This window comes from Dorea sp. AF24-7LB, assembly GCF_003478575.1.
Lineage (GTDB): Bacteria > Bacillota > Clostridia > Lachnospirales > Lachnospiraceae > Dorea_D > Dorea_D hominis.
Genome location: NZ_QUFR01000001.1, coordinates 57,672 through 115,342 on the forward strand (window position 1 = coordinate 57,672; position 57,671 = coordinate 115,342).

Here is a 57,671-nt window from a genome sequence, read left to right on the forward strand (position 1 = left end):
CCGTGTAACAGGAAATGCAAAGAAATTTGCAAAGAATGCAAAAATCTTACAGTTTGATGTGGACGCAGCAGAGATGAACAAAAACGTGCTGATCACAGAAGGTGTAGTTGGAGATATCAAAGTAATTCTTGAAAAAATAAATGCAAAATTAGAGCAGCAGAGTCATCCGGAATGGATGAAGAAAATTATGGATTACAAAGAAAAATATCCACTGACTTATCATCCGGAAGCGCTTACAGGTCCGTTCATTGTAGAGGAGATTTACCGCCAGACAAATGGTGAAGCAATCATTTCCACAGAAGTTGGACAGCATCAGATGTGGGCAGCACAGTATTACAAATATACGAAGCCAAGAACACTGCTGACATCCGGCGGACTTGGAACGATGGGATATGGACTTGGAGCTGCTCTTGGAGCTAAGACCGGAAGACCGGATAAGACTGTTGTCAACATTGCAGGAGACGGATGTTTCCGTATGAATATGAATGAGATTGCGACAGCAACCCGACATAACATTCCGGTGATTCAGGTTGTTATCAACAACCATGTACTTGGTATGGTACGCCAGTGGCAGAATCTGTTTTATGGACAGCGTTATTCAGCAACTGTACTGAATGATGCAGTAGATTTTGTAAAACTGGCAGAAGCAATGGGTGCCAAAGGTGTCCGCGTAACAACACAGGCGGAATTTAAAGAGGCGTTCAAAGAAGCGTTAGCATCAGGGAAACCTGTTGTGATAGACTGTCAGATCGATCAGGATGATAAAGTATGGCCGATGGTAGCACCTGGAGCTGCGATCAGCGAAGCTTTTGACGAGAACGATCTGGAAACAAAATAACATATAAATTAGCTAGATGGAGGAACGACTATGAAAAGAGTGTACAATTTTTCGGCAGGACCGGCAGTTTTGCCGGAAGAGGTATTAAAAGAAGCAGCAGACGAGATGTTGGATTACAATGGAACCGGCATGTCGGTAATGGAAATGAGTCATCGTTCGCAGTCGTTCCAAGAAATTATTGACACTGCAGAAGCGGATATTAGAGAACTGATGAACATTCCGGATAACTATAAAGTGCTCTTTTTACAGGGTGGTGCATCACAGCAGTTTGCCATGATCCCGATGAACCTGATGAAGAACAGAGTGGCAGATTATATTATTACCGGACAGTGGGCAAAAAAAGCCGCAGCAGAAGCAGAAAAATACGGAAAAGTAAACCGTATCGCATCTTCTGCTGATAAAACATTTTCTTATATCCCAGATTGCAGTGATCTCCCGGTTTCTGAAGATGCAGACTATGTATATATTTGTGAAAATAATACGATTTATGGAACAAAATACAAAACATTACCGAATACAAAGGGCAAGACGCTGATAGCAGATGTATCTTCCTGCTTCCTGTCCGAACCGGTAGATGTAAGCAAATATGGTGTGATCTATGGCGGTGTCCAGAAGAACATTGGACCTGCAGGAGTAGTGATTGTGATCATCCGTGAAGATCTGATCACAGAAGATGTACTGCCGGGTACACCGACAATGCTGACTTACAAGACACAGGCAGATGCAAAATCTCTGTATAACACACCACCGGCTTATGGCATTTATATTTGCGGAAAAGTATTTAAATGGCTGAAAAAACAGGGCGGTCTGGCTGCCATGAAAGAGCGTAATGAAAAGAAAGCAAAGATCCTGTATGATTATCTGGATCAGAGTAAACTGTTCAAAGGAACAGTTGTAAAAGAAGATCGTTCTCTGATGAATGTTCCTTTTGTTACAGGAGATGAAGAACTGGATGCGAAATTTGTAAAAGAAGCAAAAGCTGCAGGACTGGAGAATCTGAAAGGACATCGTACAGTCGGAGGTATGCGTGCAAGTATATACAATGCAATGCCGATTGAAGGCGTAGAAGCATTAGTTGCATTTATGAAGAAATTTGAAGAGGAGAATCTGTAGTATGTATAAATATCATTGCCTGAATCCAATCTCTCAGGTGGGGCTGGATCAGTTAACAGAAGAATATACACCTGTAAACGAGGCGAAAGAAGCAGATGCGATTCTGGTCAGAAGCGCTGTTATGCATGAGATGGAATTTTCAAAAGATCTGAAAGCAGTGGCAAGAGCCGGAGCCGGCGTGAATAACATTCCATTGGAGCGATGCGCAGAAGAAGGTATTGTTGTATTTAATACACCGGGTGCAAACGCAAACGGAGTTAAAGAACTGGTGCTGGCAGGCATGCTGCTCGCATCCAGAGATATCATTGGCGGTATTGGCTGGGTACAGGAAAATGAAGAAGACGGCAATATTGCCAAAGACGCAGAAAAGGCGAAGAAAGCATTTGCAGGCTGTGAGCTGGAAGGAAAGAAACTTGGAGTGATCGGTCTTGGAGCAATCGGAGTTCTGGTTGCCAATGCAGCGACACACCTTGGCATGGATGTGTATGGATATGATCCGTATGTGTCTGTTGATTCTGCATGGAGACTTTCCAGAAGTATCCATCATGCTAAGACAGTGGATGAGTTATACAGTGACTGTGATTATATTACGATTCATGTTCCGGCACTGGACAGCACAAAAGGAATGATCGATAAGCATGCGATTAGTCTGATGAAAGACGGAGTAGTAATACTGAATTTTGCAAGAAATATTCTTGTAGATGAAGAAGCAATGGTAGATGCACTTGTATCCGGACATGTGAAACATTACGTGACAGATTTCCCGACACCTACAGTGACAGGAGTAAAAGGTGCAATTGTTATCCCGCATCTGGGAGCATCTACAGAAGAAGCAGAAGACAACTGTGCAGTAATGGCAGCAAAACAGCTGAAAGATTATCTGGAAAATGGAAATATAAAAAATTCTGTCAATTATCCGGACTGTGATATGGGCATTCGTGGAGAGAATACGAGATTATTGCTTCTGCACCACAATGTACCGAATATGATCGGCCAGTTTACAACGATTTTGGCAAAAGATAATATGAATATTGCAGATCTTACAAATAAGAGTAAAGGTAAATATGCATATACAATGATCGACATTGATTCACCGGTGCCGGCAGGTGTTGTAGAAGAATTAAAAGAGGTAGGAGAGGTACTCCGGGTTCGTATTCTGGCTTAAAATTATAGGACAGATGATGCAATCCCCTTGATTTTCAGTAATTGGAATTCAAGGGGATTTTTGTAACAATCTTAAAGGATTCTTAATAAAAAAGTAATATTACTTTCATTGCGAATTATGTCGAAGAAGAGTATACTGAATAAGTGTTGAAAAAGATTATGGAATGAGGGGGAATACGAATGAGTGGCACAAGGCATCAATATGGAATTAAGCAACATGAGCAGAGACGAAAAAGGGATCGGCAGATGCGCTGTCTGATTACAATTGTCGCAGTATGTATCGTATTAATTCTTGCATATATGATAGCCGGAGTTCTTCGTAAAAAAGCTGTACTGACACTGCAATTTGAGAATGTTGCAATATTGCAGGGAGAAGATGTTCCAACATTGAAGGCGAAGGTAAAAGTTGAGAAGGATGATGGACCTACGTTGGACAAGAAAAGCAAATATACATCAAAGGATTTTATCAGAGATCTGGAAAAGGGAAAAGGCTATAAGATTATCTGTAAAGTTGATCCGAAGACAGAGGGAAGTTATAAAGCAACAATTAAGCTGAGTGAGTCCTTACAGAAGAAGCTGGATGATGACTGGAGTAAGAAAATACAGCTTACAGTCAAGGACGGAAAAGTCCGTGTAAAGAATAAAGTCGGACGGTGGGAGAAGAATAAATTTAAACGTTACGATGGTACTTATGTCAAATCTGATTTTGTTGTATCCCGTGGTGATACTTATTATTTTGATGAGAATGGCAAGATGGCAACTGGCTGGCATACAATTAAGAGTACAACATATCATTTCAATAAAAAAGGAATCATGCAGACCGGCTGGCAGAAGAATGGCTCGGATAAGTATTATATGACGAAGTCCGGAGGAGCAGTAACCGGCTGGCAGAAGATTGGAAAGAATACATATTATTTTGAAAATGATGGAAAGATGGTAACCGGCGAAGTGAATATTGGTCTGTCTGTCTGCAAATTTGACAAAAAAGGTAATCTGATTTCTAAAAAAGCGGGAAAAGTTGATCCGAAGAAACCTATGGTAGCGCTTACATTTGATGATGGCCCGGGACCAAGAACGCTGGAGTTGTTGAAGGCATTGGAGAAGTACAACGCACATGCAACATTCTTTATGGTCGGACAGAATGTTTCTATTCATAAAGATGCATTGAAGAAGATGAAAGAGATTGGTTGTGAGTTGGGAAATCATTCTTATAATCATGCGAATCTTTCAAAACAGGATGCCAAGGGCCTGAAGGATCAGGTAGATAAGACCAATGATCTGATAAAAGGAATAGTCGGAAGAGGAGCAACTGTGCTTCGACCTCCATATGGAGCAATCGGTGGTGTTATGCATGAGAAGGTTAAGATGCCGATGATTCTGTGGAATATTGATACTTTAGACTGGAAGACAAGAAATGCGCAGAAGACGATTGAAACGGTTATGAACAATGTAGGAGATGGTGATATCGTCCTGATGCATGATATTCATACAGAAAGTGTGGATGCTGCATTGAAACTGATCCCGAAACTGGAAAAAGAGGGCTATCAACTTGTGACAATTTCTGAGATGGCAGAAGCCAAAGGTCAGAAGCTGGAGAATGGTGTGAAGTATTGTGACTTTACGGCAAAGACACTAAGCAAAGCAAAAGAAAATCAGGAATCAGAAGAATAGAAGTTATAAATAAAAAGGAAAGATGATTCGCAGAGTATGCAAGTCATCTTTCTTTTTTTGCTGTTATTGTATTAGTATAAATTGCCGATAACAGATTCTCCCAGGTATTATAATAATTTGGAAGAATTGTTATCATCATTTTATAATCTATGTAAGAATTAAATAATATGTCTGGCAGCAAGATCAGTGTTATGTCTGTCGAGCAGTTTGTGAATCTTATCTGTCGGAACGAGTACGGAACTCATTGTGATATCATGATTCAGAGAATCGATGATCAGCGCAATGAATTTACTCATATCGGCAACGACGAAATAAGGCTTCTCAAGTGCAGCCGGTGGAAGATAAGTAAGGTTTGTTGTAATTACGCGGTCGATATACCCTGCTTCATAATATTCATCAAACTTCTCAAAGCCTTCTGTAAATAAGCCGAAAGATGTGCAGACAAATACACGGCTGGCGCCACGCTCTTTGATCTGTTTTGCAACGTCTAACATACTCTCACCGGAAGAAATCATATCATCAATGATGATAATGTTCTTGCCCTTGATATCTGTACCGAGAAATTCGTGGGCAACGATCGGGTTTTTCCCATTTACGATGGTAGAATAATCACGGCGTTTGTAGAACATTCCCATATCTACACCAAGTACGTTTGAAAAATAAACGGCACGATGCATTGCACCTTCATCCGGGCTTACGATCATCAGATGATCTTTGTCTACAATCAGATCCGGTTCAGCGCGGAGCAGTGCTTTCATAAACTGATACGGTGGGTTGAAACTGTCAAATCCGTGTAATGGAATTGAATTCTGAACACGTGGATCATGAGCATCGAAAGTGATGATATTGCTGACACCCATATCGATCAGTTCCTGAAGTGCGAGTGCACAGTCCAGAGATTCTCGTTTGGTACGTTTATGCTGTCTGCTCTCATACAGAAATGGCATGATTACATTCACACGGTGTGCTTTTCCGTTTGCAGCAGAAATGATTCGTTTCAGATCCTGATAATGATCATCCGGTGACATATGGTTCAAATGACCACTTACAGTATAGGTTAAACTGTAGTTGCAGACGTCAACCATTACAAAAAGATCTTTTCCACGGATGGATTCACCAAGAAGTCCCTTGGATTCACCAGTGCCGAAACGTGGACAGTCACAGTCAATCAGATAGTTGTCGGTACTGTACGCACGGAATAAAGGAGAAGTGTGATTCTCTGTCAATGTGTTCTGGCGAAAAGAAACAATATAATCATTTACTTTCTTTCCGAGATCAATACAACTTGCATGTGCGGCAATCTTTAACGGTGCTATCGGTAAAGAGGATTCCATTAATTTTATGTTTGGCATAATAATCTCCTTAAGTATATTTTTTCGCTTATAGCTCTTATTTATTTATACCACTATTTATAGGAACAGGTCAATCTTTCCAAATGACTATTTTTCCTCTTCTTGTCAATTCTGTCTATGTAAGTTATAATAATATAGTTAAAGAGAAAGGAAACAGGGCGTATATATGAAACATGTACACATTGTTGATAAAGTTCTTCCGGGAAGTATCGCAGAAGAACTGGAAATTGAAAAAGGAGACAGGCTGATTTCGATCAACGGACAGGAGATCGGGGATGTTTTTGACTATCATTTTCTGGTAAATGATGACTTTCTGACGGTGCTCATTGAAAAGTCGACGGGAGAACAGTGGGAACTGGAGATTGAGAAAGATTACGAGGATGATCTGGGAATTGAGTTTGGACAGGGACTGATGGATGAATATCGTTCCTGCAGGAATAAATGTATGTTTTGCTTTATTGATCAGATGCCGAAGGGGATGCGCGAGACATTATATTTTAAAGATGATGATTCTAGACTGTCTTTTTTACAGGGGAATTATATCACCCTGACGAATATGAGTGATGATGATGTGGACCGTATCATACGGTATCATCTGGAGCCGATCAATATATCCTTTCATACGACGAACCCGGAACTTCGCTGTAAGATGCTGCATAACCGGTTTGCAGGTGAAGCACTTAAGAAGATCGACCGGCTGTATGAAGGTGGAATTACGATGAACGGTCAGATCGTATTGTGTAAAGGTGTGAACGATGGCGAGGAGCTGGAGAGGAGCATACGTGACATGATGAAGTATCTTCCGTGTCTTCAGAGCGTGTCGGTTGTACCGGTTGGGCTTACGAAATACAGAGAAGGACTGTATCCGCTGGAATCATTCACGAAGGAAGATGCGAAAGAAGTGCTGTCCATTATCCATAAATGGCAGAAAAAGGCATATGATGAATTTGGTTATCATTTCATTCATGCCGGAGATGAATGGTATATTCTCGCTGAAGAAGAGATGCCGGAAGAGGAACGCTATGATGGTTATCTGCAACTGGAGAACGGTGTTGGCATGATGCGGCTTTTACAGAATGAATTTGCAGAAGAATATGCCGGGCTGGAGGGGGATGACACAGAACGTGAAGTGTCAATTGCGACAGGAGTGCTGGCGTATCCATTGATTTGTAGGATGGCATCGGCGATTGAAAAGAAATACACAAAGACAAAGATCCATGTCTATGGTATACGCAATGATTTCTTTGGAGAGAAGATTACCGTGTCAGGGTTGATTACCGGAAGAGATCTGATCAGCCAGCTTACGGATCAGCCGCTTGGAACATGTCTGCTTCTTCCATGTAATATGGTGCGTATACAGGAGCAGGATTTTCTGGACGATCTGACAAGAGATCAGGTAGAAGAGGCTTTACAAGTAAAGACAGATATTGTAAAATCAAGCGGGCGAGATTTTATAGAAGCCGTTTTGAAACACGAAAAAGAATAACAGATAACAAAAGATTCATAAAGATATAAAGTATAGGAGATAAAAGATGAGTAAACCAGTAGTGGCTATCGTAGGAAGGCCGAATGTAGGAAAGTCAACGCTTTTCAATGTGCTGGCAGGCGAGAAGATATCGATTGTAAAAGATACTCCGGGAGTAACAAGAGATCGTATTTATGCAGACACCAGCTGGCTTGACAGAGACTTTACATTAATCGATACCGGTGGTATTGAACCAGAGAGCAGGGATATTATTATTTCACAGATGAGAGAGCAGGCGCAGATCGCAATTGATACTGCGGATGTGATCATTTTCATTACAGATGTAAGACAGGGACTGGTGGATGCCGATTCGAAAGTAGCAGATATGCTCAGACGTTCCGGTAAACCGGTCGTGCTTGTTGTCAATAAAGTGGACAGTTTTCAGAAATTCATGGCAGATGTATATGAGTTTTATAATCTGGGAATCGGTGATCCACATCCGATTTCTGCATCTTCACGTCTCGGGATCGGCGATATGTTAGATGCTGTGATCAAGTATTTTCCGAAACATACCGGGGAAGAGGAAGAGGATGAACGTCCACGCGTGGCAATCGTCGGCAAGCCGAATGTTGGAAAATCTTCGATCATCAACAAGCTGGTCGGAGAAGACCGTGTAATTGTATCAGATATTGCCGGTACAACAAGAGATGCAATTGATACGAACATTATTCATAATGGAAAAGAATATGTATTTATCGATACAGCAGGACTCCGCCGCAAGAATAAGATCAAAGAAGAACTGGAACGTTACAGTATTATCCGTACAGTAACTGCGGTGGAACGTGCAGATGTGGTGCTGATCGTGATCGATGCAGAAGAAGGCGTGACAGAACAGGATGCGAAGATTGCCGGGATCGCACATGAGAGAGGAAAAGGCATCATTATTGTTGTGAACAAATGGGATGCAATTGAGAAGAATGATAAGACAATGCGTGAGTATGAGAATGAAGTTCGAAGAATTCTTTCATTTATGCCTTATGCAGAGATTATGTATGTGTCTGCAAAGACGGGGCAGAGACTTCCGAAATTATTCGATATGATCGACATGGTGATCGAGAATCAGACACTTCGTGTTGCTACAGGTGTCCTGAATGAGATCATGTCAGAGGCGGTTGCCATGCAGCAGCCACCGTCAGACAAAGGAAAACGTCTGAAGCTTTACTATATTACGCAGGTTGCGGTTAAGCCGCCGAGTTTTGTCATCTTTGTAAATGACAAAGAGCTAATGCATTTTTCATATACCAGATATCTGGAGAATAAGATCAGGGAAGCTTTTGGCTTTAAGGGAACTTCACTGAAGTTTTTTATTCGAGAGCGAAAGGAGAAAGACCGTTAGTTATGGAACGTATCGTATGTTTGGTGATCGGCTATATATTTGGACTGTTCCAGACCGGTTATCTCTATGGAAAGGCACATCATGTAGATATCCGCAAACAGGGAAGCGGCAACGCAGGAACAACGAATGCACTCCGCACAATGGGTTGGAAAGCAGGAGCGGTGACATTTTTAGGTGACTGCTTCAAATGTGTATTCGCAGTAGTGGTCGTGCATCTTCTGTTTGCGAAAAATTATGGAGACATTCTTCCGCTTCTTTCTATGTATGCAGGAATGGGTGCGGTGCTTGGACACAACTATCCGTTTTACATGCATTTTAAAGGAGGCAAGGGAATTGCGGCTACGGCAGGTCTTCTTGTCAGTACAACAAATGTATGGATGGTACTGATCTGTCTTGTGTCTTTCGTTTTGATCGTAGGAGTGACCAGATATGTATCACTCGGATCACTGGCAGTTGTTATCATTTATCTGATAGAAATTATTGTATATGGAAAGATGGGCGGATTTGGAATGCAGGGTGCGCATTTAATGGAAATGTATATTATCGCTGCACTTCTGATGCTGTCTGCATTTTACAAGCACAAAGAAAATATCAAACGTCTGTTAGCCGGTACAGAGAACAAACTCAGTGTCGGTAAAAATAAATAAAATGTTAGGAGGAGGTATTATGGTAAAAGTAGGTATTATGGGAGCCGGAAGCTGGGGAACTGCACTGGCACTTTTGCTTCATTCCAACGGGCATGAAGTGACAGTATGGTCGATCAGTGAAGAGGAAGTGCAGATGCTTTCGGAAAAGAGAGAACATGAATCAAAACTTCCGGGTGTTAAGATTCCGGAGGATATGCTCTTTACTTCCGACATGGAGTCTGCGATCAAAGGAAAAGATTTTCTTGTTCTTGCGGTTCCGTCTAAATTTACAAGAAGCACGGCACGGAGTATGAAACCGTATGTTGCAGATGGACAGATTATTGTCGATGTTGCAAAGGGTATTGAGGAAGATACGCTGATGACGCTGTCACAGCAGATCGAGGAAGAAATCCCGCAGGCGGATGTGGCAGTTTTATCCGGACCGAGTCATGCAGAAGAAGTTGGACGCGGACTTCCGACAGCAGTCGTAATCGGGGCAAAGACAGAAGAGACAGCCGTTTATCTGCAGGATAAGTTTATGAATAAAGTATTCCGTGTGTATATCAGTCCGGATATGCTGGGTATGGAGCTGGGAGGTTCTCTGAAAAATGTAATCGCTCTGGCTGCAGGTATTGCAGATGGACTTGGCTATGGCGATAATACAAAAGCTGCGCTTATTACAAGAGGAATTGCTGAGATTGCCCGGCTTGGTGTAAAAATGGGCGGAAGTATCGAGAGTTTTACAGGCCTTACCGGAATCGGTGATCTGATCGTAACCTGTGCCAGTGTACACAGCCGTAACCGTAAGGCGGGCTATCTGATGGGCCAGGGAATGTCCATGCAGGAAGCGATGGATGAAGTGAAGATGGTAGTTGAAGGTGTATACTCAGCGAAAGCTGCTGCAAAGCTTGGAAAGAAATACGATGTGGCACTTCCAATCGTTAATAAAGTGAATGAAGTGCTGTTTGAAGGAAAAGATCCGAGAGAAGCAGTAGATGAACTGATGTTGCGTGATAGCAAAACAGAACATATGACATTAAAATGGTAAAAATATAAATATGACATTTGTTGCGAAGAGCCACTTGATTGTGTGTGTCAAGTGGCTCTTCGCAACAATATATGTAAATACTCTGTAGAAAACAGAGAAAAATACCGATATAATAGAGTTAAGTTAATAGCAGTGGTTGAAAACGGCTGGCTGAAGTATCATAGGGGAACTTATGGACGAGAGTAGAGGAAAAAGTATCAATGTAAACCTGAAACTGGAACTGCAGTACGGAGAAAGAAATTGCTTCCTGGAAGGAAACTTTCAAATAAGAACGGACAAAGAAAATGGCTTTATTATCCGGGAAGATTACAGACAGAGTATCAGAAAAGAATTACAAGGATTAGGATTCCCATCCAGTGCCTGTGGCACGATTTATCTGGAAGAGGGGATCTTTTATTTTATCCAGAAACAAAAACGACAGATCAGCATTACAAAAGAACTGTATCCGGCTGTGGCGGAAAAATACAGCACGAATGCAGCAAATGTAGAGAGGAATATAAGGACAACAATTGAAAAAGTCTGGACGAGAGGAAATTTACAGAGACTGGATGACTTTGGCAGTGGGATGATCGAGTATAAGACAGGACGGCCGACAAACGGAACCGTCATTCATACACTGGCAAGAAAAGTGCAGGAGTCATCCGTGCAAGGTCGATAAAGGTCGATAAACAGGTGGAAAAAACGAATACTTTCAGGAAATGAATGTGCTATGTTTAAAACAAAAACAGATGGGGGAGTAAATTTATGGCTTTAGCACATCAATTTATAGTAAGGGGAATGAAAGAAGAATTATTGATTCCGTCGGAACAAGAGTATATTTTTGTATCGGATCACCTGATGCGGTATATTCAGGATAGTATGAGATGGATTCATACAAGCTGGAATGACCAGATCGAGCTGGAAGGATTCCCGGACGAGGGATTCGCTGTAATCACGGAAATGGAAGTAGAGCGGATACTGGAGATCATACGACCGTGGAAGGCATTGTTTCTTGCGTCGCCGGAAAATTTCTGCCTGACGATACAGGAAGATTCGGATATCTGTTACCGGGAAGTACCGGTGACAAGACGGGAAGTTATAGAAGAGATGGAAGGATGGATCGGGATCTGCGATCTTGCATTAAAACAACACAGCCAGCTTGTTTATCAGGGACTGTGAAAACAAAAAAACAAAGAGAAACGTGTTCTAAACGGATGTGTTGGCGGCATAAACTGTTATCAGCATAACAAGGGGGTATTCATATGGACACGTTTCAGATGTACGAGGATATAAAAGCAAGAACGAACGGAGAAATCTATATAGGTGTGGTCGGACCTGTGCGGACCGGAAAATCTACATTTATCAAGAGATTTATGGATGTGCTGGTGCTGCCTTATATGGAGGATGAGCATGCAAAGGCACGGACAAGAGATGAATTGCCACAGTCCGGTTCCGGAAAAACAATTATGACAACCGAACCGAAATTCGTTCCAAAGGAAGCGGCAGTCATTCATTTGCAGGAAGACCTGAACCTGAAACTCCGGCTGATCGACTGTGTAGGCTATATGGTAAACGGGGCAACGGGGCATCTGGAAGAAAATGCACAACGGATGGTGAAGACTCCCTGGTTTGAAGAAGAGATCCCGTTTACACATGCAGCGGAAGTGGGCACAAGAAAAGTGATCCATGAGCATGCGACGATCGGGATTGTAGTAACAACAGATGGAACAATCACAGAAATAGATAGAGAGGCATATCTGGAAGCAGAACGAAAGACGATCATGGAATTACAGAACATTGGCAAGCCGTTTGTTGTATTGGTAAATTCAAAGAAACCATATGCAAAAGAGGCGCAGGAAACAGCCGAGTGGCTGGAAGAAACTTATGGTGTCCGTGCGCTGACTGTGAACTGTGAAAAGTTAAAACCGGAGGATATTACAAAAATCATGGAGACAGTTCTCTATGAATTTCCAGTTTCAGAAATCGAATTTTTTGTCCCAAAATGGGTGGAGATGTTGCCGGCGGATCATGAGATCCGGAAAGAAGTAATCAGCTATGTCCGAAAAATTCTTGATATGTACGGTCGGATACAGGACGTGGCAGGAAAAGTGCCGGAATGGGACAGCAGTTACATAGATCGTGTACATATACGGAATATTGAGACAGACACAGGCCGCATACAAATACAGATCGACATTGGCGAGAGTTATTATTATGAGTGGATGACGTCTCTTACAGGAACACCGATCCGTGGTCAGTATGAACTGATCGATGCAATGCGAAAGCTTACGAAGCTGAAAGAAGAATATGAAGGAATCCGGGATGCGCTTGCGTCTGTACGGATGCGTGGGTATGGCATGGTGAGTCCAAGGAAAGAAGAAATCGAACTGGATGAGCCGGAACTGATCCGGCAGGGAAATAAATTCGGTGTAAAGATCCACACGCAGGCGCCATCGATCCATCTGATCCGAGCCAATGTGGAGACGGAGATCGCGCCGATCGTTGGAAATGAGCAGCAGGCACAGGATCTTCTGAAATATCTGAAAGAGCAGTCTGAAGAAAAAGAAGGCATCTGGGAGACAAATATTTTCGGAAAATCAGTAGAAGAGCTCGTAATGGACGGCATGCGCGGGAAAATGGCGGCGATCAACGAAAAGAGTCAGGAAAAACTACAGGATACAATGAAGAAGATCGTAAATGACAGCAATGGCGGAATGGTCTGTATTATAATTTAAGGATTGCATTCTTGTATCAAAAGCGTTAAAATTCTACTATATGGACAACAGAAAGAGGTTTTATGGAGGTACGATATGAAAGTAGCAATTTTAACTGCAAATACGCAGGTATATAAAGAACAGGAAGAAGATAAAGGCGGAAAGGTTATCCGCAAGATTGTGGAAGAAGCAGGGCAGCATGTGATCTTTGCAAAAGCACTTCCTGTAGATAAGAAGGTATTATCTACAGTTATGCAGAGAATGGCAGATGGTAATATGGCAGACATTATCTTGACAACAGGCGGAGCCGGATGCGCAGCGGGAGATGTTACACCGGAAGCAACAACAGAGATTCTTGACAGACCAGTACCGGGGATTCCGGAAGCAATCCGTATGCACTTGATGCATCTGACAAAACGTTCTATGTTAAATCGTGGTGTTGCCGGATTCAGAGGTAATACACTGATCGTGAACCTTCCGGGAAAAGCAGGTGCAGCCAAAGAGTCTCTGGAATATATTCTTCCAGAAATCGTTCATGCAGCAGAATTAGGTCAGAAAGAGAATTAGGAATCATATGCAGGTAAAGATATATACAGACGGTGCGGCGAGGGGAAACCCGGACGGACCGGGAGGGTATGGAGCAGTGCTTGAGTATGTAGATCCGAAAGGAACACTGCATACGAAAGAACTGTCACAGGGATATAAAAAGACAACGAATAACCGGATGGAATTAATGGCAGTGATCGTGGCACTGGAAGCGTTAAACAGACCGTGCGAGGTGGAATTATATTCGGATTCCAAGTATGTTGTAGATGCTTTTAACCAGCATTGGATCGACAGCTGGCTGAAGAAGGGATGGAAGCGCGGCAAGAATGAGCCGGTGAAGAATGCAGATCTCTGGAAACGTCTGTTGAAAGCAAAAGAATCTCACCAGGTTACATTTATCTGGGTGAAGGGACATGACGGACACCCGCAGAATGAACGGTGCGACACACTTGCCACAACTGCGGCAGATGGAAATGACCTGATTGATGATACGATCCAGTAGATATAGAAGTGTAAGTAAAACAAAGAAAAATTGATATTGCAGTTCTGAAAGATATGTGTTATATTTATTAAATTGCAAGTAAGACAGGTAATCGCGGCTGTCAGGACCGAAAGGGGACAGGCGAGGAAAGTCCGGGCTTCACAGGGCAGGATGCCGGATAACGTCCGGTGGAGGTGACTCCAAGGCAAGTGCAACAGAAATATACCGCCTGTGCATGCAGGTAAGGGTGGAATGGCAGTTTAAGAGACTACCGCTTCTCTGGTAACAGCGAAGGCAGATGTAAACCCCATCCGAAGCAAGACCGGATAAAGACGATGTGGCGGCCCGTCACGTCTTAGGTAGGTCGCTTGAACCTGCCGGTAACGGCAGGTCTAGAAAGATGATTACCCAACGACATAACCCGGCTTATCGTTTTGCTTGCATATATTTATGAAACGATTTGAAAAATGTATTATAGATGATGCTATCCGTTCCAAGCTGATTTGGATTTTAGTTTGTCATCATAATAAAAAGCAGCTCGATATGAGCTGCTTTTTATGTTATGGCGACGAGGAAAACGCGTCATGCTTGATGATAGCATTGACAACCGCTAATCAGCGAACAAAACTCGCAAAGCGTGTTTTGTCGCTGTGCCAGAATGATTCAAATAAGCTATTAATGTCAGCTTTACTTGTGTTAAATTAGCCGCGTCCGTGATATTTCTCTTCGCAGTAGAGACAGCGGTATACTTCCTTTTCGGGATCAGTCAGTACGAAGACATGATCCAGTTCCTGCTCGATAGAAGTAATGCAGCGCGGATTTTTGCAGCGGATCACATTTGTGATCTTCTTCGGAAGATGAAGTGCTTTCTTGTCTACGATTTGTGAGTCTTTAATAATATTTACTGTAATATTATGATCGATGAATCCGAGAATATCCAGATCCATAAAGTCGATCGGACACTCGATCTTCATAATATCTTTCTTGCCCATCTTACTGCTTTTCGCATTTTTGATAATAGCGACACAACAGTCCAGTTTGTCCAGGTGCAGATATTTATAAATATCCATGCTTCGTCCTGCCTGAATATGATCCAGAACAAAACCTTCTTCGATTTTTCCAACACTTAATGTATTATTTAACATGATTATGTATGCTCCTTTCTTATACTTCAATCTCTAACAATGTAAGGATCAGAGCCATACGGATATAAACACCGTACTGTGCCTGTTTGAAATAAGCAGCTCTCGGATCATCATCTACTTCTACGGAGATTTCATTTACTCTTGGAAGCGGATGAAGGACATACATATCTTCCGGGGCAAGCTTCATCTTAGCGGCATCCAGAATATAAAAGTCTTTCATGCGTACATAATCTTCTTCGTTGAAGAAACGTTCTTTCTGTACACGTGTCATGTAGAGAAGATCCAGTTTTGGAAGTGCATCTTCCAGACGTTCTACTTCCTCGTAAGGGATATTCTTCTTATCCAATACATCGGAACGGATGTAGCCTGGAAGTTTTAATTCTTCCGGGGAAATAAGTACAAAACGGATACCTGGATATCTTACTAATGCATGGATCAAAGAGTGTACAGTACGTCCGAATTTCAGATCGCCGCAGAGACCGATCGTCATATTATCCAGATGTCCTTTTAAAGAACGGATTGTAAGAAGATCAGCTAAAGTCTGGGTCGGATGCTGGTGTCCGCCGTCCCCGGCATTGATAACCGGGATACCGGAATGTTTGCATGCAACAGTTGCGGCACCTTCTTTTGGATGGCGCATTGCACAGATATCTGCATAGCAAGATATCATGCGGAGTGTATCGGAAACGCTTTCGCCTTTTGCGGCAGAGCTTGAATTAGCAGAAGAAAAACCTAGAACATTACCGCCAAGATTATACATCGCTGCTTCATGACTTAAACGGGTACGTGTACTAGGTTCATAAAATAAAGTTGCCAGTGTCTTGCCTGCACAGGCATGTGCGTATTTCTCCGGGGTGGCTTCAATATCGTTCGCCAAATCCATCAGTTTATCAAGTTCTTCCACAGAAAAATCCAGTGGACTAATCAAATGTCTCATAAAAAACCTCCTGTTATTTTCAAATCTATTGAAAATCTTTCATATATCATATAATAAATAAAAAGGTTTTTCAATGTCTGCAGAGAATTTTTTCAAAGAACAATCCGGTGAAAAACCATAACGGTGCATAGTCCAGCCGGATTAGTCCGCGGATCTGGAAGCGTGCATGGCTGTAATTCCACGGACATGCATGGAAGTGCCTGAGGAGGCTTCCGGTCGTATATTCTGTAAAGAAAATACAGACGGTGTAAAAGCACCCACGTACAAAGGCAGGAAAATGCTGGATCCGTCGGCAGATAGGAGAGAACAGGCATGCCAGTCCGTAGATGGGGAACATCCAGATGGAAGTGTGTCCGGTTAATGTGTGGTTGTCTTTTTTCAGGGAACGAAGACCGGTATAGAGAATTTCGATACACCAGCCGAACATTCCGCATTGGAGAAATTTTCGCTTCATGGAAGATAGTATAAGAAGGAAATGTAGATTTTATACGTAAAATGTATTATAATAATTGACGGTTTATGCAAAAAAGTGAGGAGAACAGACGATGGCATCATTAGAAGAATTGAGATTGCAGTTAGATGAGATAGATGATCAGATGGTCCGCCTGTACGAAGAACGTATGAAAGTATGTGCACAGGTCGGCGAGTATAAGATCAAGAATGGGAAGAAGGTTCTGGACCGTCAGAGAGAGAAGAATAAATTACAGGCAGTGTCAGAGAAAGCTTCTTCTGAATTTAATAAAAAAGGTGTACGTGAATTGTATGAGCAGTTAATGTCCATGAGCCGTAAATTACAGTACCAGCAGCTTGTAAAGGCAGGAGCACTTGGGAGACTTCCGTTTATTGAGATGGAATCCCTGGATGCGAAAAATGCAAGAATCGTATTTCCGGGAACAGAAGGTGCATACAGTCAGGCAGCTACAAAAGATTATTTTGGTGAAAATTGCAATAGTTTTTATGTGCGGACATTCCGTGAAGCAATGGAAGCGATCGAAGATGGGGCAGCAGATTATGCCGTGCTGCCAATTGAGAATTCAACAGCCGGCTCCGTAGATGAGATGTACGATCTGCTTGTTGAGTTTGAAAATTATATCGTAGGTGAGACAATTATTCCGATCATTCATACACTGTCCGGAGTTCCGGGAGCAAAACTTACAGATATTGAACGTGTGTATTCCAAAGGCGTTGCGTTGATGCAGGCATCACATTTTCTGGATGATCACAGCGACTGGCAGCAGATCAGTGTGGCGAATACAGCGATTGCGGCGCGTAAGATACGGGATGACAAAGATCAGGCACAGGCAGCTGTATGCAGTGCTTATGCGGCAGAGGTACACGGATTAGAAATATTAGAAGAGAATATCAATGATGATCAGACAAATTGTACACGCTTTATTGTGGTTACAAACCAGAAAGTATTTTTAAAGCACGCACAGAAGATCAGCATCTGCCTGGAACTGCCACATGAGAGCGGTTCGCTGTACAGACTGCTGTCGCATTTCATTTACAATGATCTGAATATGACACGGATTGAATCCCGCCCGATTGAGGGAAAAAACTGGGAGTATCGTTTCTTTATTGATTTTGAAGGAAATATGGCAGATCCGGCTGTGAAAAATGCAATCCGCGGACTGAGAGAGGAAAGCCGCAATATGAGGATCCTTGGAAATTATTAGTTTCAGTATATATAATTTCTGCGATGTACAGGATTGTAAGAGCGAATAAAAGTGTAAGTGACAGGAGATAAGCAAGGAGCAAGAAGATGAGAACAAAAGAATTAATGCTTTACAAACATATGGAAGACGGTCAGATTCTGACGGATATGACGTTCCTGATGGAAAACTATGATAACGATTATTATAATACAGAAGATATGAAAGGTCTGCTGTTTGAGCAGATGAATGACATTTTAGAACTGTCAGCGAGTCATGGATTTGAAGGAAATCTGTGGCATACATATCTTACATACCTTCTGGCAAGCCATGAAAATGCATACAGTACTTCCTGTGAGATTACAGGAGCAATCGATGGAAGTCTGAACCAGGTTGCGCTGCATGATTTTGAGATATTCAAAGAATTATTTGATTATGATTTTAGAAAGATGGAAGAGGCATTTGGCGTGGATTGCATATCCATGATCAAAGAATATGCAGGAGACAGCAGTCACGGTAATGTATTTAACAAGCGTATCCGTGACCGTATCTGTGATCTGGCAAAGAGCCTCGCAGAAGCAGAAGACGCACAGGACTTCAAAGAGAAAATAACAGGATTTTATAAGGAATTCGGCGTTGGAAAACTGGGACTTCACAAAGCATTCCGGATTGAGCATACAGATGAGAGCGCACAGATCGTGCCGATCACCAAGATTGCACATGTACACCTGGATGATCTGGTTGGATATGAGATTGCAAAGAAGAAGCTGATTGATAATACGAAGGCATTCGTAGAAGGAAAACGTGCAAATAACTGTTTGTTATTCGGAGATGCAGGAACCGGTAAATCCACATCCATCAAGGCAATCCTGAATCAGTATTATGATCAGGGATTGCGTATGATTGAAGTGTACAAGCATCAGTTCCAGGATCTGAATGACGTGATCGCACAGATCAAAAACCGGAATTATAAATTTATCATTTACATGGATGATCTTTCTTTTGAAGAATTTGAAATTGAGTACAAATATCTGAAAGCGGTCATTGAAGGCGGTCTGGAGAAGAAACCGGATAATATTCTGATCTATGCAACATCGAACCGCAGACATCTGATCCGTGAAACATTCAAGGACAAAGAAGACAGAGACGAAGAGCTTCATACAAATGATACCGTGCAGGAAAAATTATCGCTGGTTGCCCGTTTTGGCGTTACGATTTACTTTGGAAAACCGGCGAAGAAGGAATTTCAGGAGATCGTACTTGCTCTTGCAGAAAAGAATGGCATAGATATGCCGGAAGATGAACTGCTTCTGGAAGCAAATAAGTGGGAATTAAGCCACGGCGGCTTATCCGGACGGACAGCACAGCAGTTTATTGACTATCTCCTGGGGACAAGATAACATGCAAAAAGATCTGACACATGGAAATGTACAAAGAACGATGCTTGTATTTGCAGGACCGATGATTGTCGGAAATCTTCTGCAACAATGTTACAACATTGCGGATACATGGGTAGTCGGACAATTTCTGGGAGCGGGAGCGCTGGCGGCAGTCGGGGCGGCATATACGCTTATGACATTTCTGACATCTGTCTTGATCGGACTGTGTATGGGGAGCGGCAGTGTTTTTTCCTTTTACTATGGAAAAGGAGATAAAAGAAAGATGCAGGAATCGATTCTTGCGTCTTTTCTCTTTATCGGAATCATTTCTGTGATTGTAAATATTGCTGTATTTGCAGGAATGGACCTGATTCTTAAGCTGATGCGGATACCGGAAGATATCTATACATATATGAAAAAATATGTATGGGTGATCTTCTGGGGAATCTTCTTTGTATTTTTGTATAATTTTTTTGCGTATTTACTGAGAGCAGTTGGAAATTCGGTAACGCCGCTTCTCTTTCTGGCAATCGCATCTATGCTGAATATTATTCTTGATCTTTTGCTTGTTGTGAAATGGAAAATGGGAGTTGGAGGAGCTGCGTGGGCGACCGTGATTGCGCAGATCATATCGGGAGTCGGAATCGGCTACTATCTTTGGAAGAAGGAGCCGGAGCTACGCTTTATAGGAAATGGCATTTCATTGAAGGAGGCATGTTCAAAAGAAGTACTGCCGGAAGTGGTACGGTTTTCGCTAGCCGCAAGTGTGCAGCAGTCGGTGATGAATTTCGGTATCCTGATGATCCAGGGACTGATCAACAGTTTTGGAACTGCGGTAATGGCAGCTTATGCAGCTGCAGTGAAGATTGATTCCTTTGCCTACATGCCGGCACAGGAGTTCAGCAATTCGTTCTCTATCTTTACATCGCAGAATTATGGCGCAAAAGATGAAAAACGAGTGAAAGAAGGCGTGCGGGCAGCAGTGAAAACATCTCTTATCTTCTGTGGAATTGTATCTGTGCTGATCTTTTTGTTTGCAAGACCGCTGATGCTGATCTTTGTGAAAGCAACCGAAGTGAAAGTATTGCAGATTGGTGTACAGTATTTGCGGATTGAAGGCGCATTTTACTGTGGAATCGGACTTCTGTTTCTGCTGTATGCTTATTACCGTGGAACTGGGAAACCGGAAATGTCGGTTGTGCTGACTGTGATTTCTCTTGGAACACGGGTGTTGCTTGCGTATACATTGGCACCATTACTGGGAGTGCGGATGATCTGGTGGGCAATTATAATCGGATGGTTTCTTGCTGATATAACGGGAGTTTTATATATGAAGAAAAAGAAGATATGAGTTTTTCACACAGGACGGGATAATATAGAAAACATTATGGGAGATATGACAGAAAAAGTCGTGCGGGAATTAATCCTGCACGGCTTTTATATTGCTGATATCAGAGTCGATCATGAGAGAGTAGTTGGTGTAATAAACTACAAATCCCGGTCTGGCTCCATTTGGTTTTTTTACATGTTTTTTCTCTACATAATCAATCTCAACTTTATCGCTGCCACGGCTCTTGGAATAGTATGCGGCAAGTCTTCCGGCTTCTTCAAAAGTACGATCCGGAAGTTCATCCCCATTCGTTTTGACGATGACATGGGAACCCGGAGCACCTTTTGCGTGGAACCACCAGTCACCGCCATTTGCGAAAGAGAAGGTCAGTTCATCGTTCTGCAGATTGTTTTTGCCGACGTAGATGTGATAACCATCGGAAGAGATATAGTGCATTGGCTTGTTTTTTAATTTCACTTTCTTTTTCGTATATTTTCGGCGGACATAACCGCTTTCGATCAGTTCTTCCTTAATTTGTGCCAGATCTGCTTCGCTTCGGGCAATATCCAGAGCGTTGCTAATCGATTCCAGATAGTGGATATCGTCACCAGTTTCTGTGAGAAGTTTTGATAGTGCTTCAAAAGTACGTTTCTGCTTATTATAACGTGCAAAATACTTCTGGGAATTCTCCTGTGGTGTTTTGACCGGATCAAGCGGAATAGTGATCTCTTTGCCGGTGTAATAGTTAAGTGCTGTCAGTTCTTTTGCACCCGGTGCAAGATTGTATCCATAGGTATTGATCAGTTCTCCGTAAACTTTGTATTTTTCTCGGTTTTCAGTATCTTTTAACTGCTTTTTCTGCAGGTCGTATTTCTTACGTGCACGTTCTAATGCAGTCTGGACAACGTGACGCAGGTCTGCACTTTTCTGTCGGATTCTTGTCAGCGTGTTCTTCGTTGCATAGTAAGTATGGAGTACTTCGCTGATTGAATCGTATTCCTGCTTTGTAAAAGTATCAAAATGTGATAACAGAAGTGCAGAAAATTCTTTTGGCGTCTCACCATCTGTGTAGATGACCGGGTGAAAATTCCCTGCTTTTACATCTTCTATATAATAGGAAAACTGACGATACAGATGGAACAGAAGATCGTCTTCGTATTCTTTTGGCGTTATACCGGAATCCATGCCGGCAAGAAAGCAGATGTCTTCTGCGATTACCGGGCTGATACCTGTGAAACTTGTATAGATCGCTTTGCCCAGCGGGCATGGTTTTTCTTTTAATGTGAAAATAAAAGTATCAGCATCTACCGTCAGAGGGTTTTTTTTACCCATTGTATCCGGAATAAAATACGGTCTGCCCGGCAATACTTCACGTACAGAACTCATCTGTGCGGAGATGTGCTTGATACTGTCGATGATCCGTCCGTCTGCATCGCAGAAAATAATATTGCTATGTTTGCCCATAATCTCAACAACCAGTGTCTTCTGGCAGAGATCACCTAAATCGTCCAGATGCTCGATCTGGATCTGTATAATCCGTTCCAGTCCCGGCTGTGTGATCCTGGTAATGCGTCCGTTTCCGATATGTTTGCGCAGAAGCATGCAGAAATTCGGCGCATTCATCGGACTTGGCTTATTCACATTTGTCAGATAAATAAGCGGTAAAGATGCACTGGCTGAGATATATAGGCGCTTTTGCCCTTGTGGTGTCTTTATTGTAAAGAGAAGCTCATCGGTTTCCGGCTGTGCGATCTTGGCAATCCGCCCGCCGGAGAGCTGCTCGGTAAGTTCTTTTGTAACTGCTGCAACAGTTGTTCCGTCAAATGCCATAAAAATAGCTCCTTTCTGTCTGATTTCAGGCTCATTTGTATAGTATATCATAGTTGACTCTGTTTTCCAAATGGCTTATAATGGACGATGGAAAACGGTCTGTAATATGTAGAGCGTTAATAAAAAAGGAACGAGGTTTCTATTATGATAAAGAGTATGACGGGATTCGGACGTTGTGAAGTGACCGACGGAGAACGTAAATTTACAGTTGAGATGAAAAGCGTGAACCATCGATATCTGGATGCCAATATCCGTATGCCGAAGAAATTAAATTTTTTCGAGACATCTATCCGTAATCATTTAAAAAAAAGTGTGCACAGAGGAAAAGTCGATATATTTATCAATTATGAGGATTCTTCAGAGGGACAGGTTGTATTGAAATATAATGAGGCACTGGCAACTGAGTATCTGTCTTATTTTAAACAGATGGAAGAGAAATTCTCACTGGAGAATGACATCCGTGTATCTGCGCTTTCACGTTATCCGGAAGTCATTACGATGGAAGAGCAGGCTGTTGACGAAGAGGAACTGTGGAAGGGACTTAAGAAGGCACTGGACGGTGCTGTGAAGCAGTTTGTTGAGACGAGAACGCTGGAGGGAGAGAATCTTAAGAAAGATCTGATCGAAAAACTGGATCATCTGCTGACACTGGTTGAACAGATTGAAGAGCGTTCCCCGAAGATTATTGCGGAGTATCGTGAGAAGTTGGAAAATAAAGTAAAAGAACTTCTCGAAGATACACAGATTGAGGAGAGCAGGATTGCAGCAGAAGTTGTGATCTTCGCAGATAAGATTTGTACCGATGAAGAAGTGGTACGCTTGAGAAGTCATGTTGTACACATGAAAGAGACTCTGGAATCAGAAGACAGTGGAATCGGACGTAAGCTGGATTTCATTGCGCAGGAGATGAACAGGGAAGCGAATACAATCCTGTCAAAGGCGAATGATCTGGAGATTTCCAATATCGGAATCGAACTGAAGACAGAGATTGAAAAAGTCAGAGAACAGATTCAGAATATCGAATAAGAAGTGTGAGGAAGAGCAAATGAAAGAGAGAGGAATACTCATTGTTGTTTCCGGATTTTCCGGCTCCGGTAAAGGAACTTTAATGAAAGAACTGCTGAAGCAGTATGATAATTATGCTTTATCTGTATCAGCAACGACGAGAACTCCGAGACCTGGAGAGGTAGACGGACGGGAATATTTCTTCCATGAGATCGAAGAATTTGAAAAAATGATTGCGAAAGATGAACTGATAGAGTATGCTAAATACGTGGAGAATTACTATGGTACACCGCGTGCATACGTGGAAGAACAGTTAGAAGCAGGGAAAGATGTGATTCTTGAGATAGAAATCCAGGGTGCATTAAAAGTGAAAGAAAAGTTCCCGGAGACATTATTACTGTTCGTAACTCCGCCGAGTGCAGCAGAGCTTCGCAGACGTCTGGAAGGACGTGGCACAGAGACACAGGATGTGATCGAGAGTCGTTTAAGCAGAGCCGCACAGGAAGCGGAAGGCATGGATGCATACGATTATCTGATCATCAATGACGATCTTCAGGAATGCGTGCAGCAGATGCATGAGATCATTCAGGGAGAGCATAGAAGAAGTTTCAGAAATCACACATTTATTGAACATATGAAAGAAGAGTTGAAAGGAGAATAGTGTATGTTACACCCATCTTACACAGATTTAATGAAAGTGGTAAACAAAGACGTCGAGGAAGGCGAGACAAAGGTTGTCAACAGCCGATACTCTATCGTTATGGCAACAGCAAAAAGAGCCAGAGAGATCATCGATGGTTCTATGCCGTTAGTAGATACAAAGCCGGGAGAGAAGCCACTTTCTATCGCAATTGACGAGCTGAATCAGGCGAAGATTACAATTGCAGCAGAAGACGAGGAAGAATAGAGTCTGACAGGTAATGTATGTAAGGCAGATGCCAGATGGTATCTGCCTTTCTTCTGATAGAAGGATAAATTCTGATAAAAGAGTAAGAGGAGACGTAAGAATGAATATATTATTTATCTCACTGGGCTGTGATAAGAATCTGGTAGATTCTGAGGTTATGCTGGGCCTCCTGGATGCAAAAGGATATCAGATTGTAGATGATGAGACACAGGCAGATATCATTGTGATCAACACATGCTGTTTTGTGCACGATGCAAAGGAAGAGAGTATACAGACGATTCTGGAGATGGCAGAATATAAGAAGGAAGGGCGACTGAAAGCACTGATCGTAACCGGATGCCTGGCACAGAGATATCGTCAGGAGATCATTGATGAGATTCCGGAAGTTGATGCGGTTCTTGGAACAACAGCCTATGATAAGATTGTAGAAGCAGTGGAAGAAGCACTGGCGGGTGCCGGACATGTGGAACTTGAAAATGTGAATGCACTTCCGCTTGTCGATACAAAGCGTCTGGTGACAACCGGTGGACATTATGCTTATATGAAGATTGCAGAAGGCTGTGATAAGCACTGTACTTACTGTATCATTCCGAAGCTTCGTGGAAATTACCGCAGTGTTCCGATGGAGCGGCTGATACAGGAAGCAAAAGATCTGGCTGAACAGGGCGTAAAAGAACTGATTCTTGTGGCACAGGAGACAACGTTATATGGAAAAGACATTTACGGAGAAAAATCTCTGCATAAGCTTTTACGTGAATTGTGCAAGGTAGATGGAATTCGCTGGATCCGTATTCTGTACTGTTATCCCGAAGAGATTGATGATAATCTCATCCAGGTTATGAAAGAAGAAAAGAAGCTCTGTCATTATCTGGACCTGCCGATTCAGCATGCTAACGATGAAATCTTAAAGCGCATGGGAAGAAGAACTTCCAAAGTACAGTTAGAAGAAATCATTGGAAAATTAAAACGGGAAATTCCGGACATCACACTTCGCACAACACTGATCACTGGTTTCCCGGGAGAAACAGAAGAGCAGCACGAAGAGCTGAAAGCGTTTGTAGACGAGATGGAATTTGACCGGCTCGGCGTATTCACATATTCGCCGGAGGAAGACACACCGGCGGCAGAGATGCCGGATCAGATACCGGAAGAAGTCAAAGAAGACAGACAGGCTGAGATTATGGAGTTGCAGCAGGAGATTGCATTTGCACAGGCAGAAGATATGATCGGTGAAGAAGTGCTTGTCATGATCGAGGGAAAAGTTGCAGATGAGAATGCATATGTCGGACGTACTTACAAAGATGCGCCGGGCGTTGACGGATTGATTTTTATTAATACAGATGAAGAACTGATGTCGGGAGATTTCGCAAGAGTGAAAGTGACCGGTGCAGTAGAATATGATTTGATAGGAGAGTTGTTGTAATGAATTTACCAAATAAGCTGACAGTATTACGAATTATCATGGTACCTTTCTTTGTTTTTTTTATGTTGACGAACGCAGGCGGTGCAGCCAATAAATGGATCGCGCTTGTTATTTTCTGCGTGGCAAGTCTTACAGATATGCTGGACGGTAAGATTGCTAGAGCAAGAGGTCTGGTTACAAACTTTGGAAAATTCATGGATCCTCTTGCAGATAAGTTGCTTGTATGTTCTGCAATGATCTGTCTCATTCCGCTTGGCAAGCTGACGGCATGGTTTGTAATCGTTATTATCGCAAGAGAATTTATTATCAGCGGATTCCGTCTGGTAGCTTCTGACAATGGCATTGTCATTGCGGCAAGTTACTGGGGAAAGTTTAAGACCGTTTCACAGATGTTTATGGTGATCGTGATGATCATGGATCTGGGTGGGGTATTTGATGTGATCGGAACAGTCCTGATGTGGGCAGCACTGATTCTGACCATTGTTTCTTTAATTGATTATATTGCGAAAAATGTTGAGGTTCTTACGCAGGGAGGAATGTAAAGTGACAGTTGAATTTATCTCTGTCGGAACAGAGATTCTGCTTGGAAATATCGTAAATACAAATGCAGCATATCTGTCTGAAAAGTGTGCAGGTCTGGGCCTTTCCTGCTATCACCAGAGTGTTGTCGGGGACAATGAGAAGAGACTGGAAGATGCGCTTCGTCTGGCACTGTCAAGAAGTGATATTGTGATTCTTGGCGGTGGACTTGGTCCTACAAAGGATGACCTGACAAAAGAAGTGACAGCAAAAGTATTTGGAAAAGAACTGTACGAAGATACACGTACAAGAGCCCGAATCGAAGATTATTTTGCACGGGTGCACAACCGCAATATTACAGCAAATAACTGGAAACAGGCAATGGTTCCGGAAGGCGCGGTTGTTGTTGATAATGACAATGGAACGGCTCCCGGACTGATACTGGAAGAAAACGACAAGACAGCGATTTTGCTTCCAGGTCCTCCTAATGAACTGAAACCAATGTTTGAGTCAAAGATTGCTCCATATCTGAATGGCTTACAACCGGAAGGTATTTATTCTAAAATGGTGAAGATCTGCTCTATGGGAGAAAGCAGAGTGGAGACGGTTATTACGGATCTTCTGGAGACACAGACCAATCCGACACTTGCGCCTTATGCAAAGACAGGAGAAGTACATCTCCGTGTGACTGCCAGAGCAAAGAGTGAAGAAGAGGCAGATGCTTTAATGAAGCCGATGATGGATGAGCTGTTCTACAGATTCGGAGATAAAATCTACACAACCGAAGAAGATGTGACGCTGGAAGATGCAGTTGTGGAACTCCTGAAAGGGAAGAAGATGACAGTGACAACCGCAGAGTCCTGTACGGCTGGTCTGCTCGCAGGACGGATCATGAATGTTGCAGGTGCATCGGAAGTGTATGAAGAAGGCTATATTACTTATGCCAATCGTGCAAAGAGCAAACTGCTTGGTGTAAAAGAAGAGACACTGGAAGCATACGGCGCAGTAAGCGAACAGACTGCCAGAGAGATGGCAGAAGGTGCAGCAAAAGCAGCCGGAGCAGATGCCGCACTGGCGGTGACCGGTATTGCAGGGCCGGGGGGCGGAACCAAAGAGAAACCGGTCGGACTGGTTTATATTGGATGCTATGTAAAGGGACATACAGAAGTAAAAGAATTTCATTTTACCGGAAATCGTGCGAAAAACAGAGATTATGCCGTTGTGCGTGCTCTGACATTCCTGCGAGAGGAACTGGTAAAAGAAAGGAGTTAAATCCGAAATGAATATCAGAAAAATACAGATACAGGAACTTTTGCCGGCACTGCATCTGGCGGCAGAAGTATTTGCAGAAGATGTTGCACCGGCATATACTGATGAAGGCGTCGGGCGTTTCCATGAATTTATCAGCTATGACTCTTTCCGCGAGATGTTTGAACGGCAGGAAGTGACTATATTTGGTGCGTTTGAAGGTGTGCAGATTTGTGGAATGATCGCAGTTACAAACAACGGGCACATCAGTCTGTTCTTTGTACGAAAGGCATTTCAAAGACACGGTATCGGACGTATGCTTTATCTGGCAGCTGTTGCATTTGCGGCAAGAGAAGTGCATGCTTCTAAGATTACAGTAAATGCTGCGCCACAGACTGTAGAGGCATACGAGCATCTTGGAATGCACAAGGTGACAGAAGAACAGGAAAAGGACGGAATCCGTTTTGTACCGATGGAAGCGGAGCTGGTGCAGAGTGCATACGGGCAGTATAGTTATCATTACGGCACCGGAAATCCGGGACAGAATACTTATGGTTACGGTGCAGGCAGTTCTTCAAGCAGCTCTTATAGTTATGGCCCGGGACCGGAAGAAAACGGGCAGGGACCAGCAGGAACATACAGTCATCAGGTACAGATGCCACAGCGGAGATCTGCAGTACCGGTCATCGTTGGAGTTGTTGCGGCTATCATACTTTTGATCGTAGCGGTCGGCGGCGCATTTTTATTTGGAAGTTTTATCTATTATAAAGCAAAAGATGACGTAGGAATCACAGAAGATCAGCCGTATGAGGATGACGGTGACAGCTGGGATGATTCGGATGATATATACGATAATGATGAGAATAATGGAAACAGTGGTTCAGACAGCCAGAACAAGACAGACGAAAGCAGTGTGTCAGGCGTTGATAAGATAGAAGCCTATAAGGCAGATAATCTTTCTTACAAGGTGAAAAATGAGACATACAGCTTCCGTGATTCGGAAAAGACTTCTACAATCATTGATTTTAATGTTGCTTATCCACAGATCAGTGGTCTGAAAGGAAAGAATGCAGATAAAATTAATAAAACAATAAAAAACTGTGCAATGTCTACCGTGGATGAGATTTATACACATCCGGATGAGAAGATCAAGCAGAAAGTAATCGAAGCAAACACACCGGCACTGATCAGTTATGTAAAATGCAAAGTGACCTATGCAACGAATGAGTATATCAGTGTTGTATTTGAAGATACAAGTGCCAGAGGTGAATACAGCGAGTATCAGACAGATCTTCGTACTGTAAATATTCGTCTTCGTGACGGGAAAATTTACGAAGTCAGAGATATTGTAAAGCTGGATGACACATTTGTAGAAAACTGGGCAAAGATCATGCAGAAAGAGACCGGTGACAGCAGTTTTCTTACCGACCTTACTACGGCTGAGATGAAAAAGGCACTGGAAGGCAATGACAAAACAGGAGCTTATGTTCCAAATTTTTTTGTGAGCAAAGACGGAATCGAGATCGGATTCAATATGGGAAGCGCTTCATCCGGTAAGCAGAGTACAAAATATGCATGGGTGACAGCACCGTATACATTCGACGAAATTAAGAGTTCCGTTGCAGATACAGCGTTCTGGAAGGAACTTGACAGGTAAAATGCAGAGAAAAGGCGCAGAAAGCGCCGGAATTTGATAAAAAGTGACAATTGACGAGTAAAAGAATTTATGAGAAAATAAAATCAAGTACGGCGTTAAACATATAACAATGCCTACAAGAGAAAACACACACATAGTTGAAAGGAGTTTTATAATGATTTATTCACATGAAGTAGAGATGATGTGTCCGGTAGCTCAGGGTGCAAATCACGGACCAGCTCCGATTCCGGAAGAGGCAAAATGGGTAAAGGCAAAAGAAGTTAAAGATATTTCAGGTCTGACACACGGTATTGGATGGTGTGCTCCACAGCAGGGAACCTGCAAACTGACACTGAATGTTAAAGAAGGAATTATCCAGGAAGCCCTTGTTGAGACAGTTGGATGTTCAGGTATGACACATTCTGCTGCTATGGCATCTGAGATCCTTCCGGGAAAGACTATTTTGGAAGCATTGAATACAGACCTTGTCTGTGATGCGATTAATACAGCAATGAGAGAGTTATTCCTTCAGATCGTATACGGAAGAACACAGAGTGCATTCTCTGAAGACGGACTTCCGATCGGTGCAGGACTGGAAGACCTTGGTAAGGGACTTCGTTCTCAGGTTGGAACTATGTATGGTACATTAGCAAAAGGTCCTCGTTATCTTGAGATGGCTGAAGGATATGTTACAGGTATCGCTTTAGATGACCACGATGAAATCATCGGATATCAGTTTGTAAACCTTGGTAAAATGACAGACTTCATCAAAGCAGGTGACACACCGAATGATGCATGGGAGAAAGCAAAAGGACAGTACGGACGTGTTGAAGATGCAGTTAAGATCATCGACCCACGTAAAGAATAATCGCGATAGCGTACAGGTATTACATATCAGGTAAAATTTCAGGAGGACAATTAAATGGCTTTATTTGAATCATATGAGAGAAGAATTGATAAAATCAATGAAGTATTAAACAGCTATGGCATTGCTTCTATCGAAGAAGCAGAGAAAATCACAAAGGATGCCGGACTTGATGTATACAATCAGGTAAAAGGTATTCAGCCAATCTGTTTTGAGAATGCATGCTGGGCATACACAGTAGGTGCAGCAATCGCAATCAAAAAAGGATGTAAGACAGCAGCAGACGCAGCGGCAGCAATCGGAGAAGGCCTTCAGGCATTCTGTATTCCGGGATCTGTAGCTGATCAGCGTAAAGTAGGTCTTGGACACGGTAACTTAGGAAAGATGCTTCTGGAAGAAGATACAGATTGTTTCGCATTCCTGGCAGGTCACGAATCATTCGCAGCTGCTGAAGGAGCAATCGGTATCGCTGAGAAAGCAAACAAAGTTCGTAAGAAACCTCTTCGTGTTATCCTGAACGGACTTGGAAAAGATGCTGCAAAGATCATTTCCAGAATTAATGGATTCACATATGTACAGACAGAGTATGATTACTATACAGGAGAACTGAAAGAAGTACAGAGAATCGCTTACTCTGAAGGACTTCGTTCTAAAGTTAACTGCTATGGTGCCAACGATGTTCGTGAGGGTGTTGCAATCATGCACAAAGAAGGAGTAGATGTATCTATCACAGGTAACTCTACAAACCCGACACGTTTCCAGCACCCGGTTGCAGGTACATACAAAAAAGAATGTATCGAGCAGGGTAAGAAATACTTCTCAGTTGCTTCCGGTGGTGGTACAGGACGTACACTTCACCCGGACAACATGGCAGCAGGACCGGCTTCTTACGGTATGACAGATACACTTGGACGTATGCACTCTGATGCACAGTTCGCTGGATCTTCATCTGTACCGGCTCACGTTGAGATGATGGGACTGATCGGTGCAGGTAACAACCCGATGGTTGGTATGACTGTAGCTGTAGCCGTTTCCATCGAGGAAGCTGCAAAGGCGGGTAAATTCTAAGAAACGCCTGTTTTACAAGGGTTTTAGATTTAATAGAATGGAATAAAAAGTAAGAAAAAGCGGTTGATTAGACACTTATTAGACACTTATTAGACACTGTCTATTAGTCACTCGAGTCAGCCGCTTTATTCTAATTTCTTAAGGTCATTTCTTAGCCATTCAAGATCTCGAACTGTATAAACAGATTCGGTGATGTCCTTGATGCTGTGTCCGACCATTTCTTTTATAGCATATTCATATATTTTTTCCTGGTTTTTTATATTATATTTCATAAAGTTTTAAAGCAGCTAATTCATGCGGCTGATGATTCATATAACATAGAATATCTTCTTTTTGTTTTTACGCAGTATGTGTTATACTTTACAAAAATGGAAAGGATTGAAATTATGCGTCACGAAATTGTATCGCGTAACCCGGATGTGGAAGTACGGTTTTATTTATCGGTAGATGAAGGAAGTTATGTCGCACCGCACTGGCATGACAGTCTGGAGCTGGTGTATATGCTGGAAGGAAGTATTACCGTGACGACCGAGAACCAGAAAAATGTGCTGCAGGCAGGAGAATTTAATATTATTAATTCCAGGGTGATGCATTCCGTATTGAGTGGGAAGAACAGGGCTCTTGTATTACAGATCCCGAAAGAGATGCTTACTAAGTACATTCCGGATATTGAATTGTATCAGTTTGAAGTGGATATGCATCCGGAAAATGAGATTGATAAGACAAGACTTCAGAAGATGAAGAAAATCTTTGAAGATATGCATATTGTCTACGATATCCGTCCGGAGGCTTATCTGCTGCGTTTTAACAGTTTGCTGTATGAACTTCTGTACACGCTGGCTCATTCTTACTCTAAAAAAATTGTAAGAAAAGAAGCAGACCGTAATCAGAAAAATCTGGAACGTGTAAATGAGATCATGGTCTACTTAAAAGAGCATCACAGAGAAAAATGTCTTGTCCCGGAGATTGCCGCACATTTTGGATACAGTGAAGATTATCTGGCAAGATTTTTCAAGAAGCAGATTGGTATGACACTGATGGAATATCTGTATGCGATCCGGATTGTCAAGGTGCATGAAGAATTACTTGCAACAGATGCTTCTATCGGAGAGATTTTCGAAGCACACGGATGTACCAATTACCGTGTTGCCATGCGTACATTCAAAGAAAATTATGGATGTACTCCCAAAGAGGCAAGAAAGAAATCGAGAGAGAAAGAAAAATAAAAAGTCGGAATCGTCCTATTTTTAGGTCGCTTTTGTTTGTTCTAAAGATGAAAAATGCCTGTTATGATAAATGCAGATAGAAAGAAAAGCATACATAAGAAGGAGAGAAAAAATGGAACAAAAAACGACGAAAATCAGTTTCTGGGAAAGATTTTCCTATGGATGCGGAGACCTGGGATGTAACATCATTTATTCCGCAATGTCAGCATTTCTGCTGTTTTACTACACAGATTATGTGCATATCAGTGCCGGTATCGTAGGAACGATCATGCTCGTTTCACGTATTTTTGACGGTGTTACGGATCTGATTATGGGAGTGATCGTAGACCGTACCAAATCCAAAATGGGTAAATGCAGACCGTGGATTTTACGGATGGCAATTCCGTTTGCAATTGCCGGAATCCTCTTATTCAGTGTACCGTCAGGACTGGGGCAGACAGCGAAGATCGCATACATTTTCATTACATATAACTTAGTATCGTCTGTGATCTATACAGCGATCAATGTACCATATGCAACCCTGAATGCTCTGATCACACAGGATCAGTACGAGAGATCTGTTTTAAGTATTTTCCGTATGATCCTTGCAACAACCGGAACGCTGATCATCACAAACCTGACACTTCCGCTTGTACAGGCATTTGGAAATAACGCATCTGCATGGACGAAAGCATTTGCAGTGTTCGGAGTACTTGCAGTTATCATATTTTTAATTACATTTACAGGAACGAAAGAGAGAGTAAAACCTTCTGAACATACAAAGCAGGAGAAGATCCCGTTCTTCAAAGGAATTCGCTTACTATTCCAGAATAAATACTGGATCATGATCACACTGACACTGGTATTTATTTTCATCATTTATTCTCTGAACGGCGGAGCTGCTGTTTATTATGCAAAAGTTGTACTGAAAAATCCAAATCTGGTCGGACCGATGAATCTTGTAGCAAGTATCGTACAGATCGTGGCAATGTTCTTTACCGCATTTATCATTAAGAAGATCGGTAAGAGAAATATGCTGATTCTCGGAGCAATCATCTATGGACTCGGATTTGCAATGTTTGTATTTGTCGGAACAAGTTATATCGGAATCATGATCGCATCTGGATTAAAAGGTGTCGGTAATGCCGGAATTTCTTCCTGCATGTTTGCGATTGTATCGGATACGATCGAATATGGAGAGTGGAAGACCGGATATCGTACAGAAGGACTGATCAACAGTGCTTCAAGCTTTGGATTCAAAGTCGGAAATGGTCTTGGATCCGCTATGCTCGGATGGATTTTGGCACTTGGAGGATATGCAGAAAAAGCGGTAGCACAGAGTGCATCTGCACTGACAGCGATCAATGCGTTATTTATCTACATTCCGGTGTTAGCAGCAGTATTGATCGTAGCGATCATGTGCTTCTACAAACTGGATAAAGAATACGATGGAATCGTAACAGACTTAAAAGAAGGAAGAGGTGTCGCGGACAATGATTAAGAATCCGATTTTCAAAGGTTTTAATCCGGATCCTTGTATTTGCAGAAAAGGAGACGATTATTATATTGCGGTATCCACGTTTGAGTGGATGCCGGGAATCCCGATTTATCATTCAAAGGATATGAAAAACTGGGAGCTGTATACACATGTGCTGACAGATGAACAGGTAGATCTGAAAAAACTTCCATCAGCAAAAGGAATCTGGGCGCCGTGCCTTACTTACTGTGAAGAGGAAGATCTGTTCTATGTCGTATATGGTGTGATGAATTCCATGAATGCAAGATATTTTGATGTAGACAATTATCTTGTAACAGCAAAAGACATTCGTGGACCGTGGAGTGAGCCGGTTTATTTACATTCCGCAGGATTTGATGCTTCTATTCTTCACGACGATGACGGAAGAAAATGGATTGTTTCTCTGGAGTGGGAAACAAGAGAAGGATATGAAAAACCGGGCGTGATCTGTCTGGTTGAGTATTCCCCGAAAGAAAAGGCAGTAGTCGGATATCCGAAACGAATCTGGCGCGGCGGTACAGACCGAGGATGTATTGAAGCACCGCATCTTACAAAGAGAAATGGTTATTACTATATTATGTGTGCGGAAGGCGGAACCGGATACAATCACTGCGTGACGATGGGAAGATCCAAAAATGTATGGGGACCATATGAAGGGGATCCGAAGAATCCGATCGTAACAAGTGTTCCGGGCGAGTCGAATGAAAGACATGATCCGGATCATCTGAAACCGAAATATTTCAATCCGGACAGCGTTCTGCAGAAATCCGGTCACGGAAGTTATGTAGAAACTTCTCTTGGCGAGGTTTATCTGGTACATCTCTGTTCCAGACCGTTTGCACCGGAGCTTCGCTGCACGCTTGGAAGAGAGACGGCAATACAGAAAATGGAGTGGACCGAAGACGGATGGCTTCGCATGGCAGATGGAGATAATCTAGCGAAAGAATATGTAGAAGAAAGCAAACTGCCGGAATATCCGGTTCCACAGATTCCGGATTTTGATGATTTTGACGGTGAGGAGCTTGGAAACTGGTATTATGCACCACGTATTATGCCACAGAGTTTTGCTGATGTAAAAGCCCGTCCGGGTTATGTGAGAATCCGCGGACAGGAGTCCAGAACATCGCTGAATAAGGTCAGTATCCTTGCAAGAAAACTGACCAGTGTCTATGCAACGGTTACAACAAAGATGGAATACAAGCCGGAAGTATACCAGCACAGTGCCGGACTGATCATTTATTACGATAATATGAATTATATTAATCTGCGTAAATATTACAGTCAGACACTGGGTGGAAGTGCACTGTCGATCATCCAGCTTGAAAATGGAGAAAAGACAGAATATCTGGATACGAGAATTGCAGTGGAGGATGTTCCGATTTATCTGAGACTTCGGATTGAGGGAAGAGAGCTTTGGTTCGAGTGGAGTTATGACGGTGAGAATTATACAAGAATCGGAAGGACATTTGACACAACGAAGTTCTCTGATGAGTATTGTAAATATGGTGAGTTCACAGGAACATTTGTAGGTCTTACATGTGCAGACCGTGTATTGCATAAGCATTATGCCGATTTTGATTTCTTCTCTTATGAGGCAGATGAAGAAAAAGGAGTGCCGGCACCGGAAGAAAAATAATTGAAAATAATTTCAGGAGAGAAAGCCTGCAAAATACAACTTGTGTTTTGTGGGCTTTTCTGGTAAAGTAAACACAAGTTATATCTTATAGTTCTAAAGAGATTCTATTTGTATTAGAAAATACGAATATTCAAATGCTCCGGTTTGGAGCAAAATCCAGAAACTTTAATTTTAGAGGGAAACGATTGCTGAGTGTCATGTGAAGATGTTACGACGTCAGTTTGCCTTTGATATGTAATATTTGTTTAAATACTTAATTTGATTTTTAGTAAATAATTAGTTTGTAACAAGATGTAAAAAGTAACGATGAAAAATGCAGGAAAGTTTTATGACTGCATCAGGAAGAGGAGCGTTTGCCATGACAAACAAATTACGTCAGTATTTTCCGGTGATCCGTTCACGGGAAGAAGTAATGAAGGATATTGAGAAGGACAAACAGTTGAAGGATATGTTTTATAGCTGGAGAGAAGAAAGAAGGAATTTCTTGAAGACTTGCAGATGAAAATAGTCTGCTGATCATGGATATGGTAGTGCAGCTGGAAGAATTTAAACACTTTCCAGATACATATATACATCGGTTTGAGCAGGAGTCAGATACTGGTCTGGAAATGAATCTGCTTCAAAAATATTTATTTGTTCCGCTTGACATTTTTCAGAAGATTCAGCACAATAAAAATGGAGAAATAAAGATTGCGAATCGTCTTGAAGCGTGGCTTGCTTTCCTATGTATGGACAGACCGGAAGAGATCATCGCAATCATTGAGAAGTATCCGGATTTTAAAGATCTGTACAGTCAGATCTATGATATGTGCCGGAATATAGAAGAGGTGATGGCTATGTTTTCAAAGGAATTACTGGAGATGGATCGTAATACAGTGCAGTTAATGATTGATGACATGCAGAAGGAATTAGATGAGACGAAGGATGAGCTGGTTGGAACGAAAGGAAAACTGGATGAAGCCCAAGGACAGCTGGATGAAACGAAAGGACAGCTGGATGAAACGAAAGGACGGCTGGATGAAACGAAAGGGCAGCTGGATGAAGCCAGAAATGAGGTGGAATTGCTTCGAAGAAAGCTGGCAGAATTAGAAGGCAACAGATAAATTTATGAGAAAAACAGAAAAGAAATGTATAGCAGTCATAGATGATGAAGTGCAGATGTTAAAGGTTATCGGAAGATATGTAACAGAGACGCTGAAACAAAAGAATATGACAGATAAGATTAATGTGCGGTTGTTTTGTATGGCAGAAGAATTTCTAGAATCTGTGAAAAAGGATGAAAAATATCTTGCCGTATTTTCTGATATCGAGATGGATACGATGAATGGAATTGAACTCGGAAAGTGGCTGAACAAGAAACATGCACAGGAAAAGGGGGAAGCAATTCCCCTCATTTTTATTACATCACATGAAGAGTTTGCGATTGAAAGTTACCGTTTGGATGCATATCAGTATATTCTGAAAGAAGAGATGAAAGTTCGGATACCAGAAGTTTTAAGAAATATATTGCAGCAGCGGAGAGAGGAAGAAGACTCATACCGCGTGCTTGAAACGATAGAAGGTATGCAGAAAATCCGATATGGAGATATTCTTTATATTCAGAAAGCAAAAGGAAAGAAATATGTAGAGTATTACACACAGGATAAGGTTTACAGAGAACAGATCAATATGAAAACGTTGTGGGAGGAATTACAGCACAGAGATTTTGTATATGCAGACCGTAGCTGCCTTGTCAATATAGAGAAAGTCATACAGATACACGGAATGGAACTTGAACTTTCCGGCGGTGTGAGAGTAAGAATTGCAAGAAGGCATCTGATGGAATTAAAAGAATGTGTCAGACAGTACTGGGAGAGGAAGAAAAGGTATCATGGGATATAGAAGCATTATTATTATACTTGCGGTTCTGGAGGCACTGATGTCTGCATATCTGATGAAACAGGGAATGCCGGCAACGGCAGGAAGAAAAGCAGACAGATTTATATATGCCGGAAGTGTGGGAACTGTGGTTTTACTTGTGGCAGGTAAAGAGTATCCGATTGGAATGTATCTGACAGTGTTCTTACTCACACTGTGCGGCTTTATCTGTGTTGCACTTGGCACAGAGGCGTACGCATTTGCATTTGGAGTACCTGCTGTTTGCTATGGTGGTTTAAGTTTTTTGGAAGTATTTATTGCATCATGGGCAGTTCTGATGCAGGGAACAAGCCAGAATCCATCCAAGATGTGGAAATTGGACATGCTGCCAAAAACAGTAAGCTGCCTGATCGCGGGTGTAATATTTCTTGGTTATGTCTGTTTTATTTGCAAAAAGAAAACCATAAAGAGAATCGCAGAGGAATATAAAGGACTGATTGTAACATTTGGAGCAGGTTTACATATTGTAATTCTGATCTATCAGTTGATGTTGATGGGTGAAGGAACCAAATGGTATTTTCAGAATATTGTGACTGCAAATGTAATAGCGCTCCTGCTGATCTGGCTGTTATGGCAGTTCAGTAAATTTATTTTCCGCTATGAAAGCCTGCAAAGAGAGAATCAGATGATTGAATTTCAAAATACGATGATGGAAAATAATTATGCAAATCTGAAAGAAGCACTGGAAGAGAACCGGAGAATCAATCATGATATGAAAAATCATCTGCTCTTATTAAAAGAATATGAGAAGAGGCAGGACTGGAAAGAACTTCGGAGTTATCTGGATAAGATTACACCGGAGTATGAATCTGTGAAGTTCTATCCATGGACGACTTGTCAGCCACTGGATCTTCTGCTGAATCTGAAGATGCATATGGCAGAAAAAAAGAAAATTGTATGGAAGATAACCGCCTGTTCACTTGAAAAATTCGTATTGGAAGAAAATGAAATCTGTATTTTATTTGGCAATCTGCTGGATAATGCGTTGGAAGCAAGTGAAAAAGTTGAAAAAGGAGAAAAATGGATAAAAACAGAAATACAGAATCCGGGAAATATGCTTTTTATAAACATTGCTAACAGTATGGAAAAACAGCCGGTGAGGGAAGGGAAAAGATGGATTTCCCAGAAAGAGAATCAAAAATTCCATGGCTACGGTCTTATAAGTGTAGAACGCATTGTTGAAAAATATGAAGGAACAATCAGATATCTGGTCACAAAGGACAGATTCGAAGTACAGGTTTCCTTTTTCATGTCCTGAAAAATACCGTTTATGGCGAGGGTATTGCCCACTTCTGTCAGTGTGCTTATTCTTAGAAAAGGATAAGTAACTGATGGAGGTGGTTTTTTGTTATATCAGATTATTTTAAAAAATTTCAAAAGCAGTTGGAAAAATTATTTTGTCTATTTTACAGGGAACATTATAGGAGTCGCAGAATTTTTTGTGTTTTTAGGCTTGTATTCTGTATCGAAAGTAATTATGAAGGATGCATCTGCAGATTTTGGAACGATACAGGATATTATGTTTGCATGTATTCTGGTCTGCATTTTCAGTGTGGCGATTATGACATATTCTATGCAGAAATTTATGCGGTTAAGACTCAGAGAGTATCAGTTGTTTTATGTACTTGGAATGAAGCGGCGTAAAATGTATGGAATGATTCTTTTTGAGTATTTTTCAGGCTGCCTGGGAACTTTATTTGCCGGAATGCTTGCAGGACGGCTTATGCTTGGAGGTGTTTTGAAAGCATGGCATTATTTTTTTTCGGAATATATACGTCGTGTTCCGATTACAGTCTCTGTCTATATGGATACATGTAAATTAAGCGTGGCAGTATTCCTTGCGGTAGCATTTTCCCTGCTTGTGTGGGCAGATAATCATGGACTGCAGGATCTGATGAATGATGGAAAGAAGAAAGAGAAAAAACCACAGAGCAGAAAGTGGCTGGTATTTACAGTAGCAGGAGTTTTGCTTATAGCGGCAGGATATTGGATCTATGCCAGATATTCATTGGATTATGGATATCTGTTTTCTCATTTATTTTTGAATTTTGGAACATTTTTTGTAGTTTTATTTGGTGGAGGGATCTTGCTAGAGATACTACATAAAAGAAGAAAATTTTATCTGAAACATCTTCTCGGATTAAATGGATTGTACAGCCGATATCAAAGTAATATGTTGTTTTTCTTAATGATATTTACCGTACAGTTTGCAGCGGTTGGTTATTGTGGTGTACAGATTGCAGAGATTCTTCCAATTTCAGGGCAGGAAAAATATTTTCCGTACGATGCAGTATGGATGGGAAAAGATACAGGAGAAAATCAAAACTTTGTAAATCAGTGTGTAAAGGAATACGAAGGAAGTGTAAAAAAATTTCCAATGATCCGGGTGAGTGGTTATAGTGTTGAATTGGTTGGAATTTCAGAGAAAACATATGAGCAGTTATCCGGAAAACAGGTTCATCTTAAGAATAAAGAGATTGTATATATTCAAAATGAATACAAAACCTACAATGGGAAAAAAGTAATCATGGGAGCGATGGATTATGGACGCAAAGGATACACATGGCTGATGCCTGGCAGCTTTGATAAGGAAAAAGATGAATATGTCAGTCCGGAGTCCAATCATCCGATTGCAAGTAAAGACTGGGATCATCTGTACAGAATGAAAAGAATCGAAGCAGGAAACTGGTTCGGAAAATACAGGATCGGTGTAGAGGCAGAGAATGTTGTAGTATTTTCTGAAAATTATTTTAATAAATGGCATGAGAAATTAAAAAAAGAAAAAGAAGAACCGGATCTGTTATATTTATTTTCATTTCCGAATCGTACAGAAAAACAGGGAACGAAAGAATTACAGAAATATGTAAATAAATATGGAAATCAGGACTATGGACTAACAGATGAAGTACAGAAAACACTTTATGTAACTGCAACGTTTGTAACAGAGCTGGAAAAAAGCTTGCTCTTTCAATTATCAAATAAAGCGTTCTTTTTTCTTGCATTGCTTGTAAGTGGAAATTTTGCGTTATTTGTAAAGACGGCATCTGAACTGCCGGATTACAGGAAACGTTATGAATTCCTGTCATGTATGGGGATTACTAAGAAAATGAAGAAAAGAACGCTTGCCTGGGAAGTAAAACTTCTTCCGGAAATTACGACGGCTGCTGTGTTATTGCTCTCTGCCGGTTATGTAGAGATGGAAAAAATACGGGAATCTTACCTTGGCGTTGTACATGGAAGAGAAGTCTGGATCTACTGGGGCTGTCTGTCAGCAGGATATATATTGCTTACAGAAGTCATGCTTGAACTATTAAAAAAATGGGTTGCAAAGAGAGTGGAGGAAGGAAATAGAAGATGAGCGTTATAAAAGTAGAAAATCTTATTAAGAATTACAGAAAATCGACATGGAAAGAAAGTGAAGAAGATGTAAAAGTGTTAAAAGGAATTTCGTTTCAGGCAGAGCAGGGTGAATTTGTCGGAATTATGGGAAAATCCGGTTGTGGAAAAACAACACTTTTAAAAAATCTGGGTATGATTGATAAGCCGACAAATGGAAAAATACAGTTTGCGGGAGAAGATACGGATTCGCTATATGGTGATAAACTGGCAGAAATAAGGAATCAGAAGATTGGATTTGTATTTCAGGACTTTTATTTGATGGACAGCCTGTCTGTGGAAGAAAATATTATGCTCCCAATGATTCTGAAGAAAAGTCCGGTGAAAGAGATGCAAAAAAAAGCAAACAATCTGGCAGAACAATTTGAAATTGGAAAACTGCTTCAGAAAAATCCATATGAATTATCCGGTGGAGAACGTCAGAGAGTGGCAATCTGCAGGGCACTGATCAACGATCCGGAACTGATACTGGCAGATGAGCCGACGGGAAATCTCGATTCCCATTCCGGACAACTTGTTATTGACACATTAAACCGGATTCATACGGAGTATAAAAAAACGATTATTATGGTGACACATGATCCGAAAATGGCAAGCTACTGTGACAGGATTCTCCTTTTGAAAGATGGAAAGATCCTGGAAGAAATGAAAAGAGTTAAAGAACAGGAAAGATTTTATTTCAGGATTCTCGGAAAGATGGCAGATTTATAGAAAAACATGATATAATAGAATGCATCCACAAAAGAAAGAGAGGGATGCATATGGAATACGAAGGTCAGATCTGCCGCGCACCGATGGAGCGTTCATCTTATATGCTGCCGGTGATGGTAGGATGTTCTTATAACCGGTGCAGGTTTTGCACATTATTCAAACATTTAAAATTCCGTAAACTTCCACTTGCCCAGGTAGAACATGATCTGATCCGTGTGAAAGAAGCCGGAGGAAAGCCCAAAGCCGTATTTTTAGGCGATGGCAATGCATTTGATCTCCCGACGGAAGAACTGGCAGAGATCCTTAAGCTTGTCAGAAAATATTTTCCGGAAGGGCCATCTGTACGCATGGATGCAACCGTTACAGGAATCCTTGCAAAGTCACCGGAAGAGTTGGAACAATTACATAGTTTTGGAGTGGAGCATCTGTATCTGGGCATTGAGAGTGGTCTGGAAGAGGTGCTTGCTTTTATGAAAAAAGATCATACGATTTCTCAGGCTGGAAAGGCAATTGCAAGAATACAGGACGCAGGTATTGCATTTGACGCACATATTATGACAGGAGTTGCCGGACATGGAAAAGGCATGGAAAATGCCAGGGCATTAGCGGCATTCTTAAATGAGACAAAGCCGGAAAGAGTGATTAATTTCTCTATGTTTTTACATACAGATGCACCGTTATATCAGGAGATTCGGAACGGCAATTTCAAACCCGCAACAGAATTGGAGAATCTGAAAGAAGAAAAGCTGTTGCTGGAAGAGTTGGAACCAATGGATCTTGCTTATGACGGGTTTCATGATTTTATTGAATTCCGTGTGCGCGGGAACTTAAAAAAAGACAAAGAAAAGATGATAAAAAAGGTTGCGGATGAGATTATCAGGCAGGAGAAAAAGGAAGAAGTAATCGCTTATATTTCGGAATCGTGGTCGTAGGAGCAGGTAAATAAAAGAGAAATAAAAAAGAAAACAAAAAAGATATTCGTATATGCTTGACAAAAGTGACGGGTATTGCTATTATATAAAAACAGAACGCACTCTGTTTTTTAAATATAACGAAAGAGAGGTGCAGTCATGCAGAGAGTTTTTTCATTATTAGTTGACAACAATCCAGGAGTTTTAAGTCGGATTTCAGGATTGTTCAGTAGAAGGGGATACAGTATTGACAGCATTACAGCAGGCGTTACCGCTGATCCAAGGTTTACAAGGATAACAATCGTATCAAGTGGTGATGAACTGATTTTATCCCAGATTGAAAAGCAGGTCAGAAAGCTGGAAGACATTATTGAGATTAAGGTTTTGGAGCCGTCAGATTCCGTTTACCGTGAACTGATTATGGTTAAGGTAAAGGCAAACAAGTCGGAGCGTTCAGAGATCATCTCAGTAGCCGATATTTTCCGTGCGAAGATCGTTGATGTGGAGAAGGATTCCCTGATGGTTGAGCTTACCGGTACACAGTCCAAGCTGGATGCTTTCTTAAATCTTCTGGGAGGGTATGATATTCTGGAACTTGCAAGAACCGGAATTACAGGTCTGAACCGTGGCATGAAAGATGTAACACTCATCGACCAGGACGGCAATGTAGAGACACTCACACAGGAGTGATACTTTATGGTATTAAACGAAAGATACTTTCGTTTAATGATATATTTATAACACAATAAAAATTTATTATATTATTTAGGAGGAATGTTAAAATGGCAGCAAGAATTTTTTATCAGGAAGATTGTAATTTATCTGTATTAGACGGACAGAAGATCGCTATCATCGGTTATGGTAGCCAGGGACATGCACATGCACTGAACTTAAAAGAGTCAGGATGTGATGTTATCGTAGGACTTTATGAAGGAAGTAAATCATGGGCAAAAGCTGAAGCTCAGGGATTCAAAGTATACACAGCAGCAGAAGCAGCAAAACAGGCTGATATCATCATGGTCCTGATCAACGATGAGTTACAGGCTGATATGTACAAAAAAGACATCGAGCCAAACCTTGAGGAAGGTAACATGTTAATGTTCGCTCATGGTTTCAACATTCACTTTGGATGTATCAAACCACCGAAGAATGTCGATGTAACAATGATCGCACCAAAAGCACCGGGACATACTGTAAGAAGTGAGTATCAGGCTGGTAAAGGAACTCCTTGTCTGATCGCTGTAGAGCAGGATGCTACAGGAAAAGCATGGGATCGTGCACTTGCTTATGGTCTTGCAATTGGTGGGGCAAGAGCTGGTCTTCTTGAGACTACATACAGAACAGAGACAGAGACAGACCTCTTTGGTGAGCAGGCAGTACTTTGCGGTGGTGTTTGTGCACTTATGCAGGCTGGTTTCGAGACACTTTGCGAAGCTGGATATGATCCGAGAAATGCTTATTTCGAGTGTATTCACGAGATGAAACTGATCGTAGACCTGATCTACCAGAGCGGTTTCGCAGGAATGAGATATTCTATCTCTAACACAGCTGAGTATGGTGATTACATTACAGGACCGAAGATCATCACAGAAGATACAAAGAAAGCTATGAAACAGATCCTGACAGACATCCAGGACGGAACATTTGCAAAAGAATTCTTAGTAGATATGTCACCAGCAGGACGTCAGGTACACTTCAAAGCAATGAGAAAACTTGCTTCCGAGCATCCATCAGAGAAAGTCGGAGAAGAGATCAGAAAACTGTACAGCTGGAACGGAGAAGACAAACTGATCAACAATTAATCAGTAAGTCGAAGCGTTTAAAATCTGACTGTAAAAGAAATGTCGGACGGTGTAAAGTTCATCTTTACGCCGTCCTTTTTTCGTGGTAATCTGGATATAGATTTAGAAAGGAGTGGTGAGCATCATGGATAGCAGATTAGAAGACTTAAGATCCACCAGAAATCCAAAAGCACGTATTAAAATTATGAAAGGACATTTTGCGACGAGTAACTCGCATCTGAACACATATATCGATATGTCAACAGTCAAGACTCGTCATAACAATGCAAAAGAGACAGCGAAGGAATTAGCCAATGCATATATGACGAATGCAACGATCGATACGATTGTATGTCTGGATGAGACAGAAGTGATCGGAACATTTATGGCAGAGCATCTTGCGGATTCGAGCCAGATGTCTCTGAGTGCGGGAAATAATATTTCTGTGATCACACCGGAGTACAATATGCAGGGACAGATCATGTTCCGTGATAACAAACTACGTATGATTAGGAATCAACAGGTATTGCTCCTTGCTGCATCTGTTACAACCGGAAAGACAATCATGCGTGCCATTGAGTCTGTTCTTTATTATGGTGGAACTGTATGTGGAGTATGTTCGATCTTCAGTGCTGTTACAAAAGTTGCTGGAATGGAGATTAAGACAATCTTCACAAGTGCAGACGTACCGGCATATCATGCTTATGATTCGCTGAATTGTCCAATGTGTCAGAAGGGCGAGAGGGTAGAAGCGCTCGTGAACAGCTTTGGATATTCTAAGTTAGAATAGAAGTTATATTCATTAAAAACAACCTCGGCGGAACTGTCGCTGACAGTTCCTGACGGAGAAAACAGCAACAAAAAAACAGCCACATGACGGTATGGCTGTTTTTTTAATATGTCATTCTATAATTAAGCAATTCCGTTAACAGCTTTTGTTAAACGGGAAATCTTTCTGGAGCATGTATTTTTGTGATAAACACCTTTGCTTCCAGCTTTGTTGATTTCAACAATGGCATCTTTTAAAGCAGCTTTAGCTGTTTCAGCATCTTTCTTTGCTACTGCAGTCTCAACTTTCTTTACATAAGTTTTAACTTTAGATTTGATTGCTTTATTTCTAGCAGCCTTTGTTTCGTTTACTAAAATTCTTTTCTTTGCAGATTTGATGTTAGCCAATCTGTCCACCTCCGATTAAATATTTCGATCTGTTGTCGATTTTCCAGTTCGTTAGATCCGGACACGGACGTTCTAACGAAACATACGAACTTATTTTATGTCACGAAAGCTTTTCTGTCAATACATATTTATCAATTATTTGTAAAAACTAGGAAATACAGGTGAAAAAATGTAGAAGAAAGGCGGAAACAAAAATGATGGATCGATACAATGTGCGGACGGATCTTGCGCTGGAGCAGAGAGAACGATTTGTCTCGGATCAGATTGAGATTCCTGGAGTTGCTGTGGAAGAAACCTATGATGACATGTGTGAAGTGCGTGTGACGACAGTACGGATTGAGACAGAAAACGGTGCTGCAGTGATGGGAAAACCAGTAGGAAATTATATCACGCTGGAAGCACCGAAAATGGCAGAAGCAGATGAGAGCTATCACAGAGAGATTTCAGGGAAATTAATGGAAGTACTTGAGAGGTGCCTGCCAGAGAAGGAAGATGGACAGAGTATTCTGATCATTGGACTGGGTAACCGGAATGTCACGCCAGACGCACTGGGACCGCTTGTTGTTGAGCATCTGGATATTACAAGACATCTGGTGAAAGAATATGGAAAATATGCACTTGACGGGGAGGCGGACCGGCTCGTAAGTGCAGTTGTACCGGGTGTCATGGGACAGACCGGGATGGAGACAGTAGAGATCGTGCGGGGAATTGTGGAAGAGACAGAACCGGATTTTGTAATTGCGATCGATGCGCTTGCTGCAAGAAGTGTGAGAAGGCTGAACCGGACAATCCAGATTGCAGATACCGGAATCGCGCCGGGCTCCGGCGTTGGAAATCACAGAAACGCGATCACAGAGGAGACGGTGGGGGTCCCGGTAATCGCCATTGGTGTCCCGACTGTTGTTGATGCCGCGACGATTGTAGGTGATTCAATCGAAGAATATGTTGCAAAATGCCGGGACGAAGGAATGAGAGAAAATAAAGAACATCTGATTCCGCCGTATCTGTATGGGATGTTTGTCACACCGAAAGATATCGATGAAACGATGGAGCGGACAAGCTATACAATCTCGGAAGCGTTAAATGCTCTTGCCGCCGGACAGGCACATATTTAAAAATTGCACATCATATAGTGTTAAGAAAAGATATGAGAAAAGAGAAGAGATGAAAAATTGGTGCAGAAGAACTTCCAGAAAGAGGCAGCGAAAAAGCATGGCAGTAATGGCTCTGATGGCAGTATGCCTGCTTGCCGCTGCATGGGCAGGAACTATGCTTGCCAGAAAAACAAAGTATCCATATCAAGGAAGAGAATATGTGAACCGGGAAATTTTAAAATGTGCCTGGAAGCTGCATATGCCGGAACTTATGTATATAGAAGAAACAGGAAAAGAATCCTTTGAAAAATGGCTTATCAATCAGATGGAGCTATTATTTCCAATCGGATATATGGCAAATGGGGAAGAAGAAAAGACGCTGGCGGTTGAGGATGAAGATACTTACCGTCTGATTTTAAAGAAACAGGCAGAAGATGAAAATGAAGTGCTGGAGGACGGAACTGTAAAAAGCAACAAAGAGAAAACAGAAAAAACACAGACTGCAAAGATATCCGAAAAGAAGCTGAAAAATTATGCATATCTGCGCAGCCATTTTTATACCGTAGATCAGACAACAAAGACGGATGCAAAGGAGCTGGATGCCGGAAAACTTCTGAAAAAGAATATGAAGATCAGAAAAGACGGAAGCAAACCGAAGATTCTAATTTATCATACCCATTCCCAGGAGGCATTTAAAGATTCCAAAGCGGGAGATAAAAAAACATCGATTGTCGGTATGGGAGATATTCTGACGAAAGAGTTAAATGATACTTATCGGATCCCGGCAATGCACCACGAAGGAGTGTATGATCTGATTGGCGGGAAAATGGATCGTAGCCGTGCATACCAGCTTGCAGAAGTAAAGGTGAGGAAAATCTTGAAAAAATATCCGTCGATTGAAGTTGTGATCGATCTGCACAGAGACGGTGTCGGAAACAACACACATCTGGTGACATCCATAGATGGAAAGAAAACCGGACAGATCATGTTCTTTAATGGACTAAGCCGGACGAAGAAGAATGGAGATATTGCTTATCTTAAGAATCCATACATACAGGATAATCTTGCATTTTCCATGCAGATGCAGCTTGCTGCCGCAAAAAAATACCCTGGTTTCGCAAGAAGGATTTATCTGAAAAGTTATCGCTATAATATGCATCTGATGCCCAAATATCTGCTGATCGAGGCAGGTGCACAGACGAATACGGTAAAAGAAATGCAAAGATCGATGAAAGTCCTCGCAGACCTTTTAGATGCGGTGGTGGATCCATAAAAGTATTTACTTCGTGCCGGATTTTATGCTAATATATACAAAGTATGGAAAAGTATAGAAAAAACGGAAACATGTGGAAAAAAGAGAGAGGATATAGAAGGAATGGCGAAGAAAAACACATATGATGCGGAGAGTATTTCAGTATTAGAAGGTCTGGAAGCGGTAAGAAAAAGACCGGGAATGTATATCGGAAGCGTATCTACAAAAGGTCTGAACCATCTGATCTATGAGATTGTAGATAATGCGGTAGATGAACATCTGGCAGGATACTGCAGCGAGATCCATGTCACACTGGAAAAAGACGGTTCTGCCACGATTGCAGATAATGGACGTGGTGTGCCGGTCGATATGCATGCCAAAGGTGTGCCGGCAGAGCGTCTTGTCTATACAACGCTTCATGCCGGTGGTAAGTTCGATGACTCGGCATATAAGACAAGCGGAGGTCTGCACGGTGTAGGTTCTTCTGTTGTAAATGCACTGTCCGTATATATGGATGTGGAGATCAGCCGTGACGGCTATATCCACCATGACAGATATGAAAAGGGAAATCCGGTCGTAGAGCTGGTAGATGGTCTTCTTCCAAAACTTGGAAAAACAAGAAAAACCGGAACAAAAGTAAATTTCCTGCCGGATGGAACGATTTTTGAGAAAACAAGATTCAAGGCTGAAGATGTAAAAAGCCGTATGCATGAAACGGCATATCTGAATCCAGAGCTGACGATCGTTTTTGAAGACTTAAGAGACGGAAAAAAAGAGAAGATCACCTACCACGAACCGGAAGGAATCATCGGATTTATCCAGGATTTGAATGGAAAGAAAGAGAAGATCCATGAGCCGGTTTATTTTAAAGGAACTGCGGACGGAATTGAAGTGGAAGTGGCATTCCAGTATGTCAATGAGTTCCATGAAAATATTCTTGGCTTCTGTAATAATATTTACAACAGTGAAGGCGGAATGCATCTGACCGGATTTAAAACGACATTTACGACCGTGATCAACCAATATGCAAGAGAACTTGGAATTCTGAAAGATAAAGATGCGAACTTTACCGGAGCAGATATCCGAAATGGAATGACTGCGATCGTATCCATCAAACATCCGGATCCCCGCTTTGAAGGACAGACGAAGACAAAACTGGATAACCCGGATGCGGCAAAAGCGACAAGTAAGGTGACCGGCGATGAAATCGTGCGTTATTTTGATCGTAATCTGGAAACGCTTAAGAAAGTGATCGGCTGTGCAGAGAAAGCGGCAAAAATCCGCAAGACAGAAGAAAAAGCGAAGACCAATCTTCTGACAAAGCAGAAATATTCCTTTGACAGCAACGGAAAGCTTGCAAACTGTGAAAGCCGTGATGCATCAAAATGTGAGATTTTTATTGTCGAGGGAGATTCCGCCGGAGGATCTGCAAAAACAGCGCGTGACCGTATGTATCAGGCAATCCTGCCGATCCGTGGTAAGATCTTGAATGTAGAAAAAGCAACGATCGACAAGGTGCTTGCAAATGCGGAGATCAAGACGATGATCAATGCATTCGGCTGTGGCTTTTCGGAAGGTTATGGAAATGATTTTGATATCAGCAAACTCCGTTATGATAAGATCATTATCATGGCAGATGCGGACGTGGATGGTGCACACATTTCGACACTGCTTCTTACATTGTTCTATCGTTTTATGAAAGAGCTGATCGATGAAGGACATGTCTACATTGCGATGCCGCCACTTTATAAAGCGATGCCGAAAAAAGGCGAAGAAGAATATCTATACGATGACAAAGCGCTGGAGTGTTACCGAAAGACACACGAAGGTCCGTTTACATTGCAGCGGTACAAAGGTCTGGGCGAGATGGATGCAGAGCAGCTCTGGGAGACAACACTGAATCCGGAAACCCGTATTTTAAAAAGAGTTGAGATTGAAGATGCGAGAATGGCTTCTGCAGTGACAGAGATGTTGATGGGAACGGAAGTACCGCCGCGAAGAGAATTTATTTATGAAAATGCTGCAGAGGCAGAACTGGACGTATAAAGGAGAAGAAAGATGCAGGATTCACAGATCATAAGAACCGAGTATTCGGAAGTGATGAAAAAATCATATATTGACTATGCGATGAGTGTTATTGTTGCCAGAGCGCTGCCGGATGCACGTGACGGATTAAAGCCGGTACAGAGACGTACGCTTTACGATATGCACGAACTGGGTATCCGCTATGACAAGCCATACCGGAAATGCGCCCGTATCGTTGGGGATACGATGGGTAAATATCATCCGCACGGTGACAGCTCGATTTATGATGCACTTGTCGTGATGGCACAGGATTTTAAAAAAGGAATGATACTTGTAGACGGACATGGAAATTTTGGCTCCATCGAAGGAGACGGAGCGGCCGCCATGCGTTATACAGAAGCAAGGCTTGCGAAGATTACGCAGGAAGTGTATCTGGCTGACCTGGATAAAGATGTCATTGATTTCGTGCCGAATTTTGATGAGACAGAGAAAGAGCCGGAAGTTCTGCCGGTCCGTATCCCGAACCTTCTTGTAAACGGTGCGGAAGGTATCGCGGTCGGGATGGCAACCAGTATCCCAACACACAATCTTGCCGAGGTTGTAGATGCTGTCAAAGCATATATGAAAAATGATGATATCAGTACGAGACAGCTGATGAAATATATCAAAGGACCGGATTTTCCGACAGGAGGAATCGTTGTAAATAAAGACGATCTTGTGAGTATTTATGAAAGTGGAACCGGCAAGATCAAACTTCGTGGAAAAGTGGATGTCGAAGAGATGAAGGGTGGCAAGAAACGTCTTGTCATTTCCGAGATTCCATATACGATGATCGGAGCCGGAATTGGAAAATTCTTAAACGATGTCTGCAATCTTGTAGAGACAAAGAAGACAAGTGATATTGTAGATATTTCCAATCAGTCATCTAAGGAAGGAATCCGGATTGTTATTGAACTGAAAAAAGGTGCAGATGTAACCAATCTGACAAACATGTTATATAAGAAAACACGTCTGGAAGATACCTTTGGCGTAAATATGCTTGCTGTTGCAAATGGGCGTCCGGAGACGATGGGACTCAAAAGGATCATTGAGCATCATGTAGATTTTCAGTTTGAGCTGACAACGAGAAAATATAAAAATCTGCTTGCGAAAGAGCAGGATAAAAAAGAGATCCAGGAGGGTCTTATCAAGGCATGTGACGTCATTGACCTGATCATTGAGATCCTGCGTGGGAGCCAGTCTGTAAAAGACGCCAGAGCATGTCTGACAAAAGGAATTACGGAAAATATTAAGTTTAAATCTAATATTTCCAGAAAAATGGCGGCAATGCTCCGTTTTACAGAACGTCAGGCAAATGCCATTCTGGAGATGCGGCTCTATAAGCTGATTGGTCTGGAAATCGCAGCGCTTATGAAAGAGCATGAGACGACACTTGCAAATATTGCAAAATACGAAGATATTCTAAATAATTATGATTCCATGGCAGCAGTGATCATGGAAGATTTAGATCAGATTAAGAAAGAATTCGGCAGAAAGAGACGGACTGTTATTGAAAATGCAGAAGAGGCTGTCTTTGAAGAGAATAAGATCGAAGAACAGGAAGTTGTCTTCCTGATGGATCGTTTCGGTTATGCCAGAACGGTAGATGCCGCAACATATGAGAGAAATAAAGAAGCGGCGGACAGTGAGAATAAATATGTCCTGCATGCGATGAATACCGGAAAACTGTGTGTATTTACAGCAGGAGGTAAGATGCATCAGATTAAAGTGTTAGATCTGCCGCACGGAAAATTCCGTGACAAAGGTCTGCCAATCGACAATGTAAGTAATTATGATAGCACCGCAGAGGAAATTGTCTATATCTGTGATGCAGAACAAACCCGTTATGCAAAATTATTATTTGCAACGAAACAGGGCATGATCAAAAAGGTAGACGGACAGGAATTCCAGGTGGCAAAGCGTACGATCGCAGCTACGAAATTACAGGCAGATGATGCAGTAGTAAGCATTCAGGTGATCACCGATAACCAGCAGGTCGTCTTACAGACAAAAGATGGATATTTTCTGCGTTTTGCGGCAGATGAAGTTTCGGAGAAGAAGAAAGGCGCAATTGGTGTGCGTGGAATCAAACTCCGGAAAGAAGACGAGCTGGAACATGTTTATCTGTTTGAAGAAGGAACCGAGACAAAGGTCATGTACAAAGAAAAAGAAGTGACATTAAATCGACTGAAAATGGCAAAACGTGACGGAACAGGAACAAAGACAAGGGCATAAATAAGGGGATGGACAAATGATACAGGAAATTGCACCACATCAGTATGATAATACATACAGACCACAGAAACCGGAAGCAGAGGATTATGTGCTTTACTATGATGGAAGAGCAGTGCTTGTGACAGAAGGAGAGATTGCATTTCCGAAAGTCGCAGAGATCTGCAAAGCGTCAGAGACTGCCGGGGAGAAACTTATTTATCTGTTCACGATTGATGAAAAAGTGTACTATCTTCTGAATCATAAGACGACAGATAAGATGGAAGTTGTAGATGATGTGAATACATCTGTGAGTGTGGAACGCCTGCAAGTAGCCGGATATGTGTGGAAGGCTGTAGAATATTTCCGCAGTGCAAAGCCAAAATATCAGGCGTTTGCAGCGATTACCGGATGGCAGTTACAGCGCTGGTATGATACGAGACGTTTCTGCGGTTATTGCGGAACGCGTATGAAAGCAGATGGAAAAGAGAGAATGCTAAAATGTCCGAAGTGCGGATTGATGGAATTTCCCAAAATCTGCCCGGCTGTGATCATCGGTGTGACTCATGGAGACAGAATCCTGATGTCCAAATACACAGGCAGAAGTTATAAAAATTATGCACTGCTTGCAGGATTTAACGAAATCGGAGAATCGATAGAGGAAACCGTATCAAGAGAAGTCATGGAAGAAGTAGGCCTGAAGGTTAAAAATATTCGTTATTACAAAAGTCAGCCATGGTCTTTCTCCGATACACTGCTGATGGGATTCTTCTGTGATCTGGATGGAGAGGAAGAAATTAATCTCGACAGAGAAGAACTGGCAATGGCAGAATGGTTTGACCGGGAGAAGATGCCGGTAGAGCGTGAAGATTTAAGCCTTACAAATGACATGATGATGGCATTTAAAGAAGGAAGAGTATAGCAGAATGAAAAAACGAATTGCAGGAATACTTATTATTGCTCTGGCTGTGATGTTATTATCACCGGCGGGACAAATTCCAATTAGATTCGAACAGCGCCTGGGAGAATCTGGAAGAGCATGAAGATTTTATACATTTGTAAGAAGAGATTTCAGAAATTGCACAAAATGCAGTAGATGCATTCAGTTATGATCATCCTGAAGTTTTCTGGATTTATAATGTGAAGTACAGTTATCGGATTTCCGGACAATCAACGGAGACAGGATGCTTGGTGAAAATTGCGGGTATTACGTTGAAGCCACAGGAAGTTATTATGAAACCTATTATAAAAATATGAAAATTACTGTGAAAGAAAAAGGGAAAAAGAAAATAAAAACAGTAAAGTTGAGACAGAAAAAACATATGCGTGCAAATTATGTATATAAAATAGGCAAAATATAAATAATTCCTTGATTTTAAAAGGAAACAGTGTTATACTGACATATAGTAACATAAGCAACCCGATGACAGAAGAGTGGACGAAAGTTCACTCTTCTTTGTTGCTGCAGTATCTTACTTTAAATCAGAGAAAGGAAGTTTAGCGTTGTCAAAAAGAGAAATTTACGAACAGAAGACAGAAGAATATCTGACACCGATCGTAGAAGAATATGGATTTGAACTGGTCGATGTAGAATACGTGAAAGAAGGAAGCAACTGGTATTTACGTGCTTACATTGACAAACCGGGCGGAATCAGTGTAGATGACTGTGAGAAAGTAAGCCGCAGACTGTCAGACATTCTGGATGAGAAAGATTATATTGAAGACAGCTATATTATGGAGATCAGCTCTCCGGGACTGGGAAGACCGCTTAAGAAAGAGAAGGATTACAAACGTAATCTGGATAAGGAAGTTGAGATCCGTACTTACCGTATGATAGATAAGCGCAAAGAATTTACCGGAATCCTGAAAGCATACGATGCAGACACGGTAACAATTGAGCTTGATGATGAAACATTGAAAACATTTGAAAAAGGCGAGATAGCGCTGATTCGCCAGGCGTTCGATTTTTAGTTTAGGAGGAGGATAATCATGAACACAGAATTATTAGAAGCGTTGAATATTTTAGAGAAAGAAAAGGATATCAGCAAAGAGAGTCTGTTAGATGCAATCGAAAATTCGCTGCTGAATGCCTGCAAGAGTCATTTTGGCAAGGCTGATAACATTAAAGTGATCATGGATCGTGAATCCTGTGATTACCAGCTCTATGCTGAGAAAGAAGTTGTGGAAGATGTAGAAGATACGTTGGAACAGATCAGTCTGGAAGATGCAAGAAAGATGGATGGTAAATATGACATTGGAGATATCGTACATGTACCGATCGAATCCAAATCATTTGGAAGAATTGCAACACAGAATGCCAAGAACCTGATTCTTCAGAAAATTCGTGAAGAAGAGAGGAAAGTTGTATATGATCAGTACTTTGAGAAAGAAAAAGATATCGTAACAGGTATCGTACAGCGTTATGTTGGCAAGAATGTGAGTATTAATCTTGGTAAAGCAGATGCGATGCTGACAGAGAACGAACAGGTAAAAGGAGAAGTTTTCAAACCGACAGAGAGAATCAAATTATATATCGTAGAAGTTAAGAATACAACGAAGGGACCGAAGATCCTTGTATCCCGTACACATCCGGAACTTGTAAAACGTCTCTTTGAATCAGAAGTAACAGAAGTAAAAGATGGTATCGTAGAGATCAAGAGTATTGCAAGAGAAGCCGGAAGCAGAACAAAGATTGCTGTATGGTCCAATGATCCGGATGTTGATCCGGTAGGAGCCTGTGTCGGAATGAACGGTGCAAGAGTTAATGCAATCGTAAATGAACTCCGCGGTGAGAAAATCGATATTATCAACTGGAGTGACAACCCGGCAATCCTGATCGAGAATGCTTTAAGCCCGGCGAAAGTTATTTCCGTAATGGCAGATCCGGATGAGAAGGTCGCAAGCGTGATCGTGCCGGATTACCAGCTCTCACTTGCAATCGGTAAAGAAGGACAGAATGCAAGGCTGGCGGCAAGGCTGACCGGTTATAAAATTGATATTAAGAGTGAAACACAGGCAATTGAATCAGGAGAACTTCCGGAAAACTATATGGAACTGAGCGAAGGTGTCTTTGAAGAAGAAGTGGAAGACGGATACGAAGAAGAAGAGACCGCAGATGTAGATATGGATCTGGATCTTGTAGAAGAAACTGAGAAACCGGAAGAAATCAGTGAAACAGAAGAATAGGTGATTGTTTGAGCGCGAATAAAAAAATACCTATGCGTCAGTGCGTAGGATGCCGGGAAATGAAGAATAAAAAAGAGATGATCCGGGTGATCCGTACTTCTGAACAGGAATTTGTTCTGGATGCAACCGGCAAGAAGAATGGCAGAGGAGCGTATATTTGTCCGAACAGAGAGTGCCTGTCACAGGCAATTAAGAGCAAAGGACTGGAGCGTTCTTTTAAGCAGGCAATTCCGAAAGAAGTGTATGAGTCGCTGGAAAAGGAGATGGAGCATCTTGAGTCACAGTAAAGCATTGTCAATGATCGGGCTTGCTACAAAAGCCGGAAAAGTTGCCAGTGGTGAGTTCAGTACAGAAAAGGAAGTAAAATCCGCAAGAGCATATCTTGTGATCGTAGCAGGAGATGCGTCTGAGAATACAAAGAAGAAATTCCGCAATATGTGTGAATTTTATCAGGTACCGATTTATTTTTACAAAGATAAAGATACCTTAGGGCATGCAATGGGAAAAGAATTTCGTGCATCCCTTGCAATTCTGGATGAAGGTCTTGCAAAGGGAATTCGCAGACATCTGGAAACGGAAGAAGAATAATTGCATAAAGGAGGTAGTTAATATATGGCAAAAATCAAAGTATATGAATTAGCTAAGGAGCTGAATGTACAGAGTAAGGATGTACTGGAGTTCCTGGAGAGCAAAAAAATAGAAGTGAAAAATCACATGAGTGCACTGGAAGAGACTGCTGCCGGTCAGGTAAAAGAACATTTCAGTAAGAACCGGAAATCTGAGGGGGAAACCGGTGAAGCACCGAAAAAGAAAAATATCGTTCATGTATTCCGGCCGCAGAATACACAGAATGGCAATAAGCATGGAAGACGTCAGGGGACGAAGCAGACCATGACCCAGGGGCGTCCGATGCAGGTGAACAACGGAAGACCGGCAAAAGGATCGGTAAAACCGGAAGCACCGAAGACAGAAGAGAGAGTTAAAACAGCAGAGAAAGCCAAAGCAGCAGAAGTGAAGACAGCAGAGAAACAGGCAGTGAAAACGGAGATAAAGGAAGAGAATAAAGAAAAGAGAGAAGAAAAAGTAGTGAAGAATAACGAGAAACGTGTAAATAACGACAGACCGAATTCTGAGCGTACAACAAGATCAGAGCGCGGTGATAGAAGCGGTCGTAACGATAACAGAAATGACCGCGGCGGAAGAAATGATGACAGAAGAAACGACCGCAACGGAAGAAATGATGACAGAAGAAATGACCGTGGCGGAAGAAATAATGACAGAAGAAACGACGACAGAAGAAATGACCGCGGCGGAAGAAATGATGACAGAAGAAACGACCGCGGCGGAAGAAATGACGACAGAAGAAACGACCGTGGCGGAAGAAATAATGATAGAAGAAACGACCGCAGCGGAAGAAATAATGACAGAAGAAATAACGGACCTTCAATTCCGGCACCTGAGGCACCGACACAGAAGCCGCAGAGAAGTAACAAGGGCAAAGGCAAGGATGAGCATAAGAAAAAAGATTATCGCCGTGATGAAGAAGAAAGAATGCCAAAGAATAACAAGAAGCCAATGCAGAAACCACAGCCGAAGGAGCAGAAACAGGAAGAAGAGATTAAGTCTATCGTAATTCCGGAAGTTCTGACGATCAAAGAGCTTGCTGACAAGATGAAAGTTGTCCCTTCTGTGATTGTTAAAAAGCTGTTTATGCAGGGCAAAGTTGTAACAGTCAACCAGGAGATCGATTATGATACAGCAGAAGAGATCGCGCTGGAATTTGATGTATTATGTGAAAAAGAAGAAGTTGTGGATGTTATCGAAGAACTCTTAAAAGAAGAGGAAGAAGATGAGAAGAAGATGAAAAAACGTCCGCCGGTTGTATGTGTTATGGGACACGTCGACCACGGTAAAACTTCTCTTCTGGATGCAATCCGTCATACGAATGTAATAGGCGGCGAGGCCGGAGGAATCACCCAGCATATCGGTGCTTATGTCGTAGATGTTAAAGGTGAGAAGATCACATTCCTTGACACACCGGGACATGAGGCGTTTACAGCAATGCGTATGCGTGGAGCAAGCTCTACAGATATCGCAATCCTTGTTGTAGCAGCAGATGATGGTGTAATGCCGCAGACAGTAGAAGCAATCAACCATGCGAAAGCAGCCGGTGTTGAGATCATCGTTGCAGTTAATAAGATCGATAAACCAAGCGCTAATATCGAGCGAGTAAAACAGGAAATGACAGAGTATGAACTGATTCCGGAAGACTGGGGCG

The 57,671-nt window shown here is 41.9% G+C and carries 55 protein-coding genes and 1 other RNA gene (2 of these 56 cut by a window edge); 50 read left to right on the plus strand and 6 right to left on the minus strand.

Features of this window, described 5'->3' with window-relative positions:
• From ilvB to DWY31_RS00280, 4 genes are all read left to right on the plus strand, one after another.
• Nucleotides 1-838: the 3' portion of a biosynthetic-type acetolactate synthase large subunit gene (gene ilvB, locus DWY31_RS00265; RefSeq protein WP_118519235.1), read on the plus strand. Its footprint begins 839 nt before the window's first position; the window shows 838 of its 1,677 coding nt (coding positions 840-1,677); its start codon lies beyond the left edge, outside the window; the stop codon is at nt 836-838.
• A 30-nt stretch (nt 839-868) separates the two neighbouring features.
• Nucleotides 869-1,951 (plus strand): 3-phosphoserine/phosphohydroxythreonine transaminase, encoded by a 1,083-nt coding sequence (serC, locus tag DWY31_RS00270; RefSeq protein WP_021860683.1) that lies wholly within the window; start codon nt 869-871, stop codon nt 1,949-1,951.
• A 1-nt stretch (nt 1,952) separates the two neighbouring features.
• Complete coding sequence (locus DWY31_RS00275) at nt 1,953-3,116, plus strand: phosphoglycerate dehydrogenase (protein WP_118519236.1); 1,164 nt, start codon at nt 1,953-1,955, stop codon at nt 3,114-3,116.
• Nucleotides 3,117-3,295: 179 nt separating this feature from the next.
• Nucleotides 3,296-4,786, plus strand: coding sequence for a polysaccharide deacetylase family protein (locus DWY31_RS00280; protein ID WP_118519237.1), 1,491 nt, complete (start codon nt 3,296-3,298; stop codon nt 4,784-4,786).
• Nucleotides 4,787-4,944: 158 nt separating this feature from the next.
• On the opposite strand, the gene DWY31_RS00285 is transcribed toward DWY31_RS00280, so the two are convergent.
• Nucleotides 4,945-6,138, minus strand: coding sequence for a ribose-phosphate pyrophosphokinase (locus DWY31_RS00285; protein ID WP_118519238.1), 1,194 nt, complete (start codon nt 6,136-6,138; stop codon nt 4,945-4,947).
• A gap of 166 nt (nt 6,139-6,304) precedes the next feature.
• Here DWY31_RS00285 and DWY31_RS00290 point away from each other — a divergent pair, with 166 nt between their 5' ends.
• The 10 genes from DWY31_RS00290 (at nt 6,305) to rnpB (ending at nt 14,838) form a co-directional block, all read left to right on the plus strand.
• Nucleotides 6,305-7,624, plus strand: coding sequence for a DUF512 domain-containing protein (locus DWY31_RS00290; RefSeq protein ID WP_118519239.1), 1,320 nt, complete (start codon nt 6,305-6,307; stop codon nt 7,622-7,624).
• A gap of 46 nt (nt 7,625-7,670) precedes the next feature.
• Nucleotides 7,671-8,999, plus strand: a complete 1,329-nt coding sequence (der, locus tag DWY31_RS00295; RefSeq protein WP_118519240.1) for a ribosome biogenesis GTPase Der — start codon at nt 7,671-7,673, stop codon at nt 8,997-8,999.
• Nucleotides 9,000-9,001: 2 nt separating this feature from the next.
• Nucleotides 9,002-9,646, plus strand: a complete 645-nt coding sequence (plsY, locus tag DWY31_RS00300) for a glycerol-3-phosphate 1-O-acyltransferase PlsY (protein WP_021860676.1) — start codon at nt 9,002-9,004, stop codon at nt 9,644-9,646.
• 19 nt (nt 9,647-9,665) lie between these two features.
• On the plus strand, nt 9,666-10,673 hold the full coding sequence (locus DWY31_RS00305) for an NAD(P)H-dependent glycerol-3-phosphate dehydrogenase (RefSeq protein ID WP_118519241.1): 1,008 nt from the start codon (nt 9,666-9,668) through the stop codon (nt 10,671-10,673).
• Nucleotides 10,674-10,845: 172 nt separating this feature from the next.
• Nucleotides 10,846-11,331, plus strand: coding sequence for a sporulation initiation factor Spo0A C-terminal domain-containing protein (locus DWY31_RS00310; RefSeq protein ID WP_021860674.1), 486 nt, complete (start codon nt 10,846-10,848; stop codon nt 11,329-11,331).
• An 86-nt stretch (nt 11,332-11,417) separates the two neighbouring features.
• Nucleotides 11,418-11,831, plus strand: a complete 414-nt coding sequence (locus DWY31_RS00315; protein ID WP_021860673.1) for a hypothetical protein — start codon at nt 11,418-11,420, stop codon at nt 11,829-11,831.
• 83 nt (nt 11,832-11,914) lie between these two features.
• Nucleotides 11,915-13,387, plus strand: coding sequence for a stage IV sporulation protein A (gene spoIVA, locus DWY31_RS00320; protein WP_021860672.1), 1,473 nt, complete (start codon nt 11,915-11,917; stop codon nt 13,385-13,387).
• A 75-nt stretch (nt 13,388-13,462) separates the two neighbouring features.
• A complete protein-coding gene (locus tag DWY31_RS00325) occupies nt 13,463-13,933 on the plus strand; it encodes a MogA/MoaB family molybdenum cofactor biosynthesis protein (RefSeq protein ID WP_021860671.1) in 471 nt (156 codons plus the stop codon).
• Between the two features lie 7 nt (nt 13,934-13,940).
• On the plus strand, nt 13,941-14,414 hold the full coding sequence (gene rnhA, locus DWY31_RS00330) for a ribonuclease HI (RefSeq protein ID WP_118519242.1): 474 nt from the start codon (nt 13,941-13,943) through the stop codon (nt 14,412-14,414).
• 75 nt (nt 14,415-14,489) lie between these two features.
• An RNA gene (rnpB, locus tag DWY31_RS00335) (RNase P RNA component class A) lies at nt 14,490-14,838 on the plus strand.
• Nucleotides 14,839-15,094: 256 nt separating this feature from the next.
• Here the strand turns inward: rnpB and DWY31_RS00340 are convergent.
• From DWY31_RS00340 to DWY31_RS14410, 3 genes are all read right to left on the minus strand, one after another.
• On the minus strand, nt 15,095-15,538 hold the full coding sequence (locus tag DWY31_RS00340) for an aspartate carbamoyltransferase regulatory subunit (protein ID WP_118288555.1): 444 nt from the start codon (nt 15,536-15,538) through the stop codon (nt 15,095-15,097).
• Nucleotides 15,539-15,557: 19 nt separating this feature from the next.
• Entirely contained in the window at nt 15,558-16,475 is a 918-nt protein-coding gene (gene pyrB, locus DWY31_RS00345; protein ID WP_021860668.1) for an aspartate carbamoyltransferase, read from the minus strand.
• A 70-nt stretch (nt 16,476-16,545) separates the two neighbouring features.
• Complete coding sequence (locus DWY31_RS14410; RefSeq protein WP_118519243.1) at nt 16,546-16,929, minus strand: putative ABC transporter permease; 384 nt, start codon at nt 16,927-16,929, stop codon at nt 16,546-16,548.
• 91 nt (nt 16,930-17,020) lie between these two features.
• Between DWY31_RS14410 and pheA the strand changes: the two genes are divergently transcribed.
• From pheA to DWY31_RS00365, 3 genes are all read left to right on the plus strand, one after another.
• The gene (gene pheA, locus DWY31_RS00355; RefSeq protein WP_021860667.1) at nt 17,021-18,151 is read left to right on the plus strand and encodes a prephenate dehydratase; all 1,131 of its coding nucleotides are present in this window, start codon (nt 17,021-17,023) and stop codon (nt 18,149-18,151) included.
• An 86-nt stretch (nt 18,152-18,237) separates the two neighbouring features.
• Nucleotides 18,238-19,527 (plus strand): ATP-binding protein, encoded by a 1,290-nt coding sequence (locus tag DWY31_RS00360; protein WP_117537314.1) that lies wholly within the window; start codon nt 18,238-18,240, stop codon nt 19,525-19,527.
• 1 nt (nt 19,528) lies between these two features.
• Nucleotides 19,529-20,857 carry an MATE family efflux transporter gene (locus DWY31_RS00365; RefSeq protein WP_021860665.1) on the plus strand — a complete coding sequence of 443 codons (1,329 nt, stop codon included), beginning with the start codon at nt 19,529-19,531 and terminating at the stop codon, nt 20,855-20,857.
• A gap of 69 nt (nt 20,858-20,926) precedes the next feature.
• On the opposite strand, the gene DWY31_RS00370 is transcribed toward DWY31_RS00365, so the two are convergent.
• Nucleotides 20,927-22,666, minus strand: a complete 1,740-nt coding sequence (locus DWY31_RS00370; protein ID WP_118519424.1) for an Rqc2 family fibronectin-binding protein — start codon at nt 22,664-22,666, stop codon at nt 20,927-20,929.
• 144 nt (nt 22,667-22,810) lie between these two features.
• Between DWY31_RS00370 and DWY31_RS00375 the strand changes: the two genes are divergently transcribed.
• From DWY31_RS00375 to DWY31_RS00480, 22 genes are all read left to right on the plus strand, one after another.
• Nucleotides 22,811-23,692 (plus strand): YicC/YloC family endoribonuclease, encoded by an 882-nt coding sequence (locus DWY31_RS00375; RefSeq protein WP_118519244.1) that lies wholly within the window; start codon nt 22,811-22,813, stop codon nt 23,690-23,692.
• A gap of 19 nt (nt 23,693-23,711) precedes the next feature.
• Complete coding sequence (gmk, locus tag DWY31_RS00380; protein ID WP_021860662.1) at nt 23,712-24,332, plus strand: guanylate kinase; 621 nt, start codon at nt 23,712-23,714, stop codon at nt 24,330-24,332.
• Nucleotides 24,333-24,335: 3 nt separating this feature from the next.
• Complete coding sequence (gene rpoZ / locus DWY31_RS00385; protein WP_021860661.1) at nt 24,336-24,578, plus strand: DNA-directed RNA polymerase subunit omega; 243 nt, start codon at nt 24,336-24,338, stop codon at nt 24,576-24,578.
• Nucleotides 24,579-24,678: 100 nt separating this feature from the next.
• Nucleotides 24,679-26,001, plus strand: a complete 1,323-nt coding sequence (gene rimO / locus DWY31_RS00390; RefSeq protein ID WP_118519245.1) for a 30S ribosomal protein S12 methylthiotransferase RimO — start codon at nt 24,679-24,681, stop codon at nt 25,999-26,001.
• A complete protein-coding gene (gene pgsA / locus DWY31_RS00395; protein WP_118519246.1) occupies nt 26,001-26,543 on the plus strand; it encodes a CDP-diacylglycerol--glycerol-3-phosphate 3-phosphatidyltransferase in 543 nt (180 codons plus the stop codon). Before rimO ends, pgsA begins: the two co-directional genes overlap by 1 nt.
• Before the next feature lies 1 nt (nt 26,544).
• Nucleotides 26,545-27,792, plus strand: coding sequence for a competence/damage-inducible protein A (locus DWY31_RS00400; RefSeq protein WP_118519247.1), 1,248 nt, complete (start codon nt 26,545-26,547; stop codon nt 27,790-27,792).
• 7 nt (nt 27,793-27,799) lie between these two features.
• Nucleotides 27,800-29,425 carry a GNAT family N-acetyltransferase gene (locus DWY31_RS00405; protein ID WP_118519248.1) on the plus strand — a complete coding sequence of 542 codons (1,626 nt, stop codon included), beginning with the start codon at nt 27,800-27,802 and terminating at the stop codon, nt 29,423-29,425.
• Between the two features lie 154 nt (nt 29,426-29,579).
• On the plus strand, nt 29,580-30,272 hold the full coding sequence (locus tag DWY31_RS00410; protein ID WP_021860656.1) for an iron-sulfur cluster assembly scaffold protein: 693 nt from the start codon (nt 29,580-29,582) through the stop codon (nt 30,270-30,272).
• Nucleotides 30,273-30,326: 54 nt separating this feature from the next.
• Nucleotides 30,327-31,337 (plus strand): GGGtGRT protein, encoded by a 1,011-nt coding sequence (locus tag DWY31_RS00415; protein WP_117537308.1) that lies wholly within the window; start codon nt 30,327-30,329, stop codon nt 31,335-31,337.
• Nucleotides 31,338-31,723: 386 nt separating this feature from the next.
• A complete protein-coding gene (locus DWY31_RS00425) occupies nt 31,724-32,563 on the plus strand; it encodes an AraC family transcriptional regulator (protein ID WP_118519249.1) in 840 nt (279 codons plus the stop codon).
• 112 nt (nt 32,564-32,675) lie between these two features.
• A complete protein-coding gene (locus DWY31_RS00430; RefSeq protein ID WP_118519250.1) occupies nt 32,676-34,043 on the plus strand; it encodes an MFS transporter in 1,368 nt (455 codons plus the stop codon).
• Nucleotides 34,036-35,694: a glycoside hydrolase family 43 protein gene (locus DWY31_RS00435; RefSeq protein ID WP_021860652.1), complete on the plus strand. Its 1,659-nt coding sequence runs from the start codon at nt 34,036-34,038 to the stop codon at nt 35,692-35,694. Before DWY31_RS00430 ends, DWY31_RS00435 begins: the two co-directional genes overlap by 8 nt.
• A gap of 358 nt (nt 35,695-36,052) precedes the next feature.
• Nucleotides 36,053-36,196 (plus strand): hypothetical protein, encoded by a 144-nt coding sequence (locus DWY31_RS14080; RefSeq protein ID WP_243060336.1) that lies wholly within the window; start codon nt 36,053-36,055, stop codon nt 36,194-36,196.
• Nucleotides 36,197-36,212: 16 nt separating this feature from the next.
• The gene (locus DWY31_RS00440; RefSeq protein WP_242992895.1) at nt 36,213-36,797 is read left to right on the plus strand and encodes a coiled-coil domain-containing protein; all 585 of its coding nucleotides are present in this window, start codon (nt 36,213-36,215) and stop codon (nt 36,795-36,797) included.
• Between the two features lie 4 nt (nt 36,798-36,801).
• Nucleotides 36,802-37,575, plus strand: a complete 774-nt coding sequence (locus DWY31_RS00445) for a LytR/AlgR family response regulator transcription factor (RefSeq protein ID WP_118519251.1) — start codon at nt 36,802-36,804, stop codon at nt 37,573-37,575.
• On the plus strand, nt 37,565-38,869 hold the full coding sequence (locus DWY31_RS00450) for a sensor histidine kinase (protein WP_118519252.1): 1,305 nt from the start codon (nt 37,565-37,567) through the stop codon (nt 38,867-38,869). Before DWY31_RS00445 ends, DWY31_RS00450 begins: the two co-directional genes overlap by 11 nt.
• An 87-nt stretch (nt 38,870-38,956) precedes the next feature.
• Nucleotides 38,957-40,969 carry an ABC transporter permease gene (locus DWY31_RS00455; RefSeq protein ID WP_118519253.1) on the plus strand — a complete coding sequence of 671 codons (2,013 nt, stop codon included), beginning with the start codon at nt 38,957-38,959 and terminating at the stop codon, nt 40,967-40,969.
• Nucleotides 40,966-41,718, plus strand: coding sequence for an ABC transporter ATP-binding protein (locus DWY31_RS00460; protein WP_118519254.1), 753 nt, complete (start codon nt 40,966-40,968; stop codon nt 41,716-41,718). The genes DWY31_RS00455 and DWY31_RS00460 overlap by 4 nt, the downstream gene beginning before the upstream one ends.
• A 50-nt stretch (nt 41,719-41,768) precedes the next feature.
• Complete coding sequence (locus tag DWY31_RS00465; RefSeq protein WP_118519255.1) at nt 41,769-42,650, plus strand: radical SAM protein; 882 nt, start codon at nt 41,769-41,771, stop codon at nt 42,648-42,650.
• A gap of 138 nt (nt 42,651-42,788) precedes the next feature.
• Complete coding sequence (gene ilvN, locus DWY31_RS00470) at nt 42,789-43,319, plus strand: acetolactate synthase small subunit (RefSeq protein ID WP_021860644.1); 531 nt, start codon at nt 42,789-42,791, stop codon at nt 43,317-43,319.
• A 92-nt stretch (nt 43,320-43,411) separates the two neighbouring features.
• Complete coding sequence (gene ilvC / locus DWY31_RS00475; protein WP_118519256.1) at nt 43,412-44,431, plus strand: ketol-acid reductoisomerase; 1,020 nt, start codon at nt 43,412-43,414, stop codon at nt 44,429-44,431.
• A 124-nt stretch (nt 44,432-44,555) separates the two neighbouring features.
• Nucleotides 44,556-45,200, plus strand: coding sequence for an orotate phosphoribosyltransferase (locus DWY31_RS00480; RefSeq protein WP_118519257.1), 645 nt, complete (start codon nt 44,556-44,558; stop codon nt 45,198-45,200).
• Between the two features lie 122 nt (nt 45,201-45,322).
• Here DWY31_RS00480 and rpsT read toward each other — a convergent pair whose 3' ends face one another.
• Entirely contained in the window at nt 45,323-45,586 is a 264-nt protein-coding gene (gene rpsT, locus DWY31_RS00485; protein WP_021860010.1) for a 30S ribosomal protein S20, read from the minus strand.
• 194 nt (nt 45,587-45,780) lie between these two features.
• On the opposite strand from rpsT, the gene gpr reads away from it, so the two are divergent.
• The 11 genes from gpr to infB all read left to right on the plus strand — a co-directional run.
• Nucleotides 45,781-46,701 carry a GPR endopeptidase gene (gene gpr / locus DWY31_RS00490; RefSeq protein ID WP_118519258.1) on the plus strand — a complete coding sequence of 307 codons (921 nt, stop codon included), beginning with the start codon at nt 45,781-45,783 and terminating at the stop codon, nt 46,699-46,701.
• A 97-nt stretch (nt 46,702-46,798) separates the two neighbouring features.
• Nucleotides 46,799-47,953, plus strand: coding sequence for a stage II sporulation protein P (gene spoIIP / locus DWY31_RS00495; protein ID WP_243060338.1), 1,155 nt, complete (start codon nt 46,799-46,801; stop codon nt 47,951-47,953).
• A 102-nt stretch (nt 47,954-48,055) separates the two neighbouring features.
• The gene (locus tag DWY31_RS00500; RefSeq protein ID WP_021860007.1) at nt 48,056-49,978 is read left to right on the plus strand and encodes a DNA gyrase/topoisomerase IV subunit B; all 1,923 of its coding nucleotides are present in this window, start codon (nt 48,056-48,058) and stop codon (nt 49,976-49,978) included.
• A 12-nt stretch (nt 49,979-49,990) separates the two neighbouring features.
• Entirely contained in the window at nt 49,991-52,231 is a 2,241-nt protein-coding gene (locus DWY31_RS00505) for a DNA gyrase/topoisomerase IV subunit A (RefSeq protein ID WP_021860006.1), read from the plus strand.
• A gap of 16 nt (nt 52,232-52,247) precedes the next feature.
• Nucleotides 52,248-53,129, plus strand: a complete 882-nt coding sequence (gene nudC / locus DWY31_RS00510; RefSeq protein ID WP_021860005.1) for an NAD(+) diphosphatase — start codon at nt 52,248-52,250, stop codon at nt 53,127-53,129.
• 262 nt (nt 53,130-53,391) lie between these two features.
• Entirely contained in the window at nt 53,392-53,568 is a 177-nt protein-coding gene (locus DWY31_RS13850; protein ID WP_158575473.1) for a hypothetical protein, read from the plus strand.
• 142 nt (nt 53,569-53,710) lie between these two features.
• On the plus strand, nt 53,711-54,178 hold the full coding sequence (rimP, locus tag DWY31_RS00515; RefSeq protein WP_118519259.1) for a ribosome maturation factor RimP: 468 nt from the start codon (nt 53,711-53,713) through the stop codon (nt 54,176-54,178).
• 18 nt (nt 54,179-54,196) lie between these two features.
• Nucleotides 54,197-55,393, plus strand: coding sequence for a transcription termination factor NusA (nusA, locus tag DWY31_RS00520; RefSeq protein ID WP_118519260.1), 1,197 nt, complete (start codon nt 54,197-54,199; stop codon nt 55,391-55,393).
• A 32-nt stretch (nt 55,394-55,425) separates the two neighbouring features.
• Nucleotides 55,426-55,680: an RNase P modulator RnpM gene (rnpM, locus tag DWY31_RS00525; RefSeq protein WP_117537298.1), complete on the plus strand. Its 255-nt coding sequence runs from the start codon at nt 55,426-55,428 to the stop codon at nt 55,678-55,680.
• Nucleotides 55,681-55,690: 10 nt separating this feature from the next.
• Nucleotides 55,691-55,981, plus strand: coding sequence for a L7Ae/L30e/S12e/Gadd45 family ribosomal protein (locus DWY31_RS00530; RefSeq protein ID WP_186855643.1), 291 nt, complete (start codon nt 55,691-55,693; stop codon nt 55,979-55,981).
• 24 nt (nt 55,982-56,005) lie between these two features.
• Nucleotides 56,006-57,671, plus strand: partial view of a translation initiation factor IF-2 gene (infB, locus tag DWY31_RS00535; protein WP_118519261.1) — the 5' portion only. It continues 1,091 nt past the right edge of the window; the window shows 1,666 of its 2,757 coding nt (coding positions 1-1,666); the start codon lies at nt 56,006-56,008; its stop codon lies off the right edge, out of view.

Coding starts and splice junctions, on each gene's coding strand:
- serC (WP_021860683.1), top strand. CDS start 869: ATGAAAAGAGTGTACAATTTTTCGGCAGGACCGGCAGTTTTGCCGGAA.
- DWY31_RS00275 (WP_118519236.1), top strand. CDS start 1,953: ATGTATAAATATCATTGCCTGAATCCAATCTCTCAGGTGGGGCTGGAT.
- DWY31_RS00280 (WP_118519237.1), top strand. CDS start 3,296: ATGAGTGGCACAAGGCATCAATATGGAATTAAGCAACATGAGCAGAGA.
- DWY31_RS00285 (WP_118519238.1), bottom strand. CDS start 6,138: ATGCCAAACATAAAATTAATGGAATCCTCTTTACCGATAGCACCGTTA.
- DWY31_RS00290 (WP_118519239.1), top strand. CDS start 6,305: ATGAAACATGTACACATTGTTGATAAAGTTCTTCCGGGAAGTATCGCA.
- der (WP_118519240.1), top strand. CDS start 7,671: ATGAGTAAACCAGTAGTGGCTATCGTAGGAAGGCCGAATGTAGGAAAG.
- plsY (WP_021860676.1), top strand. CDS start 9,002: ATGGAACGTATCGTATGTTTGGTGATCGGCTATATATTTGGACTGTTC.
- DWY31_RS00305 (WP_118519241.1), top strand. CDS start 9,666: ATGGTAAAAGTAGGTATTATGGGAGCCGGAAGCTGGGGAACTGCACTG.
- DWY31_RS00310 (WP_021860674.1), top strand. CDS start 10,846: ATGGACGAGAGTAGAGGAAAAAGTATCAATGTAAACCTGAAACTGGAA.
- DWY31_RS00315 (WP_021860673.1), top strand. CDS start 11,418: ATGGCTTTAGCACATCAATTTATAGTAAGGGGAATGAAAGAAGAATTA.
- spoIVA (WP_021860672.1), top strand. CDS start 11,915: ATGGACACGTTTCAGATGTACGAGGATATAAAAGCAAGAACGAACGGA.
- DWY31_RS00325 (WP_021860671.1), top strand. CDS start 13,463: ATGAAAGTAGCAATTTTAACTGCAAATACGCAGGTATATAAAGAACAG.
- rnhA (WP_118519242.1), top strand. CDS start 13,941: ATGCAGGTAAAGATATATACAGACGGTGCGGCGAGGGGAAACCCGGAC.
- DWY31_RS00340 (WP_118288555.1), bottom strand. CDS start 15,538: ATGTTAAATAATACATTAAGTGTTGGAAAAATCGAAGAAGGTTTTGTT.
- pyrB (WP_021860668.1), bottom strand. CDS start 16,475: ATGAGACATTTGATTAGTCCACTGGATTTTTCTGTGGAAGAACTTGAT.
- DWY31_RS14410 (WP_118519243.1), bottom strand. CDS start 16,929: ATGAAGCGAAAATTTCTCCAATGCGGAATGTTCGGCTGGTGTATCGAA.
- pheA (WP_021860667.1), top strand. CDS start 17,021: ATGGCATCATTAGAAGAATTGAGATTGCAGTTAGATGAGATAGATGAT.
- DWY31_RS00360 (WP_117537314.1), top strand. CDS start 18,238: ATGAGAACAAAAGAATTAATGCTTTACAAACATATGGAAGACGGTCAG.
- DWY31_RS00365 (WP_021860665.1), top strand. CDS start 19,529: ATGCAAAAAGATCTGACACATGGAAATGTACAAAGAACGATGCTTGTA.
- DWY31_RS00370 (WP_118519424.1), bottom strand. CDS start 22,666: ATGGCATTTGACGGAACAACTGTTGCAGCAGTTACAAAAGAACTTACC.
- DWY31_RS00375 (WP_118519244.1), top strand. CDS start 22,811: ATGATAAAGAGTATGACGGGATTCGGACGTTGTGAAGTGACCGACGGA.
- gmk (WP_021860662.1), top strand. CDS start 23,712: ATGAAAGAGAGAGGAATACTCATTGTTGTTTCCGGATTTTCCGGCTCC.
- rpoZ (WP_021860661.1), top strand. CDS start 24,336: ATGTTACACCCATCTTACACAGATTTAATGAAAGTGGTAAACAAAGAC.
- rimO (WP_118519245.1), top strand. CDS start 24,679: ATGAATATATTATTTATCTCACTGGGCTGTGATAAGAATCTGGTAGAT.
- pgsA (WP_118519246.1), top strand. CDS start 26,001: ATGAATTTACCAAATAAGCTGACAGTATTACGAATTATCATGGTACCT.
- DWY31_RS00405 (WP_118519248.1), top strand. CDS start 27,800: ATGAATATCAGAAAAATACAGATACAGGAACTTTTGCCGGCACTGCAT.
- DWY31_RS00410 (WP_021860656.1), top strand. CDS start 29,580: ATGATTTATTCACATGAAGTAGAGATGATGTGTCCGGTAGCTCAGGGT.
- DWY31_RS00415 (WP_117537308.1), top strand. CDS start 30,327: ATGGCTTTATTTGAATCATATGAGAGAAGAATTGATAAAATCAATGAA.
- DWY31_RS00425 (WP_118519249.1), top strand. CDS start 31,724: ATGCGTCACGAAATTGTATCGCGTAACCCGGATGTGGAAGTACGGTTT.
- DWY31_RS00430 (WP_118519250.1), top strand. CDS start 32,676: ATGGAACAAAAAACGACGAAAATCAGTTTCTGGGAAAGATTTTCCTAT.
- DWY31_RS00435 (WP_021860652.1), top strand. CDS start 34,036: ATGATTAAGAATCCGATTTTCAAAGGTTTTAATCCGGATCCTTGTATT.
- DWY31_RS14080 (WP_243060336.1), top strand. CDS start 36,053: ATGACAAACAAATTACGTCAGTATTTTCCGGTGATCCGTTCACGGGAA.
- DWY31_RS00440 (WP_242992895.1), top strand. CDS start 36,213: ATGGATATGGTAGTGCAGCTGGAAGAATTTAAACACTTTCCAGATACA.
- DWY31_RS00445 (WP_118519251.1), top strand. CDS start 36,802: ATGAGAAAAACAGAAAAGAAATGTATAGCAGTCATAGATGATGAAGTG.
- DWY31_RS00450 (WP_118519252.1), top strand. CDS start 37,565: ATGGGATATAGAAGCATTATTATTATACTTGCGGTTCTGGAGGCACTG.
- DWY31_RS00460 (WP_118519254.1), top strand. CDS start 40,966: ATGAGCGTTATAAAAGTAGAAAATCTTATTAAGAATTACAGAAAATCG.
- DWY31_RS00465 (WP_118519255.1), top strand. CDS start 41,769: ATGGAATACGAAGGTCAGATCTGCCGCGCACCGATGGAGCGTTCATCT.
- ilvN (WP_021860644.1), top strand. CDS start 42,789: ATGCAGAGAGTTTTTTCATTATTAGTTGACAACAATCCAGGAGTTTTA.
- ilvC (WP_118519256.1), top strand. CDS start 43,412: ATGGCAGCAAGAATTTTTTATCAGGAAGATTGTAATTTATCTGTATTA.
- DWY31_RS00480 (WP_118519257.1), top strand. CDS start 44,556: ATGGATAGCAGATTAGAAGACTTAAGATCCACCAGAAATCCAAAAGCA.
- gpr (WP_118519258.1), top strand. CDS start 45,781: ATGATGGATCGATACAATGTGCGGACGGATCTTGCGCTGGAGCAGAGA.
- spoIIP (WP_243060338.1), top strand. CDS start 46,799: ATGGCAGTAATGGCTCTGATGGCAGTATGCCTGCTTGCCGCTGCATGG.
- DWY31_RS00500 (WP_021860007.1), top strand. CDS start 48,056: ATGGCGAAGAAAAACACATATGATGCGGAGAGTATTTCAGTATTAGAA.
- DWY31_RS00505 (WP_021860006.1), top strand. CDS start 49,991: ATGCAGGATTCACAGATCATAAGAACCGAGTATTCGGAAGTGATGAAA.
- nudC (WP_021860005.1), top strand. CDS start 52,248: ATGATACAGGAAATTGCACCACATCAGTATGATAATACATACAGACCA.
- DWY31_RS13850 (WP_158575473.1), top strand. CDS start 53,392: ATGCTTGGTGAAAATTGCGGGTATTACGTTGAAGCCACAGGAAGTTAT.
- nusA (WP_118519260.1), top strand. CDS start 54,197: ATGAACACAGAATTATTAGAAGCGTTGAATATTTTAGAGAAAGAAAAG.
- rnpM (WP_117537298.1), top strand. CDS start 55,426: ATGCGTCAGTGCGTAGGATGCCGGGAAATGAAGAATAAAAAAGAGATG.
- DWY31_RS00530 (WP_186855643.1), top strand. CDS start 55,691: ATGATCGGGCTTGCTACAAAAGCCGGAAAAGTTGCCAGTGGTGAGTTC.